Source organism: Roseovarius sp. B08, assembly GCF_051417955.1.
Lineage (GTDB): Bacteria > Pseudomonadota > Alphaproteobacteria > Rhodobacterales > Rhodobacteraceae > Roseovarius.
Genome location: NZ_JBPRLW010000001.1, coordinates 2,526,186 through 2,582,343, shown reverse-complemented (window position 1 = coordinate 2,582,343; position 56,158 = coordinate 2,526,186). Strand labels below are relative to the sequence as shown.

Sequence of the window (56,158 nt, the reverse complement as noted above, 5' to 3'; positions counted from 1 at the left end):
CGGTGCACTACTGAATCGAGCGCCTGCGGCGCGCAGGTTCGGATCGCGTTCGGGCCACGCAGGCCAGTGGGGGACCAGTCCCCCACACCCCTGGGATATTTCCGGCCAGAGGAAGCGGTGCGGGGCTTTTCGCATCGGGCCGCTTCTGAGATGGTGCGCTTGTCGATGACCATGAAAGTGTAGCGGAATGGCGAGCCTCAATCGTATCGTGATGTACCAAAGTTCCCGGAAATGGTTCGAGGACATGAACCTTGCCGAGATGGAGGCCGCCGAGGTGTCGGGCAAGCATGGCCGCCGTTACGAGTTCAAGAGCTATGAACGGTTCCGCTTTCCGGCCCATGACATTTGCGCCGGGCCCTATACCGACGAGGCGGGCACCGTGCGGCAGTTCGATATCGTGCTGGCCAACCAGGTTTGGGAGCATCTGGACCGGCCCTATGCCGCGACGCGCCATGTGCTGGAGATGCTGCGCCCCGGCGGGTATTTCTGGGTCGCGGTGCCGTTCTTCATCCCGTATCACGGCGACCCGGTGGATTGCTCGCGCTGGACGGCACGTGGGCTGAAGAACCTGCTGATCGAGGCCGGGTTCGAGGAAGACAGGATCCGGTCCGAGCAATGGGGCAACCGGCTGGCCGGACTGCGGAACCTGGGCGAGAATTGGCCACCGGAATATGACCCGGAGCGCGACAACCTGGACAATGACCCGGCCTTTCCGATCTGTTCCTGGGCGCTGGCGCGAAAGTGATGTGCAAATAAACTGTGGATAAAGCAGGCACTGCTGACAGCCGGTGACACGTGTTCCTGTTGTGTTCCGTTTTTCCCCTTGGAAGAGGGGGCGCCGTAAACTATCTGTCAACGAGTGAGACACCGGGGGCAGTATGGCCGAGCTGAAGAACATCGAAGTACGGGGTGCGCGCGAGCATAACCTCAAGAACATCGACGTGGACATTCCGCGCAACGAGCTTGTGGTGATCACCGGGCTGTCGGGCTCGGGCAAGTCGTCGCTTGCCTTTGACACGATCTATGCCGAGGGGCAGCGGCGCTATGTCGAAAGCCTGTCGGCCTATGCGCGGCAGTTCCTGGACATGATGGAAAAGCCGGACGTGGATCATATCAGCGGTCTGTCCCCGGCGATTTCGATCGAGCAGAAGACGACCAGCAAGAACCCCCGCTCGACCGTCGGCACGGTGACCGAGATCTACGATTACCTGCGGCTTCTGTTCGCGCGGGTCGGCACGCCCTATAGCCCTGCTACCGGCAAGCCCATCGAGGCGCAGCAGGTGCAGGACATGGTCGACCGGGTGCTGGCGATGGAGGAGGGCACGAGGGCCTTCCTGCTGGCGCCCATCGTAAGAGACCGCAAGGGCGAGTATCGCAAGGAGTTCCTGGAACTGCGCAAGCAGGGGTTTCAGCGTGTGAAGGTGGACGGCACCTTCTATGACCTCGACGAGCCGCCGACGCTGGACAAGAAGTTCCGCCATGACATCGACGTGGTGGTCGACCGGATCGTGGTGAAGGACGGGATCGGCACGCGGCTTGCCGACAGTTTCCGCACCGCGCTGGACCTGGCCGACGGGATCGCGATCTTCGAGACCGCGCCGAAGGAGGGCGAGCCGGAACGCACGACGTTTTCCGAGAATTTTGCCTGTCCCGTCAGCGGCTTCACCATCCCCGAGATCGAGCCGCGGCTGTTTTCGTTCAACGCGCCGTTCGGGGCCTGCCCGGATTGTGACGGTCTGGGGATGGAGCTGTTCTTTGATGAACAACTCGTGGTGCCGGATGCGGCGCTGAAGCTTTATGACGGTGCGCTGGCGCCGTGGCGGAAAGGCAAGTCGCCCTATTTCCTGCAGACCATCGAGGCCATCGCGCGACATTACGAATTTGATGCGAATACGCCGTGGCGCGACCTGCCGGCGCATGTGAAGCAGGTGTTCCTGCACGGTTCGGGCGACGAGGAGATCCAGTTCCGCTATGACGAGGGCGGGCGGGTGTACCAGGTGTCCCGCGTGTTCGAAGGGGTGATCCCGAACATGGAGCGGCGCTATCGCGAGACGGACAGCAGCTGGATTCGCGAGGAGTTCGAGCGGTATCAGAACAACCGGCCCTGCGGCACCTGCGGCGGCTATCGCCTGCGGGAAGAGGCGCTGGCGGTGAAGATCGGCAAGCCCGACGACCTGCGCCATATCGGGCAGGTGGTGCAGATGTCGATCCGCGAGGCGTTCGATTGGTGCGAGACCGTGCCGGAGGCGCTGACGCAGCAGAAGAACGAGATCGCGCGGGCGATCCTGAAGGAGATTCGCGAGCGGCTGGGCTTCCTGAACAACGTCGGCCTCGAGTACCTGACGCTGAGCCGGAATGCAGGGACGCTTTCGGGTGGCGAGAGCCAGCGTATCCGGTTGGCCAGCCAGATCGGGTCTGGCCTGACGGGCGTGCTCTATGTTCTGGACGAGCCGTCCATCGGGTTGCACCAACGGGACAACGGGCGGTTGCTGCAGACACTCCAGAACCTGCGCGACCAGGGCAATACCGTGATTGTGGTGGAGCATGACGAGGAGGCCATTCGCACCGCCGACTATGTCTTTGATATCGGTCCCGGTGCAGGGGTGCATGGCGGCGACGTAGTCAGCCATGGCAAGCCCGAGGCGGTTGCGGCGGACAAGAACTCGATTACCGGGCAGTACCTGTCGGGGCTACGCGAAATTTCCGTCCCGGCGGAGCGGCGCAAGGGCAATGGCAAGCAGATCAAGATCGTCAAGGCCACGGGGAACAACCTGAAAAACGTGGATGCCGAATTTCCGTTGGGCAAGTTCGTCTGCGTGACGGGTGTGTCTGGGGGCGGCAAGTCCACCCTGACCATCGAGACGCTGTTCAAGACGGCCTCGATGCGGCTGAACGGCGCGCGGCAGACGCCCGCGCCTTGCGAGACGATCAAGGGGCTGGAGCATCTGGACAAGGTCATCGACATCGACCAGCGTCCCATCGGACGCACGCCGCGCTCGAACCCCGCGACCTACACCGGGGCTTTCACGCCGATCCGCGACTGGTTTGCCGGGCTGCCCGAGGCCAAGGCGCGCGGCTACAAGCCTGGGCGGTTTTCCTTCAACGTCAAGGGCGGGCGCTGCGAGGCGTGCCAGGGCGATGGGGTCATCAAGATCGAGATGCATTTCCTGCCGGACGTCTATGTCACCTGCGAGACCTGCAACGGTGCTCGTTACAACCGGGAGACGCTGGAAATCCAGTGGAAAGGCAAGAGCATAGCGGACGTTCTTGATATGACGGTCGAGGATGCGCAGGAGTTCTTCAAGGCGGTGCCGAGCATCCGCGAAAAGATGGATGCGCTGATGCGTGTGGGGCTGGGCTATATCAAGGTGGGCCAGCAGGCGACGACGCTGTCGGGCGGCGAGGCGCAGCGCGTGAAGCTGTCGAAGGAACTGGCCAAGCGGTCCACGGGCCGGACGCTCTATATTCTCGATGAGCCGACCACGGGCCTGCATTTCGAGGACGTGAAGAAGCTGCTGGAAGTGCTTCATGAACTTGTGGAAAGTGGCAATACGGTCGTGGTGATCGAGCACAATCTGGACGTGGTGAAAACCGCCGACTGGATCGTGGATATCGGCCCCGAGGGCGGCGATGGCGGTGGGGAGATCGTCGCGGTGGGCACCCCTGAGGACGTGGCCGAAGTCGAGCGCAGCCATACCGGGCGCTATCTAAAAGACATGTTGGCGGCGCGGAAGGTCGCCGCGGAGTGAGGCGGTTTGCCTTTGTCCTGTTGGGGCTGATGCTGCCCTGCGGGGCGTGGGCGCAGGCCGGGCCGGATTGCGGGTTTGCCGAAGAGCCCTGTTTCTGCGGTGGGCTTTTTGCCGTGCTGGAGGTTGGCGACGGCGATGCCGCGTTCGAGGCCGATTTGCGCGCCCGGGCCGCCGAGATGCGCGCGCGTGTGCAGGCGTTTCACGGGGAAACGGCGGGAAACAGGCTTTACGACGGCTGGGTGTCAGCGTGGCGCGACCTGCCTCGGGGCGCCGATGGCCAGGTCATGCTGGCTGAAGGGCTGGCGCGGTGTGAAGGCTATGTCACCGGCGCGGTTGGGCGACCGAGCGTATCGGTCAGCCCTTGAAGGCCAGCAATTTCAAGAAATTGGGCGCCGTTCTTAATTCAAAACCCGTGCCGCCGCCCCGATGAGATCCAGCACTTCGCGGGTCTCGCGATCGACGCGCAGAACCTGATCGCCGACGCGGTAATAGGTGCCATAGGGGTCCAGCCCGTAGCGGCCCGGATCGCGGATGACGATATAATCGCCGTCGATGATGTCGCCCCGGCGATACCCGTCGTACCGGTCACGGTCATAGCCCGAATGTTTCTTCGCCTGGCCAGGTGGCACGCAAGGCACGGCCTTCTTTGCCAGCCCCGGAGGGCAGTTGGGTTTGGCGGCAACGGGGCCCGCAAGGGCCATGGCTACGACGGAGGCTGTCAGTATTGGCTTCCACATTGGCGTTCTCCTTTTGCTTTGTCACGTAACACGCGTGCAAAAGGAGCGTTCCGCACGATCGGGTATGCGAGCGGTTTCGTGCCGGTCTGGCCGGGTCGCGTGTGGCATGCCGTGGAACGGGGGCGCTGCCCCCGCGCCGAAACGAGGTTTCGGCGCTCCCCCGGGATATTTACGGCCAGAGGAAGAGGCGGCTCAGCCCTGGCGGCCGCGTTTCTCGAACCGGGGCAGCATCGCGCTGAAATCGCGGCCGTTGCCGTCCTCGTCCTCGACGAAGCGGCGGTAGAGGTCGCGGGCGGCCTGGCCGATGGGGGTGTCCGCGTCGGCGGATTCGGCGGCCTGCATGGCCAGGGTCAGGTCCTTGAGCATCAGTTCGGCGGCGAAGCCGGGCTTGTAGTCATTGTCGGACGGCGATTGCGGGCCGATGCCCGGGGCGGGGCAGTAGGCGTTCATCGACCAGCTGTAGCCCGACGAGATCGAGACCACGTCGAACATCGCCTGCCGGTCGAGCCCGAGCTTGTCGGCCAGCGCGAAAGCCTCGCAGGTGACGATCATGGTGGCGCCGAGAATCATGTTGTTACAGATCTTGGCGGCCTGTCCGTTGCCCGAGGGGCCGCAATGCACGGCTTTCTGGCCCATGATGTCGAAGAGCGGCTTGGCGGTTTCGAACGCGGAGTCGTCGCCGCCCACCATGAAGGTCAGCGTGCCGCCCTGCGCGCCGCCGATGCCGCCCGACACCGGCGCGTCGAGCGCACCGAGGCCGGCCGCATTGGCCTGCTCGGCCACGGCGCGGGCGCTGTTGACGTCGACGGTGGAGCAATCGAGCAGCACGGCGCCCTTTTTCATGGCCGGGATCACGGCGTCGGCCACGCTGCGGAGGATCTGGCCGTTGGGCAGCATGGTGATGACCACGTCGGCGTCAGCTGCTGCGGCCTCGGCGCTGGCGGCCTCGGCCACGCCTTCGGCGGTGGTGCCGGCGGTGTCGAAGCCTGTCACCTCGTGCCCGGCGGCGGCCAGGTTGGCGGCCATGGGTGCACCCATGTTGCCCAGTCCGATGAAGCCGATTTTCATTGTCAGTCCCTTTCTCAGGTCTCGAATGTCATTTCGTTCTCGCCCAAGGGCGCGAGCATGTCGCGCGCCGCCTCGACGGGCGGATTGGCGAGGTCGTGCTGCCAGTTCGGGCTGCGGTCCTTGTCGATGACCGCGGCGCGGATACCTTCGAGGAAGTCTCCGTTTTCCATGGCGCGGAAGGTGAACCTGTATTCCAGCTCGAGCGCGCGGCGGATATCGGCCATCGGTCCGCGCAGGCGGTGCAGCATCTCGACGGCGCAGGCCATCGAGAGAGGCGAGTTGCGCCGCATCGCCTTGAGCGCATCGGCGGCAAAGTCGCTGTCCGAGGCCTCCAGTCTGGCAAGGATGGATTGTAGGGTTTCGCCGTTGAAATGGGCGTCGATCTCGGACTGCCGGTCGCGCAGCACCCCATGCGGGGGCGCCTCTCTGTGCGGGTCGAGATCATCGGGGTTGCCGCTTTGCTCCAGCGTTTCGATCAGGCCGGGCCATTTCTCCTGCGGAATGTAGCAATCGGCGAAACCGGCATGGATCGCGTCCTCGGGGCCCATGCGGGCGGTGGTCAGGCCGAGATATTCGCCCAGATGGCCGGGCGCATTGGCAAGAAGGATCGACCCGCCCACATCCGGCACCAGCCCGATGCCGCATTCGGGCATGGCGATCTGGCTGCTGTCGCAGACGATCCGGTGCGAGCCGTGGCAGGAAATGCCGACGCCGCCGCCCATGGTGAAGCCCTGCATGAAGGCGATATAGGGTTTGGGGTATTCGGCGATCTTGGCGTTCAGGCGGTATTCGTCGCGCCAAAAAGTCTGCCCATAGGCGAAATCGCCCGCGCGCCCGGTGTCGTAGAGCTGCTGGATGTCGCCACCTGCGCAGAAGGCCTTGTCGCCCTCGGCGTCGATGATGACCAGTGCCACGTCGTCGTCGGTGGCCCAATCGTCCAGCGCCGCCTCGATGGCAAGGCACATGTCGTAGGACATGGCGTTGAGCGCCTTGGGGCGGGTGAGGGTGATGCGGCCCGCGCGGCCGGTTTTGCGGATCGAGATGTCAGGCATGCGTTGCACTCCACTCCGCTAGGTCGCATTCAGCTTCGTTCCGAAACTCATTCGATGGATTGGCATTCCCCAAGACATTCGCGAAGCCTGCGAGATACCCCACGCAGAGATCGCTGATGACACGCAGGGAAATGGGGGCAGTCGCCAAGAGGAAGAAACCATATAAGGCCATGAGAAACGCAAGGCTTTGACCTGTTGAAAACATCGTGGCGAGCGCAGGCAGGCAAAGCCCCAAGCTAAGACCTGGGAGAAAAAACCAAACCAGGCCCAAGGCCCCGAGGGGAAAACAGAACAGCAAATGTGTCGATTGGATCGCGCTTGCTGTCCAGACGCGGTGTCGCAGGAACGCACCGTAGAGCCGTGAGGCTTTCAAGGCGGAGTACCAGTTGCCGATCATGCGTCCGCCAGCATATGCCGCGCCACGATCAGGCGCATGATCTCGTTGGTGCCTTCGAGGATCTCGTGCACGCGCAGGTCGCGGACCAGTTTTTCGATGCCGTAATCGGCGAGGTAGCCGTAGCCGCCATGCAGTTGCAGGCACTGGTTGACGATCCGGCTGCCAGCCTCGGTGACGAATTTCTTGGCCATGGCGCAGTGTTTCGTGGCGTCGGGGGCCTTGGTGTCGAGCTTCCACGCGGCCTGGCGCAGGAAGACGCGGGCGGCCTGCAATTCGATCTCCAGATCGGCGAGGCGGAATTGCAGCGCCTGGAACTGGTCGATGCTTTGCCCGAACGCCTTGCGCTCGCGCATGTAGGCCTTGGTCATGTCGAGCGCCTGTTGTGCGGCCCCGAGTGAACAGGCGGAAATGTTGAGGCGGCCGCCGTCGAGGCCCGCCATGGCATAGCTGAAGCCCTTGCCTTCCTCGCCGACGAGGTTCTCGGCGGGAATGCTGCAGTCGTCGAACTGCACCTGCGCCGTGGGTTGGCTGCGCCAGCCCATCTTGTCCTCCAGCCCGCCAAAGCTGAGCCCGGGCGTGCCGTCCTCGACATAGACCGTGGAGATGCCCTTGGGGCCATCCTCGCCGGTGCGGACCATGCAGACATAGGCGTCCGAATAGCCGCCGCCCGAGATGAACGCCTTGGTGCCGTTGAGCGTGTAGCCGTCATTGGTGCGCGCGGCGCGGGTTTTCAGCGCGGCGGCGTCGGAACCGGAGCCGGGTTCGGTCAGGCAGTAGGAGAGCACCGTCTTCATCGGGATCACGTCGGGCAGGACGCGGGCCTTGAAATCGTCGCTGGCGAAATTGTCGATCATGCGGGCGCACATGTTGTGGATCGACAGGAAGGCCGCGACCGACGGGCAGGCCATGGAGAGCGCCTCGAACACCAGTGTCGCGTCGAGGCGGTAAAGGCCGGCGCCGCCGGACTCCTCGCTGACGTAGAGACCACCGAAGCCCAGCTCGCCTACTTGCGGCCACAGCTCTTTCGGGATGGTGCCCTGCGCCTCCCAGTCGCGGGCATGAGGCGCGATGGCATCCTGGCCGAAGGCATGGGCCATGTCGAATATGGCGGTCTGTTCCTCGCTGAGCGCGAAATCCATCGCGGGGTCCTCCTCGTCTTACCCGGGTGAGTAATTGAACGTGTGTTTAATTAACCTGTTCATGGCGGCGTCGCAAGGTGTGATCCGAAGGTGACGCAGAACGCGGCGCGGAATCAAGGGCGGTCTGGCGTCACCCTCGCCAAAGAAAAAGGCGCCGCACCACCGTGCCGCGCCTTTTGCGATTTGCGATGTGGCCGGGGATCAGAGCACCAGCACCTGCGTGCCCACCTCGGTCTTGGCGAAAAGCTCGGCGATATGCTCGTTGTAGAGGCCGATGCAGCCCGAGGACGAGCGGCGTCCGATCTTGCGGGTGTCGTGGGTGCCGTGGATCAGGTAGGCGGGCCAACTGAGATACATGGCGTGCGTGCCCAGCGGGTTGCCGGGGCCGGCATCCATGAAGTCGGGCAGGCTGGGGTCGCGGGCCTTCATGTTCTCGGTCGGCGTCCAGGTTGGGCCGACCTTCTTGCGCACGACCTCGGTATAGCCGCGGCGGGTCAGTTCATCGGTCATCGGCACCGAGGAGGGGTAGAGCGAGTAGACGCCATTCGCGTTCCAGTGATGTACCGCGCGGCTGTTGATGTCGCACACGATACGGCCGTTGCCGAGGCTGTCGAAATAATCGTTCCAGTCGCGCGTCGTGAAGGAGGACGCGTTGCGCTTGACCGACGAAGACAGCGGCGCGTTGTCCTGCGCCAGCAGCACGGACGGGGCCGCAAGGCTGGCTGCGGCTCCGAGCAGAGTGGCGCGGCGTGTAAAACGTGTCTTGGACATGAGAATGCTCCGTGTACTTGTATTCTGGCTCTATTTAACCGGATCGGCGGAAAGGTTAAGGGAAAACCCGCGCCATTATGCCCGCTCACGCAGGTTTGAAGGCCGGGGCGGCGATAACGTGCCTATCGCGTGCCTCCGTGTCACAGGTCGGCATGGAATTCCTCGACGAGGTGGCGCACCACGGCGCGCAGGGCCGCGTCCGGCGTGGCGCCATCGTCCTTTGCGGCGTCGAAGGCGCGGCGCTGCCGCGTGGAGGAGGTGCCGGTGCGCATCACCTCGCGCACGGTCTCGACCTCGGAGATGCAGGCAAAATAGCGGGCGTCCTCGTCGATCAGTTCCAGCAGCTCCTCGGCCAGTTCCGCCATGGGCACGATCGCACCGCGGCCGAAGTCGATCAGGCCCTCGCGGGTGCCATAGCGCTGCGCGCGCCAGCGGTTCTCGTTCACCAGGAAGGGGTCGTAGATGCGCCAGCGCTGGTTCTTGGTGGCCAGCCGCCACAGCATCCGGGTGATGCACTGCGTCAGCGCCGCCAGCATCAGCGTGTGTTCCAGCCGGGGCTGCACGTCGCAGATGCGCGATTCGATGGTGGGAAACTTGGACGAGGGGCGCAGGTCCCACCAGATCTTGCTGGCGTCCTCGATCACGCCCAGATCGGTCAGCGAGTTCACCGAGCGCTCGAATTCGGCGAAGCTTTCCATGCGCGGGGGCAGGCCGGTGCGCGGCAGGTTGTCGAACACCGTCAGCCGGTAACTGTCAAGCCCGGTGTCGTGCCCCTGCCAGAAGGGCGACGAGGTCGAGAGCGCCAGCAGGTGCGGCAGGAAGTAGGTCAGCTGGTTCATCAGGTCGACGCGGCGGTCCGTCTTTTCGATCCCGACATGGACATGCATCCCGCAGATCAGCATGCGCTGCACCACGCCCGCCAGATCGTCGCTGAGCGCGTTGTAGCGGTCCTTGTCGGTGTGGTGCTGGTTGCGCCAGTCGGAAAACGGGTGGCAGGACGCGGCGATGGGCAGGAGGTTGTGCGCGGCGGCGTGCTTCGACACGCAGGCCCGCAGCCGCTTGAGGTCCTCGCGGGCCTCGGAGACGTCCTTGCAGACCTTGGTGCCGATCTCGATCTGGCATTTCAGGAACTCGGGCGCGACCTGGTCCTGCAATTCCTCGCTGCAGGCGTCCATCATGCCGGAGGGCGCCTCGGCCAGGTCGAGGCTGTCGCGGTCCACCAGCAGGTACTCTTCCTCGATGCCGATGGTGAAATCGGGGCCGTCGTGGGTCATGGCTGCCCTCCCTGTTGGACGATACCAGCAGGAAAGGGGCCTGTTTGGCAAGCGTTTGGTGCAGCGGCGGCGCGATGCGCGGTCGGCGTCAGCGGCCCATCGCCGCCATCGCCGCGGCGACCAGGGCGGTCAGCCTTTCCCCGGCATCGCCCGAGGGCGCAAGCGCCGCGCTCTGGCCGTAAAGCGAGAACTGGTGCGCGGGGCCGTCGGCCGCCAGGAGGGGGCGGCTGTAGTGATACATCAGCGGGAAGGGGGCGGCGTCCACCTGAGCCATCGCGTCGATCCATGGTGTGCGGTGCGCTCGCGCCGGGCGGCCCGACCCGGCCCGCGTGACCCGGGTGCTTTCGTCGGTGCCCAAGCCCACCGCCTCGGGGTGATGGGGTTTGCGATGGGCCTCGTCGGCGGTGATGAAGGCGGTGCCGATCTGCACGCCCGCCGCGCCGAGCGCGAAGGCGGCGGCGATGCCACGCCCGTCGGCGATGCCGCCTGCGGCGATGACCGGCACATCGACCGCGTCGACCACCTGTGGCAACAGCGAAAAGAGCCCCACCTGCGCGTCGTTCTCCAGTTCCAGAAACAGGCCCCGGTGCCCGCCAGATTCCCACCCTTGCGCGATGATGGCATCCACGCCGCGCTCGGCCAGCCAGCGGGCTTCGGCCACGGTGGTGGCTGAACTCAGGATCTTGCAGCCCTTGTCCTTCAGCGCCTTTACGGCCTCGTCCTCGGGCAGGCCGAAGTGAAAACTGACCACCGCCGGGGGGCGCGCCAGCAGGCAGTCGAGCTGCGCCTGACCAAAGGGCTGAAACGACGGGGCCGGCGTCTCATCGGGAAGGGGAGCGCCAGCCGCTTCGTAATGCGGGCGCATCGCTTCGATCAGTGCAGCATGATGATCCTCGGAAATCTCCTGCGGTTCGTGGCAGAAGAAGTTGAGGTTCACCGACCGGTTCGTGGCGCCCGCCAGCGCCTCCATATCCTCGGCCAGCTTTTCCGGTGACAGCGTCGCACAACCGTGCGAGCCCAGCCCGCCCGCGTTCGACACTGCCGCGACCATGGCCGGGGTCGTGGTGCCCGCCATGGGGGCCTGGATGACGGGATGCTCGATCCCCAGAAGCTCGCAAAGCCGCGTGTCAGGCCACATCGTTCGATCCTTTCAAAACGACACCGGGCCGCGGCGGTGTCCCGCGCGGCCCGGTCAGTATCCTCATGGCACGGCGATCAGTCCATGGCCTTGAAGTTGAACTCGCCGCCTTCCTTGATGCCGCTGGGCCAGCGGGCCGTCACGGTCTTGGTGCGGGTGTAGAACTTGAAGGCATCGGGGCCATGCTGGTTCAGGTCGCCGAAGGCCGACTTCTTCCAGCCGCCGAAGGTGTGGTACGCGAGCGGCACCGGGATCGGGACGTTCACGCCGATCATGCCGACATTCACTCGGTTGGCGAAGTCACGCGCGGCGTCGCCGTCACGGGTGAAGATCGCGGTGCCGTTGCCCATCTCGTGGTCCATCGCCAGCTTCAGCGCCTCGTCGTAGGAGCCGGCGCGGACGGTCGACAGGACCGGGCCGAAGATTTCCTGCTGGTAGATGTCCATGTCCGGGGTCACCTTGTCGAAGAGGTGCGGCCCGACGAAGAACCCGTCCTCGTAGCCTTGCAACTTGAAGTCGCGGCCGTCGACGACCAGTTCCGCGCCTTGCTGCACGCCGCTTTCGATCAGGCCCAGGATCTTTTCCTTGGCGGCGGCGGTCACGACGGGGCCGTAATCCACGTCATCGCCGGCGGTATAGGGGCCGACCTTCAGCTTCTCGATGCGCGGCACCAGCTTTTCGATCAGGCGATCCGCGGTCTCGTCGCCCACGGGGACGGCGACCGAGATGGCCATGCAGCGTTCACCGGCGGCACCGTAGCCCGCGCCAATGAGCGCGTCGGCGGCCTGGTCCATGTCGGCGTCGGGCATGACGATCATGTGGTTCTTGGCCCCGCCGAAGCACTGCACGCGCTTGCCGTTGGAGCAGCCGCGGCCATAGATGTACTCGGCGATCGGGGTCGAGCCGACGAAGCCGATGGATTGCACGGTCTCGTTGTCGATCATCGCGTCCACGGCTTCCTTGTCGCCGTTGACCACCTGCAGCAGACCCTTGGGCAGGCCGGCCTCTTCCATCAGTTCGGCCAGCATGATCGGCACCGACGGGTCGCGCTCGGATGGTTTCAGGATGAAGGCGTTGCCGCAGGCCAGCGCGGGCGCGAACATCCACATCGGGATCATCGCCGGGAAGTTGAAAGGCGTTATGCCGCCCGTGACACCCAGCGGCTGGCGCATGGAATACATGTCGATGCCGGGGCCGGCAGAGTCGGTGAATTCGCCCTTCAGCAGTTGCGGCGCGCCGATGCAGTATTCCACCACTTCAAGGCCCCGCTGCACGTCGCCCTTGGCGTCGGGGAAGGTCTTGCCGTGCTCGGAGCTCAGCGCCTCGGCCAGCTTGTCCATGTCGCGGTTCAGAAGGCGCACGAACTCCATCATGACCCGCGCGCGGCGTTGCGGGTTGGTGGCGCCCCAGGCGGGCTGCGCCTTGGCGGCGATCTCGACCGCCTGGTCGAATTCTTCCTTGCTGGCCAGCGGGCAGCGGGCCTGAACCTCGCCGGTGGCCGGGTTGTAGACGTCGGAAAAACGGCCCGACTGGCCGGGCACGCGCGCGCCGTCGATGTAGTGAGTCAGGTCTTTCATGTCGGTCCTCCTCGGGTTTGCGCGCAGGTTAGCGTTGCGTTTTTGGCGGGAAAAGAGGCAATATTCCAAAAAGGTCTTGCAGAAATGCAAAGCAAGGCGCGGCGCCGGAGGGTAGGACATGGTATCGAACTGGGATGATCTGCGCGTGTTCCTTGCAGTGGCGCGCACCGAAAGCCTGTCTGCCGCGGGCCGTGCGCTGAAGCTCGACCCCGCCACGGTGGGGCGCCGCATCGCGCGGCTGGAGGCCGATACCGGTGCGCCGCTTTTTGCCAAGTCGCCCACGGGCTATGCGCTGACTGATGCGGGTCAGCGCCTGATGGGGCATGTGAGCCGCGCCGAGACGGCGATGCGCGATGCCGATGAGGAGATGGCGGGGCAGGCGGGGGGCCTGTCGGGGCAGATCCGTATCGGGGCGCCGGACGGTTGCGCCAACTTCATCCTGCCGCAGGTTTGTGCGCAGATGGCCACGGACAACCCCGACCTCGACCTGCAGATCGTGGCGCTGCCCCGCGTCTTCAACCTCAGCCGGCGCGAGGCGGACATGGTGATCGCGGTCAGTCCCCCTTCGGCGGGGCGCTTGAGCGTGCAGAAAATCACCGATTACAAGCTGCATCTTGCGGCCGTGCGCTGGTACCTGCGCCAGGCGCCGCCGATCGAGAGGCTGGACGATCTCGCGGCACATCGCATGGTCGGCTACATCCCCGACATGATCTTCGACAAGGAACTCGACTATCTTGGCGAAACCGGGGCGGACCGGGTCGCGCTGGCGTCGAACTCGGTCTCGGTGCAGGCGCATTGCATCCAGCAGGGCGGTGGTGTCGGCATCATGCACGACTTCGCAATGCCATTCTTTCGACGGTTGCAAAAGCTGTTGCCGGACACGTTCAGCCTGACACGCAGTTTCTATCTCGTGCGGCACCAGGACGACCGCAGGCTTGACCGGATGAACCGCTTTGCCGCCGCCCTTTGCGAGGGAATCCGCGCCGAGGTGGCCCGGCTGGAAGCCGAAGCTTGACAGGACTCAGGTTCTGAGGAACGCTGTTCATCTGAAATCATTGAAGAAATGAGGGTCCGGATGATCGTTCAACAGATACTTAAGTCTAAGGAAAGCGACAAGGTGATCACCGTAACGCCCGAGACCCTGGTGTCCGAGGCCGCGCAAATTCTGGCCAAGCATCGCATCGGCGGGCTTGTCGTGTCAGCAGATGGCACCTTGGCCGATGGCATCCTGTCGGAGCGGGACATCGTGCGCGGCCTCGCCACGTCCGGCCCGGGCTGCCTCAATGACAAGGTGTCGGACCTGATGACCCCGAAACCCGTCTGCTGCACCCGGCAGGACAGTGCCGACACCGTGCTGGTGCGCATGACCGACGGCCGCTTCCGCCACATGCCCGTCGTCGATGACGAGGGCAAGCTTGTCGGCATGGTGACCATCGGCGACGTGGTCAAGGCCCGGCTGCAGGAGCTGTCGATGGAGAAGGCCGCACTTGAAAGCATGGTGATGGGGCACTGACCCCGATCGGCGCCACATGGGTATTTGAGGAACGGTGAAACCACGGGGTGCGTCCCCGGGGTTTCATCATTCCGACATGTACTTAAATTGGCCCTGCGGCTTGCAATTTTCCAGCGCATGTAGTTGCTTGCAGCTCGTCACGACACGAAGGAAGACCCCATGCGCATCGGTCTCTATCCCGGCACTTTCGATCCGATCACACTGGGCCATACCGACATCATCGCCCGCGCGGCCACGCTGGTGGACCGGCTGGTGATCGGCGTCGCCATCAACCGCGACAAGGGTCCGCTTTTCACGCTGGAGGAGCGTGTGGCGATGGTCGAGGCGGAATGTATCGGGATCAGCGCCGCCACCGGCACCGAGATCGTGGCGCATCCGTTCGAGAACCTGCTGATCGACTGTGCCCGCGACGTGGGCGCCAACGTGATCATCCGCGGCCTGCGCGCCGTGGCGGATTTCGAGTACGAATTCCAGATGGTCGGCATGAACCGTGCCCTGGACGACCGGATCGAAACCGTTTTCCTGATGGCCGACGCCCGTCGGCAGGCCATCGCCAGCAAGCTGGTCAAGGAAATCGCCCGGCTGGGCGGCGACGTGACACGGTTCGTGACGCCTGCCGTGAAAGAGGCGCTGGAGGACCGGTTCAGAGACTGAGCCGACGCCTCAGCGCCAGAACGCCAGCCACTCGATCAGGTCGACCGTCTTGCGCGCGAGGAAGAACGACGCCTGCATGTCGTTGTAGAGGTAGTCCCAGCCAAGTCCCGCGAGGATCAGCAGGGCCAGGAAGACCGCGATCTTGTCCGTCATGTGCCGCTACCGTTCTTCCGCTTCCTCATCCGTATGCCTCAGCCGGGGTGCGTCACGCAAGGGGGATGAGAATGCCCCCCGGCAGCGGCTTTACCGGAGGGTGTGATTTTGTTCCCGCTGCCTCGCGGGGTTAGCTCAGGCGCGCCATCGCCACGGCCACGTCCGCCATGCGGCACGAAAAGCCCCATTCGTTGTCATACCAAGCCAGCACGCGCACCAGACGGCCGCCGGTCACGCGGGTCTGCTCGGGCGCGAAGATCGAGCTTTCCTCGGTGTGGTTGAAGTCGATCGAGACCTTGGGCTCGGGATCGTAGCCCAGAACGCCCTTCATCGGACCTGCCGCCGCCTCGGCCATGATTGCGTTCACGTCGTCCGCAGTCACGTCCTTTTGGGCGAGGAAGGTCAGGTCCACCGCCGACACGTTCGGCGTCGGCACACGGATGGCCGAGCCGTCGAGCTTGCCCTTGAGGTCGGGCAGCACCTCGCCCAGGGCCTTGGCGGCGCCGGTGGAGGTGGGGATCATCGACATGGCCGCGGCGCGCGCGCGGTAGAGATCCTTGTGGCGGCGGTCGAGCGTGGGCTGGTCGCCGGTATAGGCGTGAATCGTGGTCATGATGCCGCTCTCGATGCCGATCGCCTCGTGCAGGACCTTGGCCACCGGCGCGAGGCAGTTGGTGGTGCAGGAGCCGTTCGAGATCATCCGCTCGCCGGCCTGCAGCTCGCCGTCGTTGACGCCGAAGACCACGGTGCGGTCGACGTTCTTGCCGGGTGCGGACAGCAAAACCTTGCCGGCGCCGCGCTCCAGATGCTTCTTGGCCTTTTCGCCGTCGTTGAACTTGCCGGTGCATTCCAGCACGACGTCGACGCCGGACCAGTCGAGCTCGTCCATGTCGTAGGTCGAGAACATCTCCATCGGCCCGCGGCCCAGATCCATCGTGCCGTCGCCAAGTGTGATGTCGCCGGGAAAGCGGCCATGCACGCTGTCGTATTTCATCAGGTGGGCCGCGGTTTCCAGCGGGCCGGTGGCGTTGACCTTTGCGACCTTGATGTCGTTGCGGGTGCTGGCGGCGATATGGGCCAGGGTGCAGCGGCCGATCCGGCCGAATCCGTTGATGCCGACAGTGACGGTCATTCTGTTCTCCTATCCGGGTGTCGGGGGCGATATAGACCCAAGGGTGCCGCGCTGAAACCCTTAAAGCGCGAGGGTTTGCGGTGTTAGCGTTAACCGTTTGCGCAAACCTGCCGCGCCGGGGCATGATTGGGCCAATCAAGGCACACCAAGCGTAACGAGGGGCAATAGCATGAGCGGATTTCTGGCACTGCTGGACGATGTGGCGAGCCTGGTCAAGGTGGCGGCCGCGTCGATCGACGACGTGGCGGGGCAGGCGGCCAAGGCGGGGGCCAAGGCCGCGGGGGCCGCGATCGACGATGCGGCGGTGACCCCCAAATACCTGACCGGTTTCGCGCCCGCCCGAGAATTGCCGATCGTGTGGAAAATCGCGCGGGGGTCGCTGTTCAACAAGATGGTCTTCCTGTTGCCGGCGGGGCTGGCCATGTCGAATTTCGCGCCGTGGCTGATCCCGCCCCTGCTGATGCTGGGCGGCGCGTATCTATGTTTCGAGGGGGCCGAAAAGGTGGCGCATGCGCTTGGCGCGAACAAGCACCATGGCGGGCCGGACGGCAGCCACCAGACCAAGGATCCCGCGCATCTGGAGGAACAGCGCGTGCAGGGGGCGATCAAGACCGATTTCATCCTGTCGGCCGAGATCATGACCATCGCGCTGTCGAACATACCGCCCAGCAATTTCTGGATGGAGGCCGCGGTGTTGGCAATGGTCGCGGTGGGGATTACCGTGGCCGTCTATGGCGCGGTCGCGCTGATCGTAAAGGCGGATGATGCGGGGCTGTTCATGGCCCAGAACGGCAACCTTGGCGTGACCCGCTGGGTCGGGCGCAAGATCGTCAAGGGGATGCCGTATTTCCTGAAGCTGCTGATGTTCGTCGGTACGGCGGCGATGCTGTGGGTCGGCGGTGCGATCATCCTGCACAGCATGGCCGAGATGGGATGGTCGATGCCCTATGACACGATCCACCACTGGGCCGAGGACGCCGCCCATGCAGTTGACCAATTCCGAGGTTTTGTCGCCTGGGCCGTGCAGGCGGCGGCGGACGGGGTGTTCGGGCTGGTGCTGGGCACGCTGCTCATCCCGATCGGCACCAAGCTGGTGGCGCCGGTCTGGGCATCGATGTTCGGAAAAGGCGCGGCCCATTGAGCCGCGCCTGAAGCGTAGGAATATCGCCGGCAAGAGGTCCCGGAGCATGTCCGGGACGGGTGCGTTCACCCTCAGCTGTCGCTGCCGTCTGTCGTGATCCGCACGAGACGGCCGTCCTCGTAATCCGTGATTGCCAGGATCGAGCCGTCGCTGTCCATCTGGACATCGCGCACGCGGCCCAGGTCCATTGCCATGCGCTCTTCCGCCGCGACCTTGCCGTCTGCGTCGAGTTCCAGCCGGACGATGCCCCCGGGCTTGAGCGATCCGATCAGGAAATCGCCGTCCCAGTCGCTGAACATTCCGCCGTCATAGGCGATCATGTCCCCGGGCGCGATCACCGGGTCCCAGAAATAGACCGGCTGTTCCATGCCTTCCTGCTGTGCCTCGCCCGAGCCGATGGGCGAACCGCCATAGGTCTCGCCGTGAGAGATGACCGGCCAGCCATAGTTCTTGCCCGGCTCCGGCCGGTTCAATTCGTCGCCGCCCTTGGGCCCGTGCTCGATGATCCAGAGCGTGCCGTCGCGCATGGTTGCACCCTGGACGTTGCGGTGGCCATAGGACCAGATGCTGTCGATGGCGTTCTCGTCGCCGACAAAGGGATTGTCCTCGGGCACTTCGCCATCAAGCGTCAGGCGCACGATGACGCCGTATGTGTTCGACGTGTCCTGTGCATAATCCCGGTACTTCATCGATGAGTGTTCGCCAGTGGTGATGAACACGTGCCCGTCACCGTCAAACTCGATTACCGAGCCGAAGTGCTTGGGCACGGTGGCGCCCGGTTCCTGCACGAAGATATCCGTCAGGTCGCTGACCTCGGTCATGTCCTCGCTGAGCGTCCCGTAGGCGACGGCGGTGGCCATCAGGCCATCCCCCACCGGCTTGGCGTAGCTGATGTAGATCCGGCGGCTCTCGTCGAAGTCGGGCGCCAGCACGACGTCGAGAAGCCCGCCCTGACCCTGTGCCGCGACTTCGGGCATGCCCGTGATCGGATCGGACATCGTGCCGTCCTCGGCCACGTGGCGCAGGCGGCCCGGGCGTTCGGTCACAAGAAACCCGGCGTCTTCGGGCAAGACCGCGATCCCCCAGGGATGAACCAGCCCGGTCGCGATATCGGTGACCTGAAGCGCGACGTCGCTGGATTCGAGCGGCGCGCGGAACTGGCCCTCAAAGGCCGGTTCGAGATCAGTATTGCGGGGCGCACGCTCGAACTCCTGCCCGAAGGCGGGCAGGGCGACAAGAATGGCGGTTCCGGTCAGGATCGGACGAAAAGTCATGTGGGGTTTCTCCTCTGATGCATCTCAGGGAAAACCCGGGCGCGCGCGCGGGGTTCCGCGCGCGCAATCACGTAAACGTCAGAGCAGGGACTTGGCCTTCTCGGCCACGGCCTCGGCGGTGATGCCGAACTGTTCGTAGAGGACCTCGGCCGGGGCCGATGCGCCGAAGCCGTGCATCCCGACAAAGCCCGATTTCTCGCGCTTGCCCCGCTCGCCGAAAAGCCAGCGGTCCCAGCCGAAGCGGATGGCCGCCTCGACCGCCACGCGCACGGGACCGGCAGGCAGGACCTTGCGGCGATAGGCCTCGTCCTGTTCCTCGAAAAGTTCCCAGCAGGGCATCGAGACGACGCGCGTGCCGATGCCTTCGGCCTGCAACAGGTCGCGCGCGGCCATGGCAATCGCCACTTCAGAGCCCGTCGCCATCAACAGCGCCTGCCGCTTGCCATCGGCATCGGCCAGAACGTAGGCGCCGTGCGCCGTCAGGTTCTTCTGCTTGTGCTCGGTGCGCAGAGTCGGCACGCCCTGACGGGTCAGAGACAGGACCGACGGCGTCGATTTCGAGGTCAGCGCCAGTTCCCATGCCTCGGCAGTCTCGACCGTGTCGCAGGGACGGAAGACGTTGGTGTTGGGCGTCGCGCGGCTGATCGCCAGGTGTTCGATCGGCTGGTGGGTGGGGCCATCCTCGCCCAGGCCGATGCTGTCATGGGTCATGACGAAGACGCTGGGCACCTTCATCAGCGCGGCCAGCCGCATCGCAGGGCGGGCATAATCGGTGAAACACATGAAGGTGCCGCCGTATGGGCGGATGCCCCCGTGCAGGGCCATGCCGTTCATCGCGGCGGCCATGCCGTGCTCGCGGATGCCGTAATGGATGTAGCGGCCCTTGCGATTGCCCTCGTCGAACACGGTCATGTCGCCCGACCTGGTGTTGTTCGAGCCGGAAAGATCGGCCGAGCCGCCGATGGTCTCCGGCATGAGGGGGTTCACCACCTCCAGCACCATCTCGCTGGATTTGCGGGTGGCGACCTTGGGACACTCCTCGGAAATCTGCTTTTTCAGCGCCCGGATCCGGGAGGCGAGCGATTTCGGCGCGTCGCCCGCCATCACGCGGGCGAACTCGGCCTGCCGGCGGTCGCTGAGCTCGCCCATGCGGGTCTTCCACTCGGCATGGGCGTCGGCCCCGCGTTTGCCGATGGTCTCCCAGGCTTTCTTGATGTCGGCGGGCACCTCAAAGGGGCCGGTGGTCCAGCCATAGGCCTCTTTCGCGGCTGAAATCTGGTCGGCATCCGTGAGCGCGCCGTGACCTTTCGAGGTGTCCTGCGCGGCGTGGCCCAAAGCGATATGCGTCTTGCAGGCGATCATGGTCGGGCGGCGGCTGGTCTTGGCCTTTGTCAGCGCCGCGTCGATCTCCTCGGGGTTATGCCCGTCTATCTCTACCACCTGCCAGCCTTCGGCGCGGAAGCGTTTCACCTGATCGGTGCGGCTGGCCAGTTCCACCTTGCCGTCGATGGTGATGCTGTTGTTGTCCCACAGCACGATCAGCTTGCCCAGGCCCAGGCGCCCCGCAAGGCCAACGGCCTCGTGGCTCACGCCCTCCATCAGGCAGCCGTCGCCGGCGATGACGTAGGTGTGGTGATCCACGGCCTTCTTGCCGAACCGCGCGCGAAGGGCTTCCTCGGCAATAGCGAAACCAACGGCGTTCGAGATGCCCTGACCGAGCGGGCCGGTCGTGGTCTCGATCCCGTCATGCATGAAGTTTTCCGGGTGGCCCGCGGTGATCGCGCCCCACTGGCGGAAGTTCTTGATCTGGTCGAGCGTCATGCCCTCGTAGCCCGTGAGGTAGAGCAGCGAGTAAAGCAGCATCGAGCCGTGGCCGGCCGACAGGATGAACCGGTCTCGGTCGGGCCAGTTGGGGGCGCTCGCGTCGAATTTCAGGTGCTTTTCATACAGCACCGTCGCCACGTCGGCCATGCCCATGGGCATGCCGGAATGGCCCGAATTGGCCGCGTGCACCGCGTCGAGCGTCAGCGCGCGAATGGCGGCGGCCTTGTTCCAGTGATCGGGATGAGCAGAGCGCAGGGCAGCGATATCCACGGGGCAGCGTCCTTTGTTCAGGAATGGCGTTCGGGCCCGTGCATACCAGCCCCGAAGCAAAGATCAAGCGCCCCGGCGCCGCCGGGGTTGCAGTATCACCTTAAGGGGCGCAATTTGTGCAACCATTGGGTAGAGTTGCGGCACATGCTTAACGCAGGCGATTCGCGGGCCGCCCGGCACAGGGGCAGAGCAGGCCGGATCGGATCGCGCCAGGATAGAGACAGGCAAAGCGGTACGGGGACCGAGGACATGAGCGAAATCGACGAATTGCAGCGGCGCATCAACGCCGCGCTCGACCGGATCGGGCGGGGACTGGAGGCCGGGGCCGGCACCGCGGTGGACCCCGCGGAACTGGCCGAGGCCAAGCAGGCCCTGGCGGACGAGAAGCTGGCCAACGAACAGCTTGAAGAGCGGGTGAAAGCCTTGCGCGACAAGCGCAACGCGCTGGAAGAAGAGCTGGAGGCGCTGCGCGAGCAGAATGCGCAGTCCCTGTCGCGGCTGGATGGCGAATTGCAGTCGCTGCGCCGCGCCAACCAGCAGCTGCGCGACAACAATGCCGCTCTGCGCGAGGCCAATGCCGCCGGCGTGGGCGAGGCGCACCTGATCAACAAGTCGATGATGGCCGAACTGGAAAGCCTGCGCGCCAACCGTGCCGCCGACCGGGCCGAGACCAGCGCCATCCTGTCGGAGCTGACCGCCGTACTGGAAAGCGCCGAGACGCCTGACACCCCCACATCGGAGGACGCCTGATGCCCGAAGTCGAGATTGAGATCGGAGGCCGCACCTTCGAGGTCGCCTGCCAGGAGGGCGAGGAGCACTATCTGCACGCCGCGGCCAAGATGCTGGACGAAGAGGCCAGTGTACTTTCGGCCCAGATCGGTCGGATCCCCGAGTCGCGGATGCTGCTGATGGCGGGGCTGATGCTGGCCGACAAGACCGCGGGCGTGCAGGACAAGCTGCGCGAGGCCGCGGACAAGATGGCCGAGAAAGAGGCCGAACTGGATCAGTTGCGCAATGCGCCGCAGCCCCAGCCGGAGCGGGTCGAAGTGGCCGTGATCCCCGAACAGGTGACGGAATCGCTGGCCGAGATCGCCGCCCGCGCCGAGAGCCTCGCGGACCAGATCGAAAGCTGACGGGCATCAGCTTTGCGGCGTAAGTCTTTGTAAAAATTGAGCCCCGGCATGTAGCATGCCGGGGCTTCTTGATGGCCCAGGTTCGACGCAACGCTTGGGAGAGTGCGCGCCGCCCTGACGTGGGTCAGGCCACCATTTTCTCGACCACTTCCCCGAAGGACGACGGCGTCGGCACGATGGTGACGCCTGCCTGCTTGAGGATGTCGACCTTTTCCTGTGCCGACTCGCCGAAGGCCGACACGATCGCGCCCGCGTGGCCCATGCGCCGTCCCTTGGGTGCCGAGAGGCCGGCGATATAGGCCGCCACGGGTTTGGTCATGTGATCGCGGATGTATTCCGCCGCCTCGGCCTCCTGCGGGCCGCCGATCTCGCCCACCAGAACGACGGCGTCGGTGTCGGGGTCGGCCTCGAACAGCTCCAGGATGTCCTTGAAGCTCGACCCGTTGATCGGGTCGCCGCCGATCCCGATGGAGGAACTGACACCGATGCCATGCGCGCTCATCTGGCTGGCGGCCTCGTAGCCCAGCGTGCCAGAGCGCCCGACGATGCCCACGCGCCCCGGCTTGTAGATCGAGGGCGGCATCAGCCCGGCAAAGGCCTGGCCCGGTGTGATGATCCCGGCGCAGTTGGGGCCGATCAGGCGCATCCGCTTCTCGGCCTTGTAGCGGCGCATGTAGCGTTTCACGTCGATCATGTCCTGCGCGGGAATGCCGTCAGCGATGCACACGCAGGTCCTTATTCCCGCATCCGCCGCTTCCATGATCGAATCCGCCGCAAAGGGCGGGGGGACGAAGCTGACCACCAGCTCGGCGCCGGTTTCGGCCACGGCGCCCTTCACGGTGTTGAACACCGGCAGGCCCAGATGCTTGGTGCCGCCCTTGCCGGGGGTGACGCCGCCCACCACATTGGTGCCGTGGTCGATCATGTCCTGGGCGTGAAAACTGCCGATCCGGCCGGTGATCCCGGTGACCAGAACGCGGGTATCCTTGTCGATGATGATGGCCATCAGCTTGCCTCCGCATAAGCGCTGTCGGTGGAGCGCCACGCGGCCACCACCTTTTCCGCCGCTTCCGCAAGGGAAGAGGCCGTCTCGATCTTCAGCCCGCTGTCGGCCAGAAGCTTCATGCCTTCGTCGACATTGGTGCCCGAAAGGCGCACCACCAGCGGAATTTTGAGATCCAGTTCCTTGACCGCCAGGATCACGCCTTCGGCGATCCAGTCGCAGCGGTTGATGCCGGCGAAGATATTGACCAGGATCGCCTCGACATTGGGGTCGTTGAGCACCGACTTGAAGGATTGCAGAACCCGCTCGGGGCTGGCCCCGCCGCCCACGTCGAGAAAGTTGGCAGGCTCGCCGCCGGCCATCTTGATCATGTCGAGCGTCGCCATCGCGAGGCCCGCGCCGTTCACGATACAGCCGATTTGGCCATCCAGCCCGATATAGCTGAGGCCACGGTCGCCCGCGTAGGTCTCGCGCGGGTCCTCCTGGCTCTTGTCGCGCAACTCCGAGATGTGCGGGTGCCGGAACAGCGCGTTCTCGTCGAAGCTGACCTTGGCGTCCAGCGCCACGATCTCGTTCGAGGCGGTCACCACAAGCGGGTTGATCTCGACCATGTTCGCGTCGGTCTCCCACATCATCCGGTAGCAGCCCATGATCGTCTTGGCCGCCTGGTTGATCAGCGCGGGGTCGAGCCCCAGCGAGAAGGCGATCTCACGCGCCTGGAAGTTCTGCATGCCCACGGCGGGGTCGACCACCGAGCGGATGATCGAGTCCGGCTCGCTTTCCGAGATCTCTTCGATCTCCATCCCGCCCTGGGCCGAGGCCACGACCACGACGCGCTCCAGCTTGCGGTCCATCACGAAGCCCAGATAGATTTCCTGCGCGATATCCGTGGCTTCCTCGACATAAAGCCGCCCCACCAGCTTGCCCTGGGGTCCGGTCTGATGGGTCACCAGCTTGCGGCCCAGCATCCACGAGGCCGCATCCCAGACTTCCTCCTCGGAGGTGCAGATGCGCACGCCGCCGGCCTTGCCACGGGCGCCGGAATGGATCTGCGCCTTGACGACCCAGCTTTTGCCCGACAGTTCCGAACAGCGATAGACCGCCTGTTCCGGGCTGTAGGCGATGCCGCCGCGCGGAATGTTGACGCCGAAGCCGCTCAGCAGCTCCTTGGCCTGGAATTCATGGATGTCCATGCACATGCCCTCCTCGCATCGTGTTGACCCATTCTGTTGCGTAAAGCGCCCGCGCGATACTTTCGCCCGGGTAGCAAAGCACACTCCGGGTTGGGCAGGGGGGCCGGAACGGGTAGGGCGGGCTACCCGGTGAGGCCGTGACGGGATACCTTGGGATGCGCTCGCCGCGATGCGGAAAAGCGGATGTGAAACAGGTGTTTATGAAACGAAACAGCGGCGTGACGCGGAAGGCCGGAGTTTTCGAAAACTCCGGCATGGAAAATTGGAATTTTCCATGCCGATTTTTTGCAAAAATCGGCCTACAGGACTCGCCGGATCGGTTCCCGGTTGCAGAAGATCACCAACTGTCCGGCATTCTCGACGGCCTGATAGCCGCGTCTTTCGAGTTCGGAGAAGAACTCGGCGCGTCCGACATAGCGGTCGATATCGCGCAGGCGTCTGCGAATGATGCACCCGTCGCGCGCAGCCTTGGCGCGGAACACGTCAGCCATCCATGTTTCGGGGGTGATCGGACCATTCTGCGTCATGGCCCGATTTTCACCCAGTCCTGGTTAAAGCGCAGTAAACGTCACTTCGGCGTCACGAGGTCGCCCGGCGTGTCGCCCTTCAGGAACGCCTCCAGATTGTCGATCGCGCGGAACCCCATGGCCTCGCGCGTGCCATCGGTGGCGCTGCCGAGGTGCGGGGCCAGAACGATGTTGTCGTATTTCAGGAACCGCGGGTCGAGTGCGGGCTCATTGTGATACACGTCCAGTCCGGCCGCGCTCAGATGGCCGGAATCGAGCGCCTCGAAAAGCGCGTCCTCGTCCACCACGTCGCCCCGCGCGGAGTTCACCAGGATCGCGCCGGGTTTTAGGGCGCCGAAGATGATGGCGTTGATCATCTTGTAGGTGTCTGCGCCACCGGGGCAATGCAGCGAAAGGAAATCTGCCTCAGCCGCGACCTCGACCATGCTGGGCAGTTGTTCGGCGTTGCCGTTGGCGCTCTTGATGTCCTCGGGCACCTCCCAGGCGTCCTGAAACACGACCCGCATCCCGAAGCCGTTATGGGCCCGGCGTGCCATCGCCTGGCCGATGCGGCCAAAGCCGATGATGCCCAGCGTGGCGCCCGAGACTTTCTTGCCGATCATGTGGGTGGGCCGCCAGCCTTCCCAGCCGCCTGCGCGTGTCTCGCGTTCGCCTTCGCCGATGCGCCGGGCGGCGGCCAGCAAAGGCCCATCGCCAGGTCGGCGGTACAGTCGGTCAGCACGTCCGGCGTGTTCGTCACCGTGATGTCATTCGCCGCCGCCGCGTCGATGTCGATATGGTTGAAGCCGACGCCGTAGTTGGCGAAGATCTTAACCTTGCCCTTGGCGGCCGGATAGAACTCTGCCGGGATCTTGTCGGAGACGGTAGGCATGATCACGTCATAGGTCTTGGCCGCGTCCATCCACTCGTCATGGCTCATCGGCGTGTCGGGGTGACGCAGCGTCACGTCGCCCAGCCCGGCATTGGTCAAACGGTCCTCGGTCGCCTTCGGCCAGGCGCGCGTTACCAGAATTTTCATGATGTCTCTTCCCTTGTCGTGATCTGCCCTTGGCGCACAATGCGGCAAGGGCAGGCCACTTGCAATCAACCCGTTGGGCTCAGGCCGCCTTGGCGGGGCTGGCCTTGGCGTTGTCCGGTGTCGTGTCGCGGTAATGCGCCTGCGCGGCGGCCACGCCCGAGCCGGGCTCGATTTTCGCACCTGCATCCACCAGCGCCATTTCCGCGGCCGAGATCGCGCCGCACAGCATCACCGGATTCACCGAGCCCAGGTGCCCGATGCGGAACGCCTTGCCGGCCAGCTTGTTGAGGCCCGTGCCCAGCGAGGTCTGGTACTTGTTGTAGGCCGTCGAGATCACGTCCCGCGCATCCACGCCCTCGGGCGCATAGATGGCCGAAACGGTGTCGGATTCCCATTCGGGGCCCCGCGCCACCAACTCGCACCCGTCCCACGCCTCGACCGCGGCGCGCACGCCTTGCGCCAGCCGCTTGTGCCGCGCCCAGATGCTTTCCATCCCGGCCTCCAGGATCATGTCCAGCGAACAGCGCAGCCCGCGCAGAAGCTGCGTGGCGGGGGTGTAGGGGAAATAGCCGGTGTCGTTCAATTTGATCATGTCCTCGAAGCTGAAATAGCAGCGCGACATGCCGGAATTGGCCAGCCGCTTGTTGGCCTCCAATGCCTTGTCGCTGACACCGAGAAAGCCAAGGCCCGCGGGCAGCATGAAGCCTTTCTGCGAGCCCGACACGGCAAGGTCCACGCCCCATTTTTCCATCTCGAACTCGATCGAGGCGATGGAGCTGACGCCGTCGACGAACAGCATCGCGGGGTGGCCCGCATCGTCCAGGATCTTGCGCACGCCCGCGATGTCCGAGGTCACGCCGGTCGCGGTTTCGTTCTGCGTGGCGAAGACCGCCTTGATCTCGTGATTGGTGTCCGCCTCCAGGTGCTTGGCATATTCCTCCAGCGGCACGCCCTTGCCCCATTCGACCTCGCACAGCACCACGTCGAGGCCAAGACGCTCGGCCATGTCCACCCAGAGCAGAGAGAACTGCCCGAAGCGCGACATCAGAACCTTGTCGCCGGGTTGCAGCGTGTTCTGGATGGCGCTTTCCCAGGCGCCCGTGCCCGAGGACGGGAAGATGAAGACCCGGCCATTCTCCAACCGATAGGCTTTCTTCATGTCGGTCAGCAGCCCGGTCACCAGGTCGGGGAAGTCGGGCGCGCGCATGTCCTCCATGGGTACGTTCATGGCCTGCCGCACGGGTTCCGGCACATTGGTGGGGCCGGGGATGAAAAGATGCTGGTAACCGTTCATGATGTTCTCGCTCCCTGTCACATGACTTGACGCAGGGTCGTAGCACGCAATTCGGGTCTGTGAAGCCTTGTTCGCGGCAAAACCGGGGTGAAACCGCCCATTGGGTGGGTAATTCCTACCCGCCCGGGTGACATATCCGGCCGCAACCGCCTGCGGCATACAAGGGCATACCAAAATTTCTTTTGATTTCAGGCATTTCAACTGATGTTATGGCGGGACGAGATCCGTCTGTTGGGGAGCTGACGGAGAGGAGGAACAAGGAGCCGGCGCATGAAAGCTGCCCCCGGAACGATCATGAAATCAGCTGAAAAAACCAGTGGTAGCACGGGCTTGCCGCAGGTCATCGTCGCCGACCGGCAGTTGATCGTCTGCCAGGGAATCGGCTCGCTCGTGACGCAGATTCCCGAGGTCGAGCTGGGGCATTACGCCACCGACAAGGCCAGCCTGCGCAAGCATCTGGCCCACGCCACGGGCAAAACCATCCTGATCCTGGGCGTACGTCTGGCCGATGGCGATTTGACGCAGGTGCTGTCGATCGTGCGCAAGGATTATCCCGAGGTGATGGTCGTCGTCGTGGCGGAGGAAACCGAGTTTGCCTTCATCCGCACGGCGATCAAGGCGGGGGCCAACTCGGTCTGCATGATGGGGCAGATACTGACCAGCCTGCCGCGCATCCTGGGCAAGCTGATCGAGGGACACTCGATCGTGCCCACCGAAGTCCTGCGGCGTCTGACCTCCGAGAATGCCGATGCGCTGTCGCGGCGCGAGCACGAGATCTTGGCGCTTTTGGGCGACGGTCTGACCAACTTCCAGATTTCGGCGCGGCTGGGACTGAGCGAGAATACGGTGAAATATTACCTCAAGGCGATTTACCAGAAGCTCGAGGTCAATTCGCGCGGGGCGGCCATCGCCAAATACGTGGCGGGCAATTACTGAGGCGTGCGCGCTTGCGGCCAGGACCGGATCGAGCAGGGGCGCAAGTGTCCCGATACGGTGCGCCATTTGCCCAAAATCCGGGCTAACCGGACTTCCTGCTTGAACAATTCTTGCCCGACACCTTTCATCGGACGGGCTGATATGGTCAATACGGGGCGGATCGGGTCCGATATCGCCGGACCCGCGGGACAAGGTCAGGGGAACATCCGGGCGTGCACCAGGAACACAAATTGCTGAACGCGCGGCTGCGCGAGCTGCTGTCCCGCATTTATCCCGACGAATCCGCGCCGGACCTTGCCCGCGCCATCATCGCCGCGTTCTGGCCCGAAGGCACCATGCCCCGCAAACGCGCCCGCACGCCCAGCAACCGGCTCTGGTCGGAGAAGGACGCCTTTCTGATCACCTATGGCGACACCATCCTGGACGGCGCGCACAAACCGCTCGATCTGCTGGAGGATTTCCTGTCGCGCTACATGGGCGGGGTGGTCGACGGCGTGCACATACTGCCGTTCTTTCCGTTCAGTTCGGATGACGGGTTTGCCGTGACCGACTATCGCGCGGTGAACCCGCAGCTTGGCGAATGGAGCGATATCACCCGCATCGCCTCGAACTTTCACCTGGTGTCGGACCTTGTGCTCAACCACGTCTCCAGCCAGGGCAACTGGTTCAACCAGTACCGGCAGGGCAACGCGCCGTACGACAAGTTTTTTTACGAGGCCGACCCCGAGCAGAACTTCAGCGCCGTTGTCCGCCCGCGCACCACGCCGCTCTTGCAGAAGATCGAGACACGGGGTGGCGACCGCCATGTCTGGTGTACGTTCAGCCACGACCAGATCGACCTGAATTTTTCCAACCCCGAAGTGCTGCTAGAGATGCTTCGCATCATCCGGATGCATATCGACAAGGGCGTGCGTACCCTGCGGCTGGATGCCGTGGCCTTCATCTGGAAGGAGCCCGGCACGCCTTGCATTCACCTGCCGCAGACCCACGCCATCGTGCAGCTGATCCGCCTGCTGGTGGACTACACGTTCGAGACCGTCGTGCTGCTGACCGAAACGAACGTGCCACGCACCGAGAACCTCAGCTATTTCGGCAACCGCAACGAGGCGCACGCGGTCTACAACTTTCCGCTGCCGCCGTTGATCCTGCACGCGATGCAGTCGGGCTCGGCGAAATACCTCAATCGCTGGCAGGCCACGATGCCACCCGCGCAGCTGGGCTGCGCCTACCTGAACTTCACCGCCAGCCACGACGGCATTGGAATGCGTCCCGCCGAGGGCGTGCTGCCGCTTGAAGAAAAGAACCGCATGATCGAGGCGGCCCAGCAGGCCGGCGCGCTGGTGTCGATGCGCACCATGCCCGACGGCACCGAACAGGCCTATGAGCTGAACTGCTCGCTTTTCGATGTCATGCGCACGACCTTCAAGGGCGAGGATGACCACCATTTCGAGCGCTTCATCTGTTCGCAAACCATCCCGATGTCGCTCGAGGGTATCCCGGCCTTCTACATCCATTCCTTCCTTGCCACGCCCAGCGATCACGAGGGGTGACGCGGCGCGGCATGAACCGCGCGATCAACCGCCACCGCTGGCATTACCCCGACCTTCTGAAGCGGATGGAGGACGAAGGCTCGGATCAGGCACGGGTGATGAAGGCCCTGTCGGAGCGTCTGCGCATCCGCGCGCGTCAGCCGGGCTTTCATCCCAATGCCACGCAGTTCACCCTTCGCCTCGATCCGCGGCTTTTCGGGGTCTGGCGGCAAAGCCTCGATCGTTACCAGTCGATCTTTGCGATTCACAACGTCAGCGACGAGACGGTGACCGTGGATCCTGCCGACCTCAACATGATCGAGGATGACGTCTGGCGCGACCTGCTGTCAGGCGACAACATAGATCCGGAAGCCGATAGCATTTCGATGGCGCCCTATCAGTGCCGCTGGATTTCCAATCGAAGCGGCCCGGCAGAGCGCGACGCCCTCAGCTGAACTCCTCGGCGTCCTGGACCGCCGCGGCCTTGAGGTTCGACAGAAACTCGGGGTCGGCGGCATGGACGCGGCTCCATGTCGGGATGAAGGGTGTGGCCTGCGGGTTTTCCAGGAAAACGGTGCCGGCGCGAATGATGTTCTCGGCGAAAAGCTCGACCGACTTTTCCTCCTTGTGCCGATCCACCGTCAGCCCGTTCATCTTGGCATCGGCGTAATAGCTTTCCAGCAGGTCCAGCGCGATGCGGTAATAGGTGGCCTTGAGCGTGCGGAAGAGGTTGGGGTGTGAATACCGTGCCGTCCGAGGCGAGCTTGCGGAAGATCGCCTTGCAGATATCCGTCGACATCCGGCTGAGGCCTTTCGAGGCGTCCTCGGGCGACAGGTCCTGGTGCTTGTGGTCATAGGCGTCCGATATCTCGACCTGGCAGACCGATTGCGGCGCCAGGTTGCGCCATGCCTCGGACAGCACGCCGATCTCCAGCCCCCAGTCCGAGGGCACCCGCAGGTCGGGCAGCATCGCCGTGCGCATGGCGAACTCTCCCGACAGCGGATAGCGGAAGCTGCGCAGGTAATCGAGATAGTCGCGGTCGCCGATCACCTTCTTCAGCGCGATCAAGAGCGGGCTGACCAGCAGGCGCGTAACGCGGCCGTTCAGCTTGGTACCATCGACGCGCGGGTAGTATCCCTTCACCATCTGATAGCGAAAGCCCGGGTGTGCTGCCGGATAGACCAGCCGGGCCAGAAGCTCTCGGTCATAGGTCAGGATGTCGCAATCGTGCAGCGCCATCACGGAGGTGTCGGCACAGGCGATCAAGTAGCCCATGCAGGTCCAGACGTTCTTGCCTTTGCCCGGCTCCTCGGGCGCGATGCCCTTTTCCTCCAGCCGGGCGCCAAGGGCCTTCATCCGGGGGCTGTCGTTCCACAGGACCATGTGCTGCTGCGGCAGGCGGCCGAAGAATTCGATGGCGTGCCGGTATTGCGCCTCGTCGGCCTGATCCAGGCCGATGATGATCCGGTGCAGGTAGGGCACCTGGGTCAACTCGTCGATGATATGCTCCAGCGCGGGGCCTTCCAGCTCGGAATACAGGCTGGGCAGGACCAGCGAAATCTTGCGGGTCTCGGCAAAGGCGGTCAGCTCGTAGGTCAGGTCATCAAGACTGCGGGTCCGCAGGTTGTGCAGGGTCGTGATGTTTCCGTTCTGGTGAAAATCAGCCATCTGGTCTGGGGTCTTTCGTGGTTGTTATCTCGTCCATGATCGCGTTTACCGCTTCGGCCCATCCGGTTGGGCCCTCCGCCGTGGTTCGCAGGATACGCCGGCTCGTGCTGACTGCGTCGTCCTCGCCGGCAAGCGGCGGAACACCCGTCGAGGCGGAATTGGCCACCACCACGCAGATATCGGCCCGTTCCAGCATCGCCACGTCGTTCGGTGCATCCCCCAACGCCACCGTACGGGCAGGGCGGTAACGGTCGACCACCTCTGCCATGCGGTCCGCCTTGGTGCCGCCGAACGAGAGCGTCAGGAAACGCCCGCCCTGCTGTACGGTCAGTCCGGCGTCCTGTGCGGCGGCGACGAATGCGTCGCGGTCGGCATCCGGTCCGGTCCAGAGACCGGGTTCGCTGAACTGCCGCGCCTGCGCGTGCGCCGCAGCCTCGGGCGACAGGCCGGTATGGTCCGCGATGTCCTGGGGCGTCATGTCGCCAAATCCGGTAAAACCTTGCGGCAAACGCGCAATCGCGGCGCGGAGTTCCCGGTATGTCTGCGCGCCCTCCGTGCCATCCGCCCCCGGTTCGAGGATTCCGCCGCCGTTTTCCACGATGGCGGGCCAGTCGCCCAGCCCCATTGCGTCGCGCAGGGGCACGATCTCGGCGGCGGTCTTGCTGCTGGCCAGGATCACGCCACAGCCCGCGAGCTTCAGCCGCTCCAGCGTCTGCGCGGCGGGTTGCCACGCATAGGTCCGGTGGTCCAGCAGCGTGCCGTCAAGATCGGAGAACACGAGAAGGCGGGGGCCTAGGGTCATTCCCCGACACTAGACCACAACTTCCGGCAAGGCGACTGCGGAACGCAACGCGCAGCCGCGAAATACCGGCGTCGCTCCTTTTCCGGGCGGTGCGTCACCGACATTCGCTTGAAGCGGGCGCGATTGCGCTACAACATGCCGGCAGCAAGAGGAAATCGCGGGGCGGCCATGGCGGGGAAACGCGCAACGAAAATCGCCGTCGTCGGCTTTGGCCCGCGCGGCCTCGGCGCGCTGGAGGCATTGGCCGAGCAGGCGGCGTCCGATGCGATGGCGCTCAATGTCGATCTGTTCGAGCCCGCGTTTCCGCCCGGTGCCGGCCCCAATTTCGACCCTGACGAAAGCCCGGTCTGCCAGTTGAACATACCCATGCGCGATATCGACATCCGCCCGCCGCGCGGCTCGCGTTGCGGCGCTTTCGCCGACTGGCTGACCCCCGCGCCGGGACCGGACATGTTTCCGCGCCGTCGCGATCTTGGGCGCTACCTTGCGGCGCGCTATGACGACCTGCGCCGCCACGGGGGGCTGGCGCTGCGCCATGACACCGCGGCGATCGACAGCGTGGAGCGTGGCGGGGACGGTTGGATGCTGCGCCGTGGCCCGCAACGCTTTGGCCCCTATAACGAGGTTCTCCTGACCCTGGGTCAGCCTGCGGTCGCCCCGGACGAGCAGCTTGGCGAGTGGCAAACCCACGCCGCCGAAACGGGCGCCGTGTTGCGGCAGGCCTATCCAGCTTGGAAACTGCAACGCGACGCCGCCGGATGGACCGGACAGACAGTGGCGATCCGGGGCCTTGCCCTGTCGGCCTTCGACGTGATCCGGCTGCTGACACTGGGGCAGGGCGGGCGGTTCGAGAACGGACGCTACATAAATTCGGGTTCGGAGCCGGGTCTTCTGGTGCCGTTCTCGCTGGAAGGGCTGCCGCCGTTCCCCAAGCCCGAGACGGCGGCGCTCGATGCACGATTCGAGCCGACCGAGGCGGAAACCGACGCCTTCGCCCGCGCCATCTCGTCCGCGTCCGAAGCCACGCCCGACGTCGCGCGGGCGCAGCTCTCCGAAGCGCTTCTGGCTGCTGTCCGCCGGGTGCTGGACGAAATCGGCGACGCCTCCGACGATGCCGTCGATTGGCTCGACCGCGAATGGGATGACCCCGGTTCGCAGGAAACCGGCCCTGCGATCCGCGCTCTCGACGCCGGGATCGCCATGGCCGAGGGCCGCGTTGCGCCGTCTGCCGGCTATGTTTTCGGCCAAGTCTGGCGCAAGTGGCAGAACGTCCTGCGCCGTGGCTACAACCTCGCGAGCACACCGCCCGAGACCGCCCGCATGCTGGTGGCTTTCGACGAAGGGCTGAAGCGATATTCCTACGGCCCGCCCGTCTCGGCCAGCCGCGAACTGGCGGCGCTGGTCGCGGCGGGCGTTGTGACGCTCGACTTTACCGCCGATCCCGTCATTTCGATGACCGGGACCGGCTGGACGCTTGCCGCCAATGGCGCTGGCGTCGAGGCCGATGTCATGGTCGACGGGGTGTTGCCCTCGCCCGATCTGTCGCAAATCCGCACGCCGCTGATTACCGGGTTGATCGCGCAGGGTCGGCTGTGTGCGATATCCGACGGGTTGGGCGCGAATGTGGTCGCGGACGGGCAGGTACTGGACAGGGATGGCCTTATCGTCCCCGGTCTGGGGTTTCTTGGCCGGCTGGCGCTGGGCAGTGTCATCGCGGCCGATTCGCTGCACGACTGTTTCGGCCAGGCCTCGGTGCGCTGGGCCCGGGGCGTGATCACGCGAAACATGCAGCGCCGGAAATAGTGGCAGCACCCTTATACTGCCAGCGGATCGACGCCCATTGCAGGGAAATGGGTTGATCATGGTTTCATCCGGTCTACAGTGGGAGTGTATGTGTGTGCTTGCGCGACGCTTGTGCATGCCGGTCGAACAAGTAACGAGGCGAATGAAATGAGGAAATTCCTAGCAACAACATGCGCAATCGCCTTTGGTGCGATGATGCCCATCCAGGCCACGGCGCAGGTCGCTCCGGTTCAGGACGGTCCGCCTATTGCCGCGGGCGAATCCGCCTTGGCGTATGCAGCACGCGTGAACGCCTGTGGCGGCGCCGACCTTCTGGGCGCGACCTTCGCACAGGGCGGCACCCTTGTGCAGGCGCGTTGTGCAAGTGCCGGTCTCGGCATGGGCCCAGGCCCGGCCGCAGCCGCCGCCGCAGCCGCCGGCGCGGGTGCACTGCTGATTATCGCCCTTGACGGCTCCAGCAGCACCACGACCTCGCAGTAAGGCGACTGAATCAACAAAAGAAGGCCGGCACTCCAATACGAAGTGCCGGCCTTTTTCATGTCCTCAGCAGGATGATAATCGCACTTTCGCGAACAAGTGGGAGGCTGAGTTGCAGCCTGCCACCCCAGATTTGTCTACTCGGCGACCTTCACCGGCGTATCGTCGGTCACCGGCAGCGGCGGTTCGCATCTCGTAATGCGTGCCCAGCCGGTAGCGAAGGGCGTCGGCATAGGCGAACAGCCGTGCCTGCAACATCTTGTCGGGTGAAAAGCCGATGCCGGGCACCACGTTCTTCGGGCTGTAGGCCGCATTCTCGACCAGCTGGAAATAGTTCTCCGGGAAAGTGTGCATTTCCAGTTCGCCCACCTCGATCAGCGGGAAGTCGCCATGGGGCCAGACCTTCGTCAGGTTGAACGGATTGAACTCCGTCTCCAGCGCCTGTTCCTCGGTCATCACCTGGATGAACAGCGTCCACTTAGGATGCTTGCCGTCCTCGATCATGTGCCACAGCTCTTCCTGATAGCTTTCGCGCGTGTGCCCGATGATCTCGGCAGCTTTGGCATCCGACAATGTTTCGTGACCCTGGTGGGTGCGGAAATGGAACTTCACCCAGTGCCGCTCGCCCATGTCATTCCACATAGAGTAGGTGTGGCTGCCATAGCCGTTCATGTGCGCCGGCTGCGCGGAATGCCACGATCCGACATCAGGATCGTCACCTGGTGGACACTTTCGGGCTGACCCGCCCAAAAGTCGAACATCGCCTCGGGCGAGCGCAGGTTGGTCTTGGGGTGGCGCTTCTGCGTGCGGATGAAGTCGGGAAACTTGAACGCGTCGCGGACAAAGAAGATAGGGGTATTGTTGCCCACCATGTCCCAGTTCCCGTCCTCGGTGTAGAATTTCAGCGAGACCCCCCGCACGTCACGTTCGGCATCCGCCGCACCGCTTTCGCCGGCAACGGTGGACCAGCGAGACAGCACCTCGGTCTGCTTGCCGACCTCTGAAAAGAGCTTGGCGCACGTGTAGCGCGTGATGTCCTTCGTCACCGTGAAGGTGCCCTGCAGGCCCCAACCCTTGGCGTGCACCACGCGCTCGGGGATGCGCTCGCGGTTCTGGTGTGCGAGCTTTTCGATCAGCTGGTGGTCCTCCAGCATCACGGGACCCCGCGCACCGGCGGTGCGCGAGGTCTCGTTCGTGGTGTAGGGGCTGCCAGAGGTGGTGGTCAGTGTCGGTTTCTTTTTTATGGCTACGCTTTCTGTCTTATCGAATAGGGCATGGGGGCTGGATCAATCCAGCCAGATGCCTTTGATGTTCACGAACTCCCGCACGCCGAAGCCGCCATGCTCTCGACCATACCCGGAGTCCTTGACGCCGCCGAAGGGCATGTTCGGGTGCGCGGCACCAAAGCTGTTGATCCGCACCATGCCGGTGTCGAAGTACTTCTTCGCCATCTCGGTGGCGCGCCCGGTGTCCTTGGAAAAGATGCCGCCGCCCAGGCCATACCGGCTGTCATTGGCGATACGCATCGCATCTTCGTCATCCTTGGCGCGGATGACCGAGGCCACGGGGCCGAAAATCTCGTCGTCATAGGCGGGCATTCCGGGCGTGACATCGCCCAACACTGTCGCGGGATAGTACGCGCCATCGCGGTCGAACGCCTTGCCGCCGCACAGGATCTTGGCGCCCTTCCTGACGCTGGCCTCGACCTGCTCGGCCACGGTATCCAACTGTTCCTGGCTGCTCATCGGGCCAAGCTCGGTATCGTCGTCGCTTGGATCGCCCACCTTGATCTTCTTCATCGCTGTCACGTAGGCGTCGACGAACTGGTCATAGACCGTGTCGCTGACGATGAACCGCTTTGCGTTCACGCAGGTCTGGCCGTTGTTGTAGAGCCGTCCCTGAACCGACAGCTTCACCGCCAGTTCCACGTCGGCGTCTTCCAGCACGAGGTAAGCGTCGTTCGAACCCAGTTCCAGAACGGTCTTCTTCAGAGCCTTGCTGGCGACCGAGCCGATATGGCTGCCAGCCGAATTCGAGCCAGTCATTGTGACACCGCGCACCTTGTCATGCTCGATGATCTTGTCCGAGGTATCGTGATCGATCAGCAGAACGCGGAACAGGTTCTTGGGCAGACCCGCCTTGATGCAGATCTCGCGCAGGCGCAACGCGCTGCCGGTGCAGATCGCGGCATGTTTCAGAACACAGCCATTGCCGGCCATCAAAGCTGCGGCCAGCACCCGCACGGGCTGATACATCGGGAAATTCCACGGCTGGATCGAATAAACCACGCCGATCGGCTGATACGTCACCAAGCCCTTGTCGCCATTACCCAGGTCGCGCGTCTCGTCCTTGAGGTCTTCGGGCCCCTGCGCGGCGGTGTACTCGAAGATCTGCGCGCACAGTTCGACCTCGTCCTCGCCGTCTTTCAGCAGCTTGCCCATCTCGCGGGTCATCAGCTGCGACAGCTCGGTCGTGTGTTCGCGAAGTTCGCTGGCAATCGCGTTCAGCACCGCGCCGCGTTCCTCATGGGTCTTCTCGCGCCAGTCGAGGAAGGCCACGTGACACGCTTCCACGGCCTCGAAGGCCTCGGTTTCGCTCATGGTCTGGTAATCTGCGATCTTTTCGGCGGTGGCTGGATTGATGGTCTCGATCCTGGACATAACGACCTCTCGGTAAATGAAGTGGATTTGTTCGACCAACCCGATCCGCCGTCACTTGTTCCGGCAGGTGCGCGCGGATGCCGCGCCGACGGCAAACCTGCGCAAGATTGTCCGCACGCACGCGTTAACTGATCTTGCAATCATGCGCATATGTTCTACTTTCGTTCACATGCGCAAAACCTTGTCAGACAAGCTCGCCATCCTCGCCGACGCCGCGAAATACGACGCCTCCTGCGCGTCGTCCGGCACGACCCGCCGCGACAGCCGCAATGGCGGCATCGGCAGTGCGGGCGGCAGCGGGATCTGCCACGCCTACACGCCAGACGGGCGCTGCATCAGCCTGCTCAAGATCCTGATGACGAATTTCTGCATCTACGACTGCGCCTACTGCATCAACCGCGTCAGCAGCGGGGTGGAGCGGGCCCGCTTCACGCCTGAAGAGGTCGTCACCCTCACGCTGGAATTCTATCGCCGCAACTATATCGAGGGGCTTTTCCTCAGCTCCGGCATCATCAGGAGTCCGGACGACACCATGGCCGACATCACCCGCATCGCCCGGATGCTGCGCGAGGATCATGGCTTCAAGGGTTACATCCACCTCAAGACCATCCCCGAAGCCAGCCAGGAGTTGATCGACGAGGCCGGGCGCTATGCCGACCGCCTGTCGGTCAATATCGAGCTGCCCAAGGATGACAGCACCCGCACCCTAGCGCCCCAGAAACGTCCCGAGACGATCCGCGCCGCCATGGCGTCCGTCCGGCTGAAACAGCAGGCCAGCAAGGAGCGCTCTCACACGGGCAAGCGCGCGCCGAAATTCGCGCCCGCCGGCCAGTCCACGCAGATGATCGTCGGCGCGGATGGTTCGAACGACAAGGCGATCCTGACGACCTCTTCGCGGCTTTATACCGGTTACAAGCTGAGACGCGTCTATTACTCGGCCTTCTCGCCCATTCCCGACAGCTCCGCGATGCTGCCGCTGATCAAGCCGCCCCTGGTGCGCGAGCACCGGCTTTATCAGGCCGACTGGCTCTTGCGTTTCTACGGCTTCGACGTGGACGAGATCACCGATGTGGCGCCCTCGGGCAATCTCGACCTCGATATCGACCCCAAGCTCGCCTGGGCGCTGGCGCATCGCGGGCAGTTTCCCGTCGACGTGAACCGCGCGGGGCGGGACGTGCTTTTGCGGGTGCCGGGGTTCGGGACCAAGACCGTCAATCGCATCCTCACGGCGCGTCGTTCCGGCGCGCTGCGTTATGCCGACCTTCTGCGCATGGGCGCACGGATGGGCATGGCGAAATCCTTTGTCACCACGCCCGACTGGACCCCCGGCGGCCTGACCGACAGCGTTGACCTTCGCGCCCGCTTCGCGCCCGCGCCGGAACAATTGAGCCTATTCTGATGTACCGCGTCACGCTCCCGACCCTCGGCTTTTTCGAGGCGTGGCGCGACGCCGCCCGACGCCTTCTGACCCATGCCGTACCGCCGGACGAGGTGGAGTGGAGCAGGGGAGAGGACAGCAGCCTCTTCCCTGCCGACCCGCTGCCCGCGGCCGATGGCGTCCATGCGGTAACCACGACCAAGGATTTCCTGTCGCTGGCCAGGACCACGCTGTGCCACTCCGGCTCCGAGGCGCCGATTCTGCTCTACCAGGCGCTTCACCGTCACCAGACCAACCGCCGCGCGCTCGGCAATCCCGCCGATCCGATCGCCCGCAAGCTCTCGGTCCTGCAAAAGGCCGTGCGCCGGGACATTCACAAGATGCACGCTTTCGTCCGCTTCCGGGAACTGCCCTCCGACGGCCTTCGCCGCAGCTTCGGCGCGTGGTTCGAGCCCGATCACTATATCCTGGAAACCGGCACGCCCTTTTTCGCCAAGCGCTTCGCCGACATGGACTGGATGATTGCCACGCCGCAGGGGGTGACCCGCTTTGAGGATGGCATGCATACCTTCCATCCGCCCGCGGCGCGCCCCGACCTGCCCGAAGACGCGTCAGAGGCACTGTGGGGCACTTATTTCGCCAACATCTTCAATCCTGCGCGCCTGCATCTTCAGGCCATGCGCTCGGAAATGCCGCTGAAATACTGGAAGAACCTGCCCGAGACCGATCTCATCCCCGGCATGCTCGCCGACGCCGAGGCGCGGGTGGAAAGGATGCGCGCCGCCATGCCGACCGATACACCGGCCCGCGCCGAACGCATCCTGGGACGCCTGCCGCAGCCGAAGGTTCCCGACCTGCCGAAAAGCATGGAGGAAGTTCGCGCCGCTGCCATGCACTGCAAGCGTTGCGGACTGTGCGAGGCCGCCACCCAGACCGTCTGGGGCAGGGGGCACGCGCAGGCCGATCTGATGATCGTGGGCGAGCAGCCCGGCGATGCGGAGGATCTCGCCGGTAAACCCTTCGTGGGTCCCGCGGGACAATTGCTGACCACACTCATGGATGAGGCCGAGGTCGGCGACAGCTGGATGACCAACGCGGTCAAGCACTTCAAATTCCGCCCCACGGGCAAGCGCCGGATGCACCAGAACCCGGACCGGCACGAGATCGACCATTGCCGCTGGTGGCTCGACCTCGAACGCCGGTTCGTGCAACCGACGCTGACGGTCGCGCTGGGGGGGCTCGGCGGCCTATGCCCTGACCGGCAACGATGCGCCAATGAAACCGCGCCGCGGCCAGATCGAAGCCGCACATGATGGCGGCGCGGTGTTGGTGACATGGCACCCCAGCTACATCCTGCGCCTCGAGGGCAGCGCCGCGCGCTCGGCGCGCCGGGAACTGCGCGACGACCTTGCCGCCGCTGCCGAAATTCTTCGCGCCGAAAGCGCACATGACGCGGCCCCGCCGGGCCTTCCCCCCAAGGCAGCAAGACACACGGCGTAGCGAGGCGTCCGTATCAGGACCTGTCAGCTCCGCCCACAGACATGCTTCGATTGCTGGGAAAATGTGGGCAAGTTGGACGGCAAAAATGGCGGCGTGCCGGAGCAGATTATCCTGTCTCAGCGCCTCCTGCCCAGGTGCCTCACAGACAGCCGACCCCGAAACTTACAGGCACATCGCGTCTTTCTTCGCCAGCGGCTCGACCTCGGCCAGACCCGGACCTTGGAGAGACCGTTCAGCACACGGCTTGGGCCAGGTGACCAGCATCACGGCGCATCCGGTCACGTCGTTCCTATCCAGGGTGTCGGCCAGGGTCCCAAGCGTGGTGGCTATGTGCCGCTCGCCGGGCTTGGAGATGTCGCAGGCGATATCGACCGGCGCGTTTGCCGGCAACCCCTTCTGCATCAGGTCGCAGGCCAGGCGCCGGGCATGGCGTACCCCCATGTAGAAAGCCGTGGTCGTGCCAGGACCGGAATGGCGCGTGCTGTCGGGGGCAGGGTCGCTTGCGCATCCCGTGCCGGTGGTCAAGACGAGCGTGTCGGCCACGTTTCTTTCCGTCAGGCTCCGGCCCAGCATGGCGCCGGCGGCCGAGGCCGCGGTCACGCCGGGCACCAGTTCCACGGCCACCCCGGCGCGGCGCGCGGCGTCAAGTTCCTCGGTGGCACGTCCGAATATGCCGGGGTCGCCGGATTTCAGACGCACGACGCGCTGTCCCTTGCGGGCGGCGGCCACGATCATGTGGTTGATTCGGTCCTGCGGCCAGGCATGGGCGCCGACATGCTTGCCGACGAAAACCCGTTCCGCATCGCGGCGCGCCAGTCCCAGCACCTCCGCGTCGACAAGACGGTCGTAGAAGATCACATCCGCCTCCTGCAGCCGTTCAACCGCGCGCAGGGTCAGCAGATCGCGGGCCCCGGGACCGGCGCCGACAAGGCTGATCTGGCCGGCGGTGACCCGCTCGGGCGGCCCGCCCGCGGCGATGGCGGCCTTGAGGGTGCGCGCGGCGTCGCTTTCCTGCCCGCGCACCCAGGCCTGCCGCGGATCGCCCTTGAAGGCCCAGGCCCAGAAGGCCCGGCGCCGTGCGCGCGGAACGCGGCGCTCTACCGCAGGGCGCAACCGTCCGGCCAGAGCCGCCAGCCCGCCAAGCGTCTGCGGCAGCATCTCTTCCAGCCGGGTCTTGATGTCGCGGGTCAGAACGGGTGCCGTGCCCTCGCTGCCGATGGCCACGACGATCGGGTCGCGATCCACGATCGCGGGCGTGGTCATGTCGCAAAGGTCCGGCTGGTCGACGACGTTCACCGGACAGTGCGCCGCCCTGGCCAGCGCATGGGCGGCGGCGTCCAGCCCGGGACATCCCGTTCCGATGAATGCCATCGCGGCATCGGTGAACACTTGCGGCGTCAGCTTGGTGACAAGCGTGGCGCGGCCGTCCTGCACCAGCGCCTGCAACTCGTCCTCGAGCGCGGCCGCCACAAGCACCAGCACGGCATCGGTCTTGAGCAGCAGGCGGGCCTTCTGCGCGGCCTGCTCTCCGCCGCCGACGATCACGACGCGGCGGCCGGTGGTGCGGATGAACATCGGAAAGGCTTTCATGGGGTGTCTCCTGTCATGCGGCGCGCCGGCCCGCGCGGGTTTGCCAGAGCATCCGGGCGCGGGAGTCCACTGCGTCGGCTCCCAGCGTATCGAGTGCCAGTGCCGCGGTCCCCGTGATCACGTCCGCCTCAAAGGCAGGCGCGTTCCGGTTCTGCCAAAGATCCGTGAGCGTAAGCGCGGCGCTCTCCGAGAGCCTGCGGGTTTCAGGCCGGCTGGCGGGCAGGGTGGTTTCCCACGGCTGCCCCGCACGAAGGCCGAAGACCGCGATGTCCTTGGCCGGATTGCGTTCGAACTCCCCGCCCGCGCCCTTGACCACGCTCATCGCCTCCCAGCCCAGGTGCGTGGCTGCATCGGCCTGAAGCAGGCGGTAGGACGGGTGAAAAACCCCTGCACGCTGGCCCGCGCATGGGCCGGGTTCAGCATCCGGCACACCGTATTGACGCAAGAGCGCAGGCCCAGGACTTCGCGCAGGTTCAGAAGCCGGAACAGCGCCGGATGAAAGCTTTCCAGCGGCAGATAGGCAATTCCGTCGCGGTCCAGCAGGCGGGCGGCCCCGTCCGCGTCGGTGGCGGTCCCGATGCCCGCCTCGGCCAGGCTTTCGCGCACCTTCCTGTCCGGCCCGTTCCAGCCATGCAGCAGCACGCGGTGCCCCGCATCCGCCACAAGGCGCGCCGACAGCAGGAACCAGGGTTGCCCGCGCGTGCGCCCCGCGGCGTAGCTCGGCCAGTCGAGGTCCACGAGCGGCAATGCCGGCGCGCCTCCGGCTGCGGCCTCGGCAAGGCCCGCGATTTCATCCGGCGTTTCGCCTTTCATCCGCAGCAGCATCAACAGTGCGCCCACCGCCTCGGGGGCCGCGTTGCCGGACAGCATCAGCCGCATGGCGGCCCGCGCCTCCTCCCGTGTCAGGCTGCGGGACCGGCCAGGGCCGCGCCCCAGGGTGCGCACGTGATCGGCCAGGCTCATTCCGCAGCCTCTCTTGTGGTAAGCCCTTGAAGCAGATCGGCAATCTCGGGCCGGCAGGAGCCGCAATTGGTGCCCGCGCCGAGGATCTCGCCAATGGCCTCGACGCTGAGCGCCCCCTTGTTCTCGACCGCGTCGATGATGGTGTTCACCCCGACCCCGAAACAGGCACAGAGCACCGGGCCGGGATTCGGCACGTCCGCCGGCGGTCGGCCGGTCAGCGCATCAGCGCCATCCGTACCCGGCAGAGTGGCGATGTAGTCGCGCATCACCGCGACGGGCTTCGGAGCCACGAAGAGCGCGCCGATCACGACACCATCCTCGTGCAGCACGACCCGCGCGATGCCGCGCCGTGCGTCAGTGATCATCGCGGCGGTGGCGTTCGGCGCGTCAAACAATCTCCGCGCCTCGGCCTCCCAGTCGTCAACCCGGTCCAGCCCGGCCAGTTCGACGCGATAGCCGGCCTGCGTGCGGGCCTGCGCCCAGTACTCACAGCGCAGGGCCATTGGCCCGTTCGAGACGGCAAAGCCATACCAGGCGGCATCCAAGCGCGAGACGGCCACGACACTCGCCTTGCTTTCGGGCTGGCCGGAGACGGGATCGGTGGCCGCGGCGACCAGCGCGTCGATCCGGGCCGAAGGCGCGGTTTCTGCCGTCCAGTGCATCGGCGCGAAAACCTGCCCCGGTGCGACCGCATCGGTGATCCGCGCGCGCAGGATGGCGCTGCCCGACGGGCTGGACAGGCGAACAAGGTCCGCGGCGTCGATCCCAAGCCGCCCGGTATCGAACGGGTGAATTTCAAGGAATGGCTCGGCCAGGTGCGCCGACAGGCGCGGGCTGAGCGCGGTGCGGGTCATGGTGTGCCACTGGTCGCGCACCCGCCCGGTGTTGAGCCGGAAGGGAAACCGTGGCTCTGTGCGGGCCGCCGGGGGCCGCCATGTCACCGGCAGCAGGCGGGCCTTGCCACCGGGGTGATAGAACGCCCCGTCGCCGAAAAACCGCCTTCCCCGCCGCGTGGCGGTCACGGGCCAGCGCTGCGGCTTCAGCCGGTCATAGGCGCGGTCGTCGAGGTCGGCGAGCCCCGAGATGTCGAAATCGCGCCCGAACCGGCCGGCGATCCCCGAAAGGGTGGCGTACTCGCGGAAAATCTCCGCCGGGCTGCCATAGTCGAACGCGCGGGTGAACCCCATCCGCTGGCCCACCTGCGCGATGATCTGCCAGTCTGGCCGCGCCGCCCCCGGCGCTGGCAGGACACGGCGCTGGCGGCTTATGGTGCGGTCCGAGTTGGTGACCGTGCCGTCCTTCTCGGCCCATGCGGCGGCGGGCAGCAGGACGTGGGCCAGCCGCGCGGTGTCCGTGCGGTCGGTGATGTCGCTGACAACGGTAAAGTCGCAGCCGGCGATGGCGGCCTGCACGGCATCGGCCTCGGGCATGGATACGGCGGGGTTGGTGTGGATGATCCACAGCGCCTTGATACGCCCCTTCGCCACGTCGCGGAAAAGGTCGACCGCCTTCAGCCCCGGCGCCTCGGGCATCCGGGGCGCGTCCCAGAAGGTGCGCACGGCGCTGCGGTGGTCGGGGTTCCCGATATCCAGGTGACAGGCCAGCATGTTGGCCAGCCCGCCGACCTCGCGCCCGCCCATCGCGTTGGGTTGACCGGTAACGGAAAACGGCCCGCATCCGGGCGTGCCAATCCGGCCTGTGGCCAGGTGACAGTTGAGGATGGCATTGACCTTGTCAGTCCCCGAGGTCGACTGGTTCACCCCCTGCGAATAGATGGTGACAACGCGCTCGGTCCGCATCCAAAGGTCGCAGAACGCCGCGACCTGCTGCGCATCCAGCCCGGTGACCGACAGATCCGATGCTCGCGCGGCCGCCAGCGTCGGCTCGAAACCTTCGGTCCGGTCCAGAAACGCGGTGTCGAGCGCGCCGCCCTCGCAGAGCGCCGTGAATAGCTGGTTGAACAGCGCCACGTCCGAGCCGGGCCGAAGCGCCAGGTGCATGTCCGCACCGTCGCAACTGGCCGTGCGGCGCGGGTCGATGACGACGATCTTCGTGCCCCGGGCTTCGCGAGCGGCCAGCAGGCGCTGATAGAGAACGGGGTGGCACCACGCCAGGTTCGAGCCGACCAGCACGACAAGGTCGGCCTCGTCGATATCCTCGTAGGTGCCGGGCACGGTATCGGTGCCGAAGGCGCGCTTGTGCCCGGCCACCGAGGACGCCATGCAAAGCCGGGAGTTCGTGTCGATATTGGCCGAGCCGATGAAGCCCTTCATCAGCTTGTTGGCAACATAGTAATCTTCGGTCAGCAACTGTCCCGAGACGTAAAAGGCCACGCTGTCCGGCCCATGACGCGCGATGGTCTCGCTGAACCGATCCGCGACCAGTTGCAGCGCGTCGTCCCAGCCTGCGTCCTGCCCATTCACGCGCGGGCGCAGCAGACGATGGTCAAGCCCCACGGTCTCGGCCAGAGCCGTGCCTTTCGAACACAGTCGCCCAAGATTGGCCGGATGCGCGCTGTCGCCCTGCACCTCCAGCCCGCCTGCGCCGTCGGGCCGCAGCAGCACCCCGCAGCCGACCCCGCAGTAAGGGCAGGTCGAACGGGTCCAGGGCTGATCCGCGCCGTCCATCACGCGGCGGTCCGCTCGCTCAGGCCCGAGGCATCGATCCACACGCGCCCCTCCTCGACCCTCAGCGGGTAGGTGGCGATCGTGGCGGCCTCGCCCCGGGCGTGGCCGGTTTCGAGGTCGAACACCCAGTTATGCAGCGGACAGGTCACCGACTGGCCATGCACGATGCCGTCCGCCAACGGCCCGCCCTTGTGCGGGCAGGTGTTCGAGGTGGCGAACACCTCATTCTCGGCGGTGCGGAACACCGCGATGCAGCCCTGTGCCGTCTTCAGCTTGCGCGCGCCGCGCAGGGGAATGTCGTCAAGTGCACAGATGTCGATCCAGCTCATGTTGCGTCCTTTCGGGTGGCAATTGCGTGGTCCGCGTCCCGGGCCCGACCCGAGACCTCGGCGTCCCGGCCTATGCGGGAGGCCCCGGCTCGGGGGCCGGGGCGGGCAACCGGGAGCGAAAGACGCCGCGTCATTCCGCGGCCTCCAGTGTCAGGTCCGTCAGTGACTGGTACCGCTCGGCCTGTTTCGCATGTTCGGCCCAGGGGTCCTTGCGGTAGATCGACTGGCTCAGCTCGAAGGCCGCGACCAGGCGGGCACGTTCGTCTGCGCTGGCCAGCGTTTCCTTGACCCAGTCCAGCCCGACCTTGGCGAGCCACTTGTAGGGACGGTCGAGGTACTTGGCGTTTTCCCGGTAAAGCTGGATGAAAGCGGTGGTCCATTCGATCGCTTCGTCCTCGGTCGCAACGTCGACAAGGCGTTCGGTTTCCTTCACATCCATGCCCGCCGCGCCGCCCACACCGATCTGGTAGCCACTATCGACACAGACGATGCCCACGTCCTTGCAGGTCGCCTCGGCGCAGTTGCGCGGGCAGCCGGAGACCGCCAGCTTCACCTTGTGCGGGGTCCAGGACCCCCACAGGATCTGTTCCAGCTTGATGCCAAGGCCGGTGCTGTCCTGCGTGCCGAACCGGCAGTGATCGGTGCCGACACAGGTCTTCACCGTGCGCAGCCCCTTGGAATAGGCATGCCCCGAGACGAGGCCCGCCTTGTTCAGATCATCCCATATGAAGGGCAGGTCCTCGCCCTTCACGCCCATAAGGTCGATCCGCTGGCCGCCCGTGACCTTGACCGTGGGCACGTCATACTTGTCGGCCGCGTCGGCGATGGCGCGCAACTCGCGCGGGTTGGTGATCCCGCCCCACATGCGCGGCACGACGCTGAACGTGCCATCCTTCTGGATATTGGCGTGCTTGCGCTCGTTGACGAAACGGCTTTGCGGGTCGTCGCGGTAGTCCAGCGGCCAGTCGGCCAACAGGTAGAAATTGACCGCCGGACGGCAGACGTGACAGCCGTTGCGGGTCTTCCAGCCCAGCTCCTGCCAGACGGCTTCCTGGCTCTTGAGTTCCCGGCCCTTGATCAGGCGGCGCACATCCTCGTGCGTCAGATCACAGCAGCCGCAGATGGGCTGCGCCGCGGGCAGTTGGAAGTCGTCGCCCAGCGTGACCTGCAACACCTGTTCGACCAGCCCGGTGCAGGTGCCGCAGGAGGCGCTGGCCTTGGTCTGTGCGCGGACCGCACCCAGATCGGTCGCGCCGCCCGCGATGGCGTCAGTGATGGTGCCCTTGCAAATGCCGTTGCAGCCACAGATTTCCGCGTCACGCGGCAATGCTGCAACGGCTGAGAGAGGGTCCGCGTTGGGCCCTCCCTGGTAGGCGGGACCGAATATAAGCGTCTCGCGCATCTCCGAGATGTCCTCGCCCGACTGGACGAGGCCGAAGAACCAGTTGCTGTCGGCGGTGTTTCCATACATGACCGCGCCGATCAGCCGGTCATCCTCTATCACCAGCCGCTTGTAGACCCCGCGCGCCGGGTCGCGATAGACGATATCCTCGCGGCCCTCTCCGTCGGCGAAATCGCCCGCGCTGAACAGGTCGCAGCCGGTGACCTTGAGCTTGGTTGACAGCTCCCTGGGCCTGAAGGCGGCCTCGTCCCCGGTCAGCGTCGCGGCGACCACCTTGGCCTGGTTGTAGAGCGGCGCGACGAGGCCGAAGACAGCGCCGTCATGCTCGATGCATTCACCAACGGCCAGAATGTTCTCATCCGACGTGATCATCTGGTCGTCCACATGAATGCCGCGCCCCACGGCCAGCCCCGCCTCGGCGGCCAGGGCGGTGTTGGGGCGGATGCCCACGGCCATCACCAGCAAGTCGCAGGGCAGCTCGGTGCCGTCCTCCAGCACCAGCGCCCGGACCTGGCCGTCCTGGCCCAGGATCTCCTTCGAGCTGGCCGAGACGCGCACGTCGATGCCGCGGCTTTCGAGATCCTTGCGCAACAGGTATCCCGCGGCCTCGTCCAGCTGGCGTTCCATCAGGTGCCCCATCAGGTGCACCACGGTCACCTCCATCCCCCGCAGGCGCAGGCCGGCGGCGGCTTCCAGCCCCAGAAGGCCGCCCCCGATGACCACGGCCCGCGCCCCCGGCCCGGCGGCGGCGGCGTCGATCATCCGATTGGTGTCGTCGAGGTCGCGATAGGCGATCACCCCGTCACGGTCATGCCCCGGCAGCGGGATCATGAACGGGTTCGACCCGGTGGCGATCAACAGCTTGTCATAGTCCACCGTGCCGTTCTCGCCCGTCACGGTCTTTGCGGTCCGGTCGATCGCGGTCACCTTTTCCCCGAACCGGCAGGTCACGCCATGATCGGCGTACCAGGTCTCATCGTGCGTGACGATCTCCTCGTAGGATTTCTCACCCGACAGGACCGGCGACAGCATGATGCGGTTGTAGTTGCCGCGCGGCTCGGCGTTGAACAGTGTCACGTCCCAACCGTCGGGATCCGCGTCGAAGAGGTGTTCCAGCGCACGGCCCGAGGCCATCCCTGCGCCGATCACCACGAGTTTCTTGCGTGTCATTGCTTGGCTCCTCTCAGTTGTACCAGGCGACGATGTGGGTGAGCGTTTCGCCGCGATAGACCGGCAGGCCGACGAAACTGGTGTAATCCGCCGGAAGGCCGGAGCGGCCTTGCGCCACCACGGGCAGGCCGGAGCCGAGCACCTGGCCCACCACCCCTTTCCATGCGGTGGCGGTCGGCGCCTCGGTGCGCGTGCCGTCACCGTCGTCGCGCCACAGCGGGCCGTCGCGTTCGCAGACCCCGTCGGCCAGCATCGCGCGCCCGTCGCGCGTGGCGCGGGCATCCCAGATCTCGAACCGGCGCGCGATGGGCGTGCCCCGCGCGGAAAGAAGCGTCAGCACATAGGGTCGCTCCGCCGGTGTCGCCACTGGCAGGCCAAGCCCCGTGGTCAGCCCGGCCTTGCCTGCGGCCGAGGCGCGGATGAACTTGTAGCCGGACCCAAGGTCGCGCATCAGGATCGGCGCCTGTGCCGCCCAGACCCCACCCGGCAGGCCTTGGCCCTTGGGAAAATGCGTGTGTTGCGAGACGAAGGCGAACTCTTCGGCAGCCCCGAAGTACCCGTCATCGAGCATCAGCATCCCGCTGTGGTCATCGGTCCAGACCTCGATCGCGCCGACGCGCGCCTCGTCGTCACCGCACAGAACGACCAGTACGGCCTTCAGCGTCGCGCCGGCGAAGACAGGCACGGCAACCGCGCTGGTCAGCCCGGCCTCCCTCGCGGCCTCGATACGTTGGAAATACGATCCGTCGAACCCCTTGAGCACAATGGGCCGCGCCTCGTCCCAGGCTTTGCCGGGCAGGCCCTCGCCCTTGGCGAAACTGGTCTTGCGAGAAGTGTCCTCGAACGCGGAAAGGCCGTTATAGTCGCCGCTTGCCAGAACAAGGCGGTCGCCCTCGGGCACCCAGACTTCACAGACCTGGATGAACGTATCGGTGGCAGCTTGCGCTACGGTATCCATGGTGGGTGTCTCCGTGACGGGCGCGGTCATGCCGCCGCCTTGCGCGATGCGCCGGCTTTGGGTGTCGCGCCGTGCTCGTACTCTTCGAGGAAATCCAGGACCTGCTGGCGATAGCGATAGTAATCGGGATGTTCGAGCAGCGCCTTGCGGCTGCGCGGGCGCGGCAGGTCGACCTTCGTGATGCGCCCGATGGTGGCCCGCGGGCCGTTAGTCATCATCACCACGCGGTCAGCCAGCAGGATCGCCTCGTCCACGTCATGTGTGACGCAGATCGCCGTGACCTTGGTGCGCGACCACACCTCCATCAGCACTTCCTGCAATTCCCAGCGTGTCAGGCTGTCGAGCATCCCGAAGGGCTCATCCAGCAACAGCAGCTTCGGCGACAGCGCAAAGGCGCGGGCGATACCGACCCGCTGCTGCATCCCGTTCGACATGTCGCAGGCGGGCTTGTCCATCGCGTCGGCCAGCCCGACGCGTTCGAGGTAGTATTCAACCACGTCCTGACGTTCCGACTGGCTGGCGCGCGGATAGACCTTGTCCACCCCGATGGCGCAATTCTCGCGCGCGGTCAGCCAGGGAAAGAGGTTGGGCGACTGGAACACGACCGCGCGCTCGGGATCGGCGCCCTCGACGTGGCGGCCGTCAAGCTTGATAGCGCCTTTCGAGATGGCGTTGAGACCCGCCGCCATGGTCAGAACCGTCGACTTGCCACAGCCCGAATGCCCGATCAGAGAGATGAACTCACCCCGGTCGATCTTCAGGTCGAAATCCTCGACCACGGTCAGCGGCCCCTTGGGCGTGGGGTAGACCTTGTGAAGCTGGCTGAAGTCGAGGAAGCGCTCGTCGATCAGCCCTTTCTGCGCGTCCTTGATGGCGGCGGGCAGGCCGTGGATCGGCGTCACGTCAGGCAGGTTGCGTGTGCCTTCGATCTTGGCCTCGATGCCCACGTCCATCAGGTACTTGGTGACATCGGCGCGCAGGCGCTTGAACGTGTCGTCCGTGTTCATCTCCATCCGGTCGCGCGGGCGGGGGATGCTCACCGTGAACTCCTCGCCCAGCGTACCGTCCGGGTTCAGCGCGATGATCCGGTCGGCAAGGATGATCGCCTCGTCCACGTCGTTGGTGATCAGCACGCAGGTCTTTTGGTCCGCTTGCCAGATCCGCTCGATCTCGTCGGCAAGATTGGCGCGGGTCAGCGCGTCCAGCGCCGACAGCGGCTCGTCCAGAAGCAGCATCTCGGGGTTCATCGCCAGCGCGCGAGCCACGTTGACCCGCTGGCGCATCCCGCCCGACAGTTCCGCCGGGCGGCGCGTCGCGGCATGGCCGAGGCCGACCATCTCGACGTAATGCGCCACCTTCTCCGCCTTCTCCGCGCGGGACAAACCGGGAAACACGGTGTCCACCGCAAGGCCCACATTGCCGTTCACCGTCAGCCACGGCATCAGCGAATAGCTCTGGAAGATCACGCCGCGTTCCGGCCCCGGCCCGGTGACGGGCGCGCCCTTGAAGCTGACGCTGCCCTTCGTCGGGTGTTCCAGCCCCGCCATCAGGTTGATCAGCGTGGTCTTGCCCGTGCCGGAAAAGCCCAACAGCACGAGGAATTCGCCTTCCTGCACCTCCAAGTCGATGTTCTTCAGCACGTGAGTGGCGTGCAGACCGGTGCCAAAGCTCTGGCTGACGTGGTCGAGTTTGAGAATGCTCATGACATTTTCCTTTTGCGCTACCGCTTCGCTGCTCGAGCGCGGGTCACCGGTTGTTCGTGAAGGTGAAGAGGGATTGAAGTGCGTACATCACTCGATCCAGCAGGAAGCCGATGATCCCGATGGTCAGAACAGCGACCATGATCCGGGCGAGGCTCGACGAAGACCCGTTCTGGAATTCGTCCCAGACGAATTTGCCCAGACCGGGATTCTGCGCCAGCATCTCGGCGGCGATCAGGACCATCCACCCCACGCCCAGCGACAGGCGCAGACCGGTGAAGATCAGCGGCAGGGCCGAGGGAAGCACCAGCTTCGTGATCTTGGTCCAGGTGTTCATCTTCAGCACCTTCGAGACGTTCACCAGATCCTTGTCGATTGAGGCCACGCCAAGCGCCGTATTGATCAGCGTGGGCCAGAGCGAACACAGCGTCACGGTGACCGCGGAAATGATGAAGCTCTTGGGAAAGAGACCCTCGTCGGTCGCGGCCAGCGCGGAAACGATCATCGTGACGATCGGCAGCCACGCCAGTGGCGAGACCGGCTTGAAAATCTGGATCAACGGGTTGAGGCCCGCGTTGGCGGTCGGTGACAGCCCCGCAAGGATGCCAAGCGGCACCGCCACCAGGGTGGCCAGCAGAAAGCCGAAAAACACGGTCTGGATTGAGGTCCATATCTGCTGATAATAACTGGGCGCCCCGGTATAGGCGCGTTCCTTGGGGTCCCGCCCGCTGGCGATCAGACGCTCGTTGAGTTGGTCGACCTTGGCCTGGAACTCGGCCCGCTTCTCGGCCTTGGCGACCGCATCCTCATGCAGGTTAACCGTCTCGTCCCAAACCTGAGCCGGGCCGGGCACGGCGCCGAGCGAGGTCTCGACTTTCGGCGCAAGCGCGGCCCAAAGGAACAGGAACGCAGCGATGGCCAGCAGCGGCACGGCAAGAAGCCGCCAGATATCCTTGGCCTGCGCCCTGGGGTTGTCGCCTGCCGCGGCCCTGAGGATCGGCGTGGCCCAGCTCAGGCCAAGGACCTGAAACCATTTGTCCGCGGTGTTGATGCGGGTGAAGAGCCGCGCCCGGCGCGCTTCGCGGTCTGCGCTCTCGGTGAAATTCGGATCGACGGTGGTCATGAAGGGGGTCCTTGCTGCGAGAATGGCTAATGGGCCGGACATGTCTTGCGGGGCCGCCCGGCGCGTTGGACGAGCGGCCCGGCCTGACGTCAGCCTTCGACCTCGGTGCCGACGACGATCTGCTCGCCCTTCAGGCCGATGGGCAGGCTGTCGAGATAGGCGTTGGGCGACTTGCCGTCGTAGGCGATGCCGTCGATGATGTCCTCGGCCGGGGTCGGAGCCTTGTAGCCGTCGCTATCCCAGGGAAAATCCGCCTCGTCGGCCAGCCCCTCGTCGACAAGAAGCCGCGCCGCCTCGAGGTAGATCTCGGGCTTGTAGACCGAGCGGGCGACCTCATCGTACCAGCTGTCTGACTTGGGCTCGGCGATCTGGCCCCAGCGGCGCATCTGGGTCAGGTACCAGATGGCATCCGAATAGAACGGATATGTCGCGTTGTAGCGGAAGAAGACGTTGAAATCGGGGATGTCGCGCTTGTCGCCCTTGTCGAACTCGAAAAAACCGGTCATCGAGTTGGCGATCACCTCGGCATCCGCGCCCACGTATTCCGGGCGGCTGAGGATCTCGACCGCTTCCTCGCGGTTGGCGTTGTCGTTCTCGTCCAGCCACATGGCGGCGCGGATCAGCGCCTTGGTGACGGCCAGCGTCGTGTTGGGGTATTCCTCGGCGAATTCGGCGGTGATGCCGAACACCTTCTCGGGGTTGTTCTTCCACAGCTGGTAGTCGGTGATCACCGGCACGCCGATCCCCTTGAACACCGCCTGCTGGTTCCAGGGCTCGCCCACGCAGTAGCCATAGATCGTACCGGCCTCCAGCGTGGCGGGCATCTGCGGCGGCGGCGTGACCGAGAGCAGCACATCCGCGCCGATCTGGCCCGAAATATTCTCCTGGCTGTAATAGCCCGGATGCAGCCCACCGGCGGCCAGCCAGTAGCGCAGCTCGTAATTGTGGGTCGAGACCGGAAAGACCATACCCATGTTGAAGGGCTTGCCCTGCGCCTTGTACTCCTCGACCACCGGCGCCAGCGCCTCGGCCGAGATCGGATGCTGCGGACGGCCGTCCTCCATCTTGGGAATATGCGGCAGCATCTGGTCCCAGACCTCGTTCGAGACCGTGATCGCGTTGCCGTTCAGGTCCATCGAGAAGGGCGTGATGATATGCGCCTCGGTGCCGAAGCCGATCGTGGCCGCCAGCGGCTGACCGGCCAGCATGTGCGCCCCGTCAAGCTGCCCGTCGATCACGCCGTCCAGCAGCACCTTCCAGTTCGCCTGCGCCTCGAGCGTGACGAAGAGCCCTTCGTCGAGGAAATATCCCTGCTCATAGGCCACGGCCAGCGGGGCCATGTCCGTCAGCTTGATGAAGCCGAAGGTCAGTTCGTCCTTTTCCAGGTCCAGAAGTTCGGCCATGGCCGGGCTGGCAAGTGCGGTCGTGGCGGCGAGGCCGCAGAGAAGCTTTTTCATCATTCGTCCTGTCGATGCGCCCGGGCTGGCTCGAGGAGTGGCCGGGCTGGAAACGCAAAAAAGGCCGTTCACCATCCCCCGACATGCGTCGGCGGAAAGCGAGCGACCTTGCTCAGACTGTCCCTGTCATTGGGAAGAATTCTGTCCGATCCACCCCGTTGCGGATCGACGACCCCTTTTGGCGCGTCCGAGAGCTGCAAGCCAGAAAAATCCCGGCAATCCGGCTGAAAAGGACGCAACACGCGGCCGGGTGATTAAAAAGTGATCACCCGGGATCGTCCGGGTCGAAAACCGCGCCATCAAAAAAACGGTCCGGGAGCAGATTCAACTGCCCGCGAGAGGACGCTACCGCCGTCGGATGCAGAATCGCCCCCTCTACCTTGGCCGAGGCGCCGGGCAGGTCCGCATCGGTCTGTGCCATGTGCTGACGATAAAGATCGGAGCGAAAGACAGCCGCCGCCGTGTCCTTGTCCGCCCCCGTTCCATGCGCGGTGTCAAGGCGATGGGCCAGCCATTTCGACTGGCTGCGCCATGGGAACGTCGCGGCGGATCCCTGAAAGCGCAGGAAACCGTCGCAGTCGCGCTGCTCGCCCTTGCGCGACAGGATCATCCGGCCGGAGAGGGCCCTGTCGATCAGTTCCAGCGGCAGGTCGAGATACTCCTCGCGCGACAGGATCTGGGCGGCGGTGATGCGGCTGTCAGGCTTGGCCAGCCAGCGGCTCGCCTGCCAGACGGCGCGGATCAGACGGCCCAGCAGGTCCGGCTCGGTCTCGGCCCAGTCGGTGCGCGTGGCCAGCACCTTTTCCGGCGCCCCCTGCCAGATCGCGCGCCCGGGCAGCAACAGCGCGCCCACGCCCCTGTCCACCGCGACCGATCCCCAGGGCTCGCCCACGCAGAAGGCGTCGATGTCTCCCGCTTCCAACGCCTCGGCCATAAGAGGCGGCGGGACGGTGCGGATCTCGATACTGTCGAGGCCCAGATCGGTCCGTTCGGCCCAGTAGCGCAAAAGCTCCACATGCATCGAGAACGGGAACGGCACGCCGAAGACCAGCCTGCCGGTGCCGGCCCGTTTCAGCGCGGCGGCAGCGGCCCGCGCATCGTCGAAGTCAAAGCCGTAGCCCGCCGCGCGCAGCCTGTCCTCCAACGGGCGCCCGATGCCGATCACGTTGCCGTTGACCGACAGGACGCAGACAGCGGCGAGCGAGGCCCCCATCCCGCCAAGGCCCATTTTCATGGCGACCGGCACCGCCGACAGCATGTGCGCCGCATCGACCCGGCCAAACCCCAGCATGTCGCGCAGCGAGGACCATGACGGCGCGGGCACGAGCTCCAGCCCGATCGCCTCGGCCTCGGCAAAGCCCAGTTCGTGGGCCACGATCAGCGGCGCCGCGTCCACCAGCGGCATGTAGGCAACGGGAATGGTGACGCGCCTCATCCCAGAAGTCCCGCCGCCGTGACCAGCGCCTCGGCCACGTCGGCCACCTTGCGCCCCTGGTCCATGGCCGTCTTGCGCAGCAGGGCATAGGCCGCGTCCTCGTCGATCCCCTTGGCCTTCATCAACAGGCCCTTGGCGCGGTCGATCACCTTGCGCTCTTCCAACGCACGCCGGGTTTCGGCCAGTTCGTTGCGCATCTGGCGGACCATGCTGAACCGGGCGATGGCGGTGTCCATCACCGGCTTGACCCGTTCGGGCGCCAAGCCGTCGACCACATAGGCCGACACCCCGGCCTCGATCGCGTCGCGGGCCAACCCGCCTGCCGCGCCCGAGACGAACATGGCGACGGGCCGGTCCAGCGGGCCCGAGGCCAGGGTCAGTTCCTCCATCGTGTCACGGGTCGGGTTGTCGATGTCGATCAGCACGATATCGGGGGAATGCTCTGCGATCTTGCGGGCCAGGCTGGAATAGTTGCCGATCACGTAGACGTCGCAATCGCCGGTCTGCGCAAGCGCATCGACGATCCCGGTGGCCCGGTCCCGATCCTCTTCCACCACGACAACTGTCAGCCGGTTCTGCATGGCCCCTTAGTGCAATGCTGCATCGCGGCACTCAATAGATCCATCCGCTTTTCCGGCGGCCCGTTTCTTTTTGTAGGGATGCGCCGCTTCTTGCGTTCAAATTTTGAGCAGTTTGGGCCGCGGTCGATGTGCCGGTCTTCAGATACCTACTTTCGGAATATCCGCGTGGAGCGGAACATGTCCTCCAGTTCTTCTATCCGGTCGCGCGCCTTTTCCAGGCGCCGTGTCTGGATCGCGGCGATAAGCGCTTCGACGATCAGGTTGATCGCAAGGGTCGAATCCCAGCTGGAGGGCACCTCGACCAACGAGTTGATGACGTGGTCGGCCGTCTGCGAGATCGGCGAGCCCCACTGGTCGGTGAAAAGCACGATGACCACGCCGCGGTCTCTGGCCAGGCTCGCAAGCCGCGCGAGGTCCGCCTCGTAACGGCGAATGTCGAAGATCACGAGAACCGAACGCGGCCCCATATCGATAAGGTATTGCGGCCAGACGTTGGGGGATTGCGACAACAGCGTCACGCCGGGGCGGACGATCTGAAGGTGGTTGAAGAAATAATCCGCGTTCGACCGCGTGATACGCCCGCCCAGCAGAAAGATGCTGCGGCGCGTATCGGCAAGCACCGTGGCCAGCGCGTCGAAGGTGGCGGGGTCAAGCCGCTCGATCGTCTGGTTCAGATTGTCGAACACCGCTTCGGCGAAATTTCGGAACGCGGGCGAATCCTTGCGCCCCTGCGGCCAGCCCTCGCGCTTGAGAATCGGTTTCTTGATCTGGGCGGAGGCTTCTTCACGCAGGGCGGCCTGCATCTCGGGAAAGCCGTCAAAGCCCAGTTTCCGCGCCAGACGGATCACGGTTGGGGTCGATACGCCCGACGCCTCGGCCAGCTTGGTGATGGATTGCAGCCCGGCCATGGGATAGTCGCGCAGCAGCGTGTCGGACAACAGCCGCTCCGCCGGGGTCAGCGCGCCGGCCTTGTCCTTGAGCGTGTCCTTGACGATGACTGTCCGTGCCACCAGTGCCCTCTTTCAAAGCAGCTGCCAG

Annotated in this window: 48 protein-coding genes and 4 pseudogenes (1 of these 52 running past the window's edge); 17 read left to right on the top strand and 35 right to left on the bottom strand. The window is 65.1% G+C overall.

From position 1 onward, the window contains the following. The 4 genes from lpdA to ACSQ76_RS13035 form a co-directional block, all read left to right on the top strand. A protein-coding gene (gene lpdA, locus ACSQ76_RS13050; RefSeq protein ID WP_437156921.1) for a dihydrolipoyl dehydrogenase crosses the window boundary here: on the top strand, positions 1-14 show its final stretch. 1,381 nt of this gene lie to the left of the window's left edge; only the last 14 of its 1,395 coding nucleotides appear in the window; its start codon lies off the left edge, out of view; the stop codon is at positions 12-14. A 173-nt stretch (positions 15-187) separates the two neighbouring features. Continuing rightward, positions 188-745 (top strand): class I SAM-dependent methyltransferase, encoded by a 558-nt coding sequence (locus tag ACSQ76_RS13045; RefSeq protein ID WP_437156920.1) that lies wholly within the window; start codon positions 188-190, stop codon positions 743-745. Between the two features lie 133 nt (positions 746-878). Next, entirely contained in the window at positions 879-3,749 is a 2,871-nt protein-coding gene (gene uvrA / locus ACSQ76_RS13040) for an excinuclease ABC subunit UvrA (RefSeq protein ID WP_437156919.1), read from the top strand. Then, entirely contained in the window at positions 3,746-4,114 is a 369-nt protein-coding gene (locus tag ACSQ76_RS13035) for a hypothetical protein (RefSeq protein WP_437156918.1), read from the top strand. The genes uvrA and ACSQ76_RS13035 overlap by 4 nt, the downstream gene beginning before the upstream one ends. Positions 4,115-4,147: 33 nt before the next feature. Here the strand turns inward: ACSQ76_RS13035 and ACSQ76_RS13030 are convergent, their stop codons facing one another. From ACSQ76_RS13030 to ACSQ76_RS12990, 9 genes are all read right to left on the bottom strand, one after another. After that, entirely contained in the window at positions 4,148-4,486 is a 339-nt protein-coding gene (locus tag ACSQ76_RS13030) for an excinuclease ABC subunit A (protein WP_306128889.1), read from the bottom strand. 192 nt (positions 4,487-4,678) lie between these two features. Then, positions 4,679-5,554 carry a 3-hydroxyisobutyrate dehydrogenase gene (gene mmsB / locus ACSQ76_RS13025; RefSeq protein WP_437156917.1) on the bottom strand — a complete coding sequence of 292 codons (876 nt, stop codon included), beginning with the start codon at positions 5,552-5,554 and terminating at the stop codon, positions 4,679-4,681. A gap of 14 nt (positions 5,555-5,568) precedes the next feature. Beyond that, positions 5,569-6,606, bottom strand: a complete 1,038-nt coding sequence (locus ACSQ76_RS13020; protein ID WP_437156916.1) for an enoyl-CoA hydratase/isomerase family protein — start codon at positions 6,604-6,606, stop codon at positions 5,569-5,571. Further along, the gene (locus ACSQ76_RS13015; RefSeq protein ID WP_437156915.1) at positions 6,599-7,003 is read right to left on the bottom strand and encodes a hypothetical protein; all 405 of its coding nucleotides are present in this window, start codon (positions 7,001-7,003) and stop codon (positions 6,599-6,601) included. The genes ACSQ76_RS13020 and ACSQ76_RS13015 overlap by 8 nt, the downstream gene beginning before the upstream one ends. Further along, a complete protein-coding gene (locus ACSQ76_RS13010) occupies positions 7,000-8,142 on the bottom strand; it encodes an acyl-CoA dehydrogenase family protein (RefSeq protein WP_437156914.1) in 1,143 nt (380 codons plus the stop codon). The genes ACSQ76_RS13015 and ACSQ76_RS13010 overlap by 4 nt, the downstream gene beginning before the upstream one ends. A gap of 201 nt (positions 8,143-8,343) precedes the next feature. Continuing rightward, entirely contained in the window at positions 8,344-8,913 is a 570-nt protein-coding gene (locus tag ACSQ76_RS13005; protein ID WP_306128894.1) for a L,D-transpeptidase, read from the bottom strand. A 140-nt stretch (positions 8,914-9,053) separates the two neighbouring features. Continuing rightward, the gene (locus ACSQ76_RS13000) at positions 9,054-10,187 is read right to left on the bottom strand and encodes a carboxylate-amine ligase (protein ID WP_437156913.1); all 1,134 of its coding nucleotides are present in this window, start codon (positions 10,185-10,187) and stop codon (positions 9,054-9,056) included. Positions 10,188-10,275: 88 nt separating this feature from the next. Next, positions 10,276-11,325, bottom strand: a complete 1,050-nt coding sequence (locus ACSQ76_RS12995; protein WP_437156912.1) for an NAD(P)H-dependent flavin oxidoreductase — start codon at positions 11,323-11,325, stop codon at positions 10,276-10,278. A gap of 77 nt (positions 11,326-11,402) precedes the next feature. Continuing rightward, complete coding sequence (locus tag ACSQ76_RS12990) at positions 11,403-12,902, bottom strand: CoA-acylating methylmalonate-semialdehyde dehydrogenase (protein ID WP_437156911.1); 1,500 nt, start codon at positions 12,900-12,902, stop codon at positions 11,403-11,405. Between the two features lie 118 nt (positions 12,903-13,020). On the opposite strand from ACSQ76_RS12990, the gene ACSQ76_RS12985 reads away from it, so the two are divergent. The 3 genes from ACSQ76_RS12985 to coaD all read left to right on the top strand — a co-directional run bounded on the left by ACSQ76_RS12985 (position 13,021) and on the right by coaD (position 15,069). Then, entirely contained in the window at positions 13,021-13,917 is an 897-nt protein-coding gene (locus ACSQ76_RS12985) for a LysR family transcriptional regulator (RefSeq protein WP_437156910.1), read from the top strand. Positions 13,918-13,977: 60 nt separating this feature from the next. After that, entirely contained in the window at positions 13,978-14,415 is a 438-nt protein-coding gene (locus ACSQ76_RS12980; RefSeq protein ID WP_437156909.1) for a CBS domain-containing protein, read from the top strand. A 159-nt stretch (positions 14,416-14,574) separates the two neighbouring features. Beyond that, positions 14,575-15,069: a pantetheine-phosphate adenylyltransferase gene (gene coaD / locus ACSQ76_RS12975; RefSeq protein WP_437156908.1), complete on the top strand. Its 495-nt coding sequence runs from the start codon at positions 14,575-14,577 to the stop codon at positions 15,067-15,069. 9 nt (positions 15,070-15,078) lie between these two features. Here the strand turns inward: coaD and ACSQ76_RS12970 are convergent, their stop codons facing one another. After that, the gene (locus tag ACSQ76_RS12970) at positions 15,079-15,222 is read right to left on the bottom strand and encodes a hypothetical protein (RefSeq protein WP_437156907.1); all 144 of its coding nucleotides are present in this window, start codon (positions 15,220-15,222) and stop codon (positions 15,079-15,081) included. A 130-nt stretch (positions 15,223-15,352) separates the two neighbouring features. Next, positions 15,353-16,354: a type I glyceraldehyde-3-phosphate dehydrogenase gene (gene gap / locus ACSQ76_RS12965; RefSeq protein ID WP_437156906.1), complete on the bottom strand. Its 1,002-nt coding sequence runs from the start codon at positions 16,352-16,354 to the stop codon at positions 15,353-15,355. A gap of 169 nt (positions 16,355-16,523) precedes the next feature. Here gap and ACSQ76_RS12960 point away from each other — a divergent pair, with 169 nt between their 5' ends. Continuing rightward, the gene (locus ACSQ76_RS12960; RefSeq protein WP_437156905.1) at positions 16,524-17,495 is read left to right on the top strand and encodes a DUF808 domain-containing protein; all 972 of its coding nucleotides are present in this window, start codon (positions 16,524-16,526) and stop codon (positions 17,493-17,495) included. A gap of 71 nt (positions 17,496-17,566) precedes the next feature. Here ACSQ76_RS12960 and ACSQ76_RS12955 read toward each other — a convergent pair whose 3' ends face one another. Continuing rightward, positions 17,567-18,769, bottom strand: coding sequence for a PQQ-dependent sugar dehydrogenase (locus ACSQ76_RS12955; RefSeq protein WP_437156904.1), 1,203 nt, complete (start codon positions 18,767-18,769; stop codon positions 17,567-17,569). Positions 18,770-18,847: 78 nt separating this feature from the next. Continuing rightward, positions 18,848-20,863, bottom strand: a complete 2,016-nt coding sequence (tkt, locus tag ACSQ76_RS12950) for a transketolase (RefSeq protein WP_437156903.1) — start codon at positions 20,861-20,863, stop codon at positions 18,848-18,850. A gap of 249 nt (positions 20,864-21,112) precedes the next feature. On the opposite strand from tkt, the gene ACSQ76_RS12945 reads away from it, so the two are divergent. After that, positions 21,113-21,613, top strand: coding sequence for a hypothetical protein (locus ACSQ76_RS12945; RefSeq protein ID WP_306128906.1), 501 nt, complete (start codon positions 21,113-21,115; stop codon positions 21,611-21,613). Then, positions 21,613-21,996: a cell division protein ZapA gene (locus tag ACSQ76_RS12940; protein WP_306128907.1), complete on the top strand. Its 384-nt coding sequence runs from the start codon at positions 21,613-21,615 to the stop codon at positions 21,994-21,996. The genes ACSQ76_RS12945 and ACSQ76_RS12940 overlap by 1 nt, the downstream gene beginning before the upstream one ends. A 124-nt stretch (positions 21,997-22,120) precedes the next feature. Here the strand turns inward: ACSQ76_RS12940 and sucD are convergent, their stop codons facing one another. The 5 genes and pseudogenes from sucD to ACSQ76_RS12915 form a co-directional block, all read right to left on the bottom strand. After that, positions 22,121-23,002, bottom strand: a complete 882-nt coding sequence (gene sucD / locus ACSQ76_RS12935; RefSeq protein ID WP_437156902.1) for a succinate--CoA ligase subunit alpha — start codon at positions 23,000-23,002, stop codon at positions 22,121-22,123. Then, positions 23,002-24,192: a malate--CoA ligase subunit beta gene (locus ACSQ76_RS12930; RefSeq protein WP_437156901.1), complete on the bottom strand. Its 1,191-nt coding sequence runs from the start codon at positions 24,190-24,192 to the stop codon at positions 23,002-23,004. Before ACSQ76_RS12930 ends, sucD begins: the two co-directional genes overlap by 1 nt. Positions 24,193-24,491: 299 nt before the next feature. Beyond that, complete coding sequence (locus ACSQ76_RS12925) at positions 24,492-24,719, bottom strand: N-(5'-phosphoribosyl)anthranilate isomerase (RefSeq protein WP_437156900.1); 228 nt, start codon at positions 24,717-24,719, stop codon at positions 24,492-24,494. Between the two features lie 41 nt (positions 24,720-24,760). Then, positions 24,761-25,737 (bottom strand): annotated as a pseudogene (locus tag ACSQ76_RS12920) (2-hydroxyacid dehydrogenase). A gap of 79 nt (positions 25,738-25,816) precedes the next feature. After that, positions 25,817-27,031 carry an aminotransferase class V-fold PLP-dependent enzyme gene (locus tag ACSQ76_RS12915; RefSeq protein ID WP_437156899.1) on the bottom strand — a complete coding sequence of 405 codons (1,215 nt, stop codon included), beginning with the start codon at positions 27,029-27,031 and terminating at the stop codon, positions 25,817-25,819. Between the two features lie 270 nt (positions 27,032-27,301). Between ACSQ76_RS12915 and ACSQ76_RS12910 the strand changes: the two genes are divergently transcribed. Both ACSQ76_RS12910 and ACSQ76_RS12905 read left to right on the top strand, forming a co-directional pair. After that, positions 27,302-27,967, top strand: coding sequence for a helix-turn-helix domain-containing protein (locus ACSQ76_RS12910; protein ID WP_437156898.1), 666 nt, complete (start codon positions 27,302-27,304; stop codon positions 27,965-27,967). Positions 27,968-28,179: 212 nt separating this feature from the next. Next, positions 28,180-29,951, top strand: a pseudogene (locus tag ACSQ76_RS12905) (sugar phosphorylase). On the opposite strand, the pseudogene ACSQ76_RS12900 reads toward ACSQ76_RS12905, so the two are convergent. Next, positions 29,944-31,165: pseudogene (locus ACSQ76_RS12900) on the bottom strand (glycosyl transferase). The pseudogenes ACSQ76_RS12905 and ACSQ76_RS12900 sit on opposite strands and share 8 nt — an antisense overlap. Next, positions 31,158-31,967, bottom strand: a complete 810-nt coding sequence (locus ACSQ76_RS12895) for an HAD-IIB family hydrolase (RefSeq protein ID WP_437156897.1) — start codon at positions 31,965-31,967, stop codon at positions 31,158-31,160. The pseudogene ACSQ76_RS12900 and the gene ACSQ76_RS12895 overlap by 8 nt, the downstream one beginning before the upstream one ends. A 168-nt stretch (positions 31,968-32,135) precedes the next feature. Between ACSQ76_RS12895 and ACSQ76_RS12890 the strand changes: the two genes are divergently transcribed. Together ACSQ76_RS12890 and ACSQ76_RS12885 are read left to right on the top strand one after the other, a co-directional pair. Continuing rightward, positions 32,136-33,770 (top strand): FAD/NAD(P)-binding protein, encoded by a 1,635-nt coding sequence (locus ACSQ76_RS12890; protein WP_437156896.1) that lies wholly within the window; start codon positions 32,136-32,138, stop codon positions 33,768-33,770. A 147-nt stretch (positions 33,771-33,917) separates the two neighbouring features. After that, entirely contained in the window at positions 33,918-34,250 is a 333-nt protein-coding gene (locus ACSQ76_RS12885) for a hypothetical protein (RefSeq protein ID WP_437156895.1), read from the top strand. A 189-nt stretch (positions 34,251-34,439) separates the two neighbouring features. Here the strand turns inward: ACSQ76_RS12885 and ACSQ76_RS12880 are convergent. Together ACSQ76_RS12880 and ACSQ76_RS12875 are read right to left on the bottom strand one after the other, a co-directional pair. Continuing rightward, positions 34,440-35,491: pseudogene (locus ACSQ76_RS12880) on the bottom strand (catalase); the annotation flags it as partial. Positions 35,492-35,533: 42 nt separating this feature from the next. Next, positions 35,534-36,907: an NAD-dependent succinate-semialdehyde dehydrogenase gene (locus ACSQ76_RS12875; protein WP_437156894.1), complete on the bottom strand. Its 1,374-nt coding sequence runs from the start codon at positions 36,905-36,907 to the stop codon at positions 35,534-35,536. A 169-nt stretch (positions 36,908-37,076) separates the two neighbouring features. On the opposite strand from ACSQ76_RS12875, the gene ACSQ76_RS12870 reads away from it, so the two are divergent. The 3 genes from ACSQ76_RS12870 to ACSQ76_RS12860 are packed head-to-tail and all read left to right on the top strand — an operon-like array spanning position 37,077 to position 39,785. Next, positions 37,077-38,306, top strand: a complete 1,230-nt coding sequence (locus ACSQ76_RS12870) for a putative DNA modification/repair radical SAM protein (RefSeq protein WP_437158202.1) — start codon at positions 37,077-37,079, stop codon at positions 38,304-38,306. Further along, the gene (locus ACSQ76_RS12865) at positions 38,306-39,598 is read left to right on the top strand and encodes a UdgX family uracil-DNA binding protein (RefSeq protein ID WP_437156893.1); all 1,293 of its coding nucleotides are present in this window, start codon (positions 38,306-38,308) and stop codon (positions 39,596-39,598) included. Before ACSQ76_RS12870 ends, ACSQ76_RS12865 begins: the two co-directional genes overlap by 1 nt. Next, complete coding sequence (locus ACSQ76_RS12860) at positions 39,561-39,785, top strand: hypothetical protein (protein ID WP_437156892.1); 225 nt, start codon at positions 39,561-39,563, stop codon at positions 39,783-39,785. The genes ACSQ76_RS12865 and ACSQ76_RS12860 overlap by 38 nt, the downstream gene beginning before the upstream one ends. Positions 39,786-39,947: 162 nt before the next feature. On the opposite strand, the gene cysG is transcribed toward ACSQ76_RS12860, so the two are convergent. The 13 genes from cysG to ACSQ76_RS12795 all read right to left on the bottom strand — a co-directional run bounded on the left by cysG (position 39,948) and on the right by ACSQ76_RS12795 (position 56,130). Beyond that, the gene (cysG, locus tag ACSQ76_RS12855) at positions 39,948-41,375 is read right to left on the bottom strand and encodes a siroheme synthase CysG (RefSeq protein WP_437156891.1); all 1,428 of its coding nucleotides are present in this window, start codon (positions 41,373-41,375) and stop codon (positions 39,948-39,950) included. Between the two features lie 13 nt (positions 41,376-41,388). Further along, positions 41,389-41,697, bottom strand: a complete 309-nt coding sequence (locus ACSQ76_RS12850) for a hypothetical protein (protein WP_437156890.1) — start codon at positions 41,695-41,697, stop codon at positions 41,389-41,391. Next, entirely contained in the window at positions 41,694-42,338 is a 645-nt protein-coding gene (locus tag ACSQ76_RS12845) for a hypothetical protein (RefSeq protein WP_437156889.1), read from the bottom strand. Before ACSQ76_RS12845 ends, ACSQ76_RS12850 begins: the two co-directional genes overlap by 4 nt. Then, the gene (locus ACSQ76_RS12840) at positions 42,335-44,965 is read right to left on the bottom strand and encodes a molybdopterin-dependent oxidoreductase (protein WP_437158201.1); all 2,631 of its coding nucleotides are present in this window, start codon (positions 44,963-44,965) and stop codon (positions 42,335-42,337) included. The genes ACSQ76_RS12845 and ACSQ76_RS12840 overlap by 4 nt, the downstream gene beginning before the upstream one ends. After that, a complete protein-coding gene (gene nirD / locus ACSQ76_RS12835; protein ID WP_437156888.1) occupies positions 44,965-45,294 on the bottom strand; it encodes a nitrite reductase small subunit NirD in 330 nt (109 codons plus the stop codon). The genes ACSQ76_RS12840 and nirD overlap by 1 nt, the downstream gene beginning before the upstream one ends. A 130-nt stretch (positions 45,295-45,424) precedes the next feature. Beyond that, complete coding sequence (nirB, locus tag ACSQ76_RS12830) at positions 45,425-47,866, bottom strand: nitrite reductase large subunit NirB (protein WP_437156887.1); 2,442 nt, start codon at positions 47,864-47,866, stop codon at positions 45,425-45,427. A 13-nt stretch (positions 47,867-47,879) separates the two neighbouring features. Continuing rightward, positions 47,880-48,854, bottom strand: coding sequence for a GAF domain-containing protein (locus ACSQ76_RS12825; RefSeq protein ID WP_437156886.1), 975 nt, complete (start codon positions 48,852-48,854; stop codon positions 47,880-47,882). Beyond that, positions 48,851-50,527, bottom strand: a complete 1,677-nt coding sequence (locus tag ACSQ76_RS12820; protein WP_437156885.1) for an ABC transporter ATP-binding protein — start codon at positions 50,525-50,527, stop codon at positions 48,851-48,853. The genes ACSQ76_RS12825 and ACSQ76_RS12820 overlap by 4 nt, the downstream gene beginning before the upstream one ends. 43 nt (positions 50,528-50,570) lie before the next feature. Further along, complete coding sequence (locus tag ACSQ76_RS12815; RefSeq protein ID WP_437156884.1) at positions 50,571-51,647, bottom strand: ABC transporter permease; 1,077 nt, start codon at positions 51,645-51,647, stop codon at positions 50,571-50,573. 89 nt (positions 51,648-51,736) lie between these two features. Beyond that, positions 51,737-53,104, bottom strand: coding sequence for a CmpA/NrtA family ABC transporter substrate-binding protein (locus tag ACSQ76_RS12810; RefSeq protein ID WP_437156883.1), 1,368 nt, complete (start codon positions 53,102-53,104; stop codon positions 51,737-51,739). Positions 53,105-53,369: 265 nt separating this feature from the next. Further along, a complete protein-coding gene (locus tag ACSQ76_RS12805) occupies positions 53,370-54,539 on the bottom strand; it encodes an ABC transporter substrate-binding protein (protein ID WP_437156882.1) in 1,170 nt (389 codons plus the stop codon). After that, entirely contained in the window at positions 54,536-55,120 is a 585-nt protein-coding gene (locus ACSQ76_RS12800) for an ANTAR domain-containing response regulator (RefSeq protein WP_306128932.1), read from the bottom strand. The genes ACSQ76_RS12805 and ACSQ76_RS12800 overlap by 4 nt, the downstream gene beginning before the upstream one ends. Before the next feature lie 146 nt (positions 55,121-55,266). Continuing rightward, a complete protein-coding gene (locus tag ACSQ76_RS12795; RefSeq protein WP_306128933.1) occupies positions 55,267-56,130 on the bottom strand; it encodes a MurR/RpiR family transcriptional regulator in 864 nt (287 codons plus the stop codon). Positions 56,131-56,158 lie beyond the last annotated feature (28 nt).

What these genes read in the sequence shown, in the direction of transcription:
- ACSQ76_RS12875 (WP_437156894.1), bottom strand. Translation starts at nt 36,907, where the DNA reads ATGTCCAGGATCGAGACCATCAATCCAGCCACCGCCGAAAAGATCGCA.
- ACSQ76_RS12925 (WP_437156900.1), bottom strand. Translation starts at nt 24,719, where the DNA reads ATGACGCAGAATGGTCCGATCACCCCCGAAACATGGATGGCTGACGTG.
- nirD (WP_437156888.1), bottom strand. Translation starts at nt 45,294, where the DNA reads ATGAGCTGGATCGACATCTGTGCACTTGACGACATTCCCCTGCGCGGC.
- ACSQ76_RS12890 (WP_437156896.1), top strand. Translation starts at nt 32,136, where the DNA reads ATGGCGGGGAAACGCGCAACGAAAATCGCCGTCGTCGGCTTTGGCCCG.
- ACSQ76_RS12845 (WP_437156889.1), bottom strand. Translation starts at nt 42,338, where the DNA reads ATGAGCCTGGCCGATCACGTGCGCACCCTGGGGCGCGGCCCTGGCCGG.
- ACSQ76_RS13020 (WP_437156916.1), bottom strand. Translation starts at nt 6,606, where the DNA reads ATGCCTGACATCTCGATCCGCAAAACCGGCCGCGCGGGCCGCATCACC.
- ACSQ76_RS13000 (WP_437156913.1), bottom strand. Translation starts at nt 10,187, where the DNA reads ATGACCCACGACGGCCCCGATTTCACCATCGGCATCGAGGAAGAGTAC.
- ACSQ76_RS12825 (WP_437156886.1), bottom strand. Translation starts at nt 48,854, where the DNA reads ATGACCGCGCCCGTCACGGAGACACCCACCATGGATACCGTAGCGCAA.
- ACSQ76_RS12805 (WP_437156882.1), bottom strand. Translation starts at nt 54,539, where the DNA reads ATGAGGCGCGTCACCATTCCCGTTGCCTACATGCCGCTGGTGGACGCG.
- coaD (WP_437156908.1), top strand. Translation starts at nt 14,575, where the DNA reads ATGCGCATCGGTCTCTATCCCGGCACTTTCGATCCGATCACACTGGGC.
- sucD (WP_437156902.1), bottom strand. Translation starts at nt 23,002, where the DNA reads ATGGCCATCATCATCGACAAGGATACCCGCGTTCTGGTCACCGGGATC.
- cysG (WP_437156891.1), bottom strand. Translation starts at nt 41,375, where the DNA reads ATGAAAGCCTTTCCGATGTTCATCCGCACCACCGGCCGCCGCGTCGTG.
- ACSQ76_RS12990 (WP_437156911.1), bottom strand. Translation starts at nt 12,902, where the DNA reads ATGAAAGACCTGACTCACTACATCGACGGCGCGCGCGTGCCCGGCCAG.
- ACSQ76_RS12930 (WP_437156901.1), bottom strand. Translation starts at nt 24,192, where the DNA reads ATGGACATCCATGAATTCCAGGCCAAGGAGCTGCTGAGCGGCTTCGGC.
- ACSQ76_RS12815 (WP_437156884.1), bottom strand. Translation starts at nt 51,647, where the DNA reads ATGACCACCGTCGATCCGAATTTCACCGAGAGCGCAGACCGCGAAGCG.
- ACSQ76_RS12945 (WP_306128906.1), top strand. Translation starts at nt 21,113, where the DNA reads ATGAGCGAAATCGACGAATTGCAGCGGCGCATCAACGCCGCGCTCGAC.
- ACSQ76_RS12840 (WP_437158201.1), bottom strand. Translation starts at nt 44,965, where the DNA reads ATGGACGGCGCGGATCAGCCCTGGACCCGTTCGACCTGCCCTTACTGC.
- ACSQ76_RS13045 (WP_437156920.1), top strand. Translation starts at nt 188, where the DNA reads ATGGCGAGCCTCAATCGTATCGTGATGTACCAAAGTTCCCGGAAATGG.
- ACSQ76_RS12860 (WP_437156892.1), top strand. Translation starts at nt 39,561, where the DNA reads ATGAAACCGCGCCGCGGCCAGATCGAAGCCGCACATGATGGCGGCGCG.
- ACSQ76_RS12940 (WP_306128907.1), top strand. Translation starts at nt 21,613, where the DNA reads ATGCCCGAAGTCGAGATTGAGATCGGAGGCCGCACCTTCGAGGTCGCC.
- ACSQ76_RS12820 (WP_437156885.1), bottom strand. Translation starts at nt 50,527, where the DNA reads ATGAGCATTCTCAAACTCGACCACGTCAGCCAGAGCTTTGGCACCGGT.
- ACSQ76_RS12915 (WP_437156899.1), bottom strand. Translation starts at nt 27,031, where the DNA reads ATGAACGGTTACCAGCATCTTTTCATCCCCGGCCCCACCAATGTGCCG.
- ACSQ76_RS12955 (WP_437156904.1), bottom strand. Translation starts at nt 18,769, where the DNA reads ATGACTTTTCGTCCGATCCTGACCGGAACCGCCATTCTTGTCGCCCTG.
- ACSQ76_RS12985 (WP_437156910.1), top strand. Translation starts at nt 13,021, where the DNA reads ATGGTATCGAACTGGGATGATCTGCGCGTGTTCCTTGCAGTGGCGCGC.
- ACSQ76_RS13015 (WP_437156915.1), bottom strand. Translation starts at nt 7,003, where the DNA reads ATGATCGGCAACTGGTACTCCGCCTTGAAAGCCTCACGGCTCTACGGT.
- ACSQ76_RS12800 (WP_306128932.1), bottom strand. Translation starts at nt 55,120, where the DNA reads ATGCAGAACCGGCTGACAGTTGTCGTGGTGGAAGAGGATCGGGACCGG.
- ACSQ76_RS12885 (WP_437156895.1), top strand. Translation starts at nt 33,918, where the DNA reads ATGAGGAAATTCCTAGCAACAACATGCGCAATCGCCTTTGGTGCGATG.
- gap (WP_437156906.1), bottom strand. Translation starts at nt 16,354, where the DNA reads ATGACCGTCACTGTCGGCATCAACGGATTCGGCCGGATCGGCCGCTGC.
- ACSQ76_RS12865 (WP_437156893.1), top strand. Translation starts at nt 38,306, where the DNA reads ATGTACCGCGTCACGCTCCCGACCCTCGGCTTTTTCGAGGCGTGGCGC.
- ACSQ76_RS12980 (WP_437156909.1), top strand. Translation starts at nt 13,978, where the DNA reads ATGATCGTTCAACAGATACTTAAGTCTAAGGAAAGCGACAAGGTGATC.
- ACSQ76_RS12810 (WP_437156883.1), bottom strand. Translation starts at nt 53,104, where the DNA reads ATGAAAAAGCTTCTCTGCGGCCTCGCCGCCACGACCGCACTTGCCAGC.
- ACSQ76_RS12960 (WP_437156905.1), top strand. Translation starts at nt 16,524, where the DNA reads ATGAGCGGATTTCTGGCACTGCTGGACGATGTGGCGAGCCTGGTCAAG.
- ACSQ76_RS12910 (WP_437156898.1), top strand. Translation starts at nt 27,302, where the DNA reads ATGAAAGCTGCCCCCGGAACGATCATGAAATCAGCTGAAAAAACCAGT.
- ACSQ76_RS13005 (WP_306128894.1), bottom strand. Translation starts at nt 8,913, where the DNA reads ATGTCCAAGACACGTTTTACACGCCGCGCCACTCTGCTCGGAGCCGCA.
- ACSQ76_RS13030 (WP_306128889.1), bottom strand. Translation starts at nt 4,486, where the DNA reads ATGTGGAAGCCAATACTGACAGCCTCCGTCGTAGCCATGGCCCTTGCG.
- ACSQ76_RS12895 (WP_437156897.1), bottom strand. Translation starts at nt 31,967, where the DNA reads ATGACCCTAGGCCCCCGCCTTCTCGTGTTCTCCGATCTTGACGGCACG.
- ACSQ76_RS12870 (WP_437158202.1), top strand. Translation starts at nt 37,077, where the DNA reads ATGCGCAAAACCTTGTCAGACAAGCTCGCCATCCTCGCCGACGCCGCG.
- ACSQ76_RS12970 (WP_437156907.1), bottom strand. Translation starts at nt 15,222, where the DNA reads ATGACGGACAAGATCGCGGTCTTCCTGGCCCTGCTGATCCTCGCGGGA.
- mmsB (WP_437156917.1), bottom strand. Translation starts at nt 5,554, where the DNA reads ATGAAAATCGGCTTCATCGGACTGGGCAACATGGGTGCACCCATGGCC.
- ACSQ76_RS12995 (WP_437156912.1), bottom strand. Translation starts at nt 11,325, where the DNA reads ATGTGGCCTGACACGCGGCTTTGCGAGCTTCTGGGGATCGAGCATCCC.
- nirB (WP_437156887.1), bottom strand. Translation starts at nt 47,866, where the DNA reads ATGACACGCAAGAAACTCGTGGTGATCGGCGCAGGGATGGCCTCGGGC.
- ACSQ76_RS12850 (WP_437156890.1), bottom strand. Translation starts at nt 41,697, where the DNA reads ATGAGCGTGGTCAAGGGCGCGGGCGGGGAGTTCGAACGCAATCCGGCC.
- uvrA (WP_437156919.1), top strand. Translation starts at nt 879, where the DNA reads ATGGCCGAGCTGAAGAACATCGAAGTACGGGGTGCGCGCGAGCATAAC.
- ACSQ76_RS13010 (WP_437156914.1), bottom strand. Translation starts at nt 8,142, where the DNA reads ATGGATTTCGCGCTCAGCGAGGAACAGACCGCCATATTCGACATGGCC.